Raw genomic sequence first — 57,671 nt, forward strand, 5'->3', positions numbered from 1 at the left:
CATTCTTAAGATTTTTATTATAATTAAAATTAGTGATGTTCTATTACTATTTACTTACATTTTATGGTAACTATCATATTTTATTTGACGTTATCTACTTGTAATATAAACGGGTAAACGTTTACATTGACAATAAAAAAATTGCTTTTTCCACTACAAGCAAGTTATAAAATACTTTATTTTGCAGAATTAAAAGCTCGGGTAAACCTTTACATTTTTCTTTATCTAAATTTAGTATAATATTTAGATAATTATTTGTCAAGTTAATTTCTGAAATTTACTTAATTAAAACATTAAATTAACTCATGCTATTTTCTTGTATAAAGAATTTTCTCTCCAGATTCAGTGATTTCGGCCACTCTTGTCTGATTTGAATTAAATCTATCTCGAAAAAATTTAGTTACATCAAAATTATCAGCAAAATGAATGGGGACAAAAAGTGCTGGTTTAAGCTGATTGATAAAATATTCTCCGGCCAGATAAAAGTTTTCTTCTAATCTCGGGTCAACCGGCACAAAGGCAATATCAATTTGTTTACCATTAAGCTTATCAACTTCTCTTTTATATTCTCTTTCTTCTCTTTTTTGAACCTTTGGGCTAAACTTTTTCCACTTCCACCAATTTAAATCCCCGGCATGAAAAATAGTTAAATTATCAAGCTCAACTAAAAATGAAACACCTTTATCTGTACTGCCATAACTTGAAATATTTATCTGATCAAGCTTCAGTTCTTCGTCTTTTTCCATTAAGTAAAGGTTATCTTTGCTCTCCAGATCTGATTCCTCTGCAACTTCAGCAGCTAAAATATAATTTATCTGATCACAGTATTCTCCCCAGTCAAAAATTATCTGATTGTAGTGATCATGATGGCTGTGAGAAACAAAAACATAAGTTTCTTTTATATTTTTAAAGCTGTCTGAACGAATGACTCCTTTTTCTAAAGAACTAGTCACTGCTTTTTCCTGCTGCGGCTCGTCTTTAAAATAATCGAAAATAAATAATTTATCTTTTACTCTAACTGCTGTCCCACTATGAAATAAATGATATATTTCTGTCTGCATATTATCAACTCCTGAAATTAAGGCTAACAGAGAAATCAATTTTTATCAAGTAGAAAAATTACATCAGATAACTAAAATATGAATTTTTAATTTAACTCAAGTCAATTTTTTCTATCTGATTGTTGAATAAGTCAATGTACAGCAGCTGATTATTTAAATAATTATCAAAACCAAGTAGATATTTTAGAGCTTCCAACACTTGAATGGAAGCAGTCACTGTCACAGCAGGGGAAAAAACTGCAGGCAGCTTCTGCTTTTTACTGCCGGCAAAAACATCCTTTAGACGCAAGCTGCTTTCAGGCAGCACCAGCATGATCTGGGCAAAAAACTCTTCTATCCCGGCATGGATAAAAGGCAGTTTGTTTTCTGCAGCCAGCTGATCCAAAATAAAGCGGGACTCAAAATTATCAAGACCATCAAAAATAATATCTACATCATTGGGAATTTTAGTTTCTAAACTTATTCTTTCATTTATACCAATAACTTCAGTTTCCAATTCAAATTTACCTAAAAACTCTGCTGCTGCCTCCACTTTTGGACGGCCAATATCATTTTTCCCATAACAGAGCTGCCGATTTAAGTTTGATATTTCCACCTGATCATAATCATAAAGATATATTTTTTTAACTCCAATCCGCTGCAGCTGTAGAGCCTGATTTGTCCCCAGACCTCCAACACCAGCAATCATAACTTTTAATTTTTCCAGCCTCTGCTGCTGTTTATCTGTAAATAATTCCTGCTGTCTTTGTAAATAATTCTTCATAATCAACCTCCTGCTGAGGGTGGAAATAGAGTTACTGTATCCTTGTTTGTAATCTCTGTCTCTAATTTATCTAGATGAATAATATTTTTACCATTAACCAGAATAATCGCCCCGGGTGAGATACTCCGGTCTTCCTCCAGTAATTTTTGAGTAAAATAATTATCATAATCCTGATCTAATTTTTTTATCAGTTCTGCAATTGTAATTTTACTGTTCAATTTATATTCAGTTCCTGCACTTTTTAAATTAATTCTAAATAGTGAATAAAATTTAACTTTTAATGTCATAATTATCATCCTTTAATATTAAAATTCCACCCAGTTCCCGGCAGAGAACTGGATGGATTTACGAGGCTAAATTGAATAACCTTAAACTGCAATATATTTTTTAAAAGCCAATTATTTACCCCGCCAATATTATTATTTAATTTTCATATCCTTTAGTTTCTGTTCACTGATCCAACCATCTTCCTGCCAGCCTCTAATTTCATAATACTCAGGTAAGATTTCTCTGTATTTAGTGCTGATACCCTTTTGTGGACCATCTGGAAGTGGCTCATCAAAGCGAGCTGGCAGTTTATCTTCTTCAGGTAAAATACCTGCTTCTAAGTTAAACTGACGCTCTAAGTTATAAATTCGTTCACCGGTTTCCAGCAGAGATTCTGAGCTGTACTCAAACTGAGTGCCTGCATTGACTATTTCTCTGTAGTCATCAAGTCCTAAAGCAAAGGAAGTAAAAAGACACATTCCAATTGAATCAATGATAGCTGTTAAATCCTGGAAGGTCATAACCCACTTAGGCTTTCCTTCTAATTCCTGTGGATCCAACTTTTCTGGAACCCCTAAAACCTCAGGTGAGATCATATAACCTCTAACATGACAGCCACCGCGGTTTGAAGTAACATAGTTAAGTCCATGTCCCTGAACACCGCGAGGATCGTAAGCAGGAAGCTCCTGTTTTTTAACACTCATCGAAAGCTCAGGATGTCCTTTAGAATCTGCCAGGCGGTATGAACCTTCCGCCAGCTGATCTCCAAAGCCTTCACGGTAAGCCATTTTTTCTGTATAATAGATTATTGACTCAGAAGAACCAAATTTTAATTCAGGACCATTTTCCAGTTCATCTTTATCTATATAGCCTTTTTCATATAATTCCATGGCACAGGCAATAGTTGCACCGGCTGTAATTGTATCCAGACCAAGGTCATTACAGATAAAATTTGCTTCTGAAATAGCATTTAGATCATTAACTCCACAGTCTGCACCAAAAGCCCAGCCTGTTTCGTATTCTGGACCTTCTCCACTGCGGCCATTGGGAAGTTTTGTCTTTCTGGCACAGCGAATTGGACAACCATAACAGCCAGTATTTGACTGCAGATATCCTTTTTCAACCAGTGCTTCTCCAGAAACCTCATCCACATCCTCAAAGATTGCAAACTGGAAATTTTTAGTTGGATAGGCCCCAGTAGAATTAATAATATTGTCTAGAACTTTGGTACCTAAAGCAGGTAAACCCTCACCTGTTACTCCATCTTCTTTCAGTATTTTAGTCTGTTTTTTGACAACTTTCATCATTTCATCTTTAAAATATTCAACCTGTTTTTCATCAGCTTTAACCACAACTGCCTTCAGATTTTTAGAACCCATTACTGCTCCAACACCGGTTCTGCCGGCAGCTCTATCTTTTTCATTCATAATTGAGGCAAATTTAACTAGCTTTTCACCGGCCGGACCAATACAGCTGACTCTTGCGTTTTTATTACCAGCTGCTTCAATCAGGAGATCAGTGGTCTCATAAACCGGCTTACCCCAGATTTCAGAAGCATCTTTGAGCTCAACTTTATCTCCCATTATTGAAAGATAAACTGGATGACTGGCCTTACCTTCAAAAATGATAATGTCATTGCCGCTAAATCTAAGCTCGGCTCCAAAAAATCCACCTGAATTACTGCTGGCTATAGTCCCTGTAAGAGGCCCTTTGGTAACAACCATGTAGCGGCCACCAGTAGAAGCAGCTGTTCCGGTTAAAAGTCCAGTTGCATAGATCAGTTTATTTTCTGGACTTAAGGGATCAACTTTTGGATCAATCTCATCATATAAAATCTTTGATGCCAGACCTCTACCCCCAAGATAGTTTTTAACAAGCTCACCCGATATTTTTTCTGTTTTAATTTCTTCGTTTGTCAAATCAACTCTTAAAACTTTGTACTCATAAATTTTTCCCATTAATTATACCTCCTTTAAATTTACTCTTCTTTCCAAGCACGGGAGGCTGAGTCATTTATTCCTCAACCCAGCGGTCTAATTCCCATAGAAAATTCCTTAGGCAAAAAGACTCGAAGGTATATTATTAATATTAAATATTAATAGCCAAATTCCTGCTTAATCTTTAGAAAAATATTTATTTTTAGATAAAACTTAACTTTTAGGGACACTGAATAACTCCCCTGGCCCAGAGGCAGTCGCCACAGACCGGAAATTCATTACCGTGACAATCTTCTTCATTTTCTTTTGACATCTCACAGCCGGAACACTGGGTACAGTCTGAAAAAGGAAATTCTTTAAGCTCTTTGCGAAAATCTCTAAATTCTTTCTGATTCCAGATTGCTGAGAGTGACTCATCGGAAATATTTCCGAGTGAATATTTTTTGATATGTTTCTTCCGTTCTCTGACATACAGGTCATAACTGTGCATTAGCGCAATACAGGGACTAATTTCTCCCTGCCAGTTAACTGCTATTGAGCCGTCTTCTACAAATTTACAGTAACCGCGATGGGGATTAAATGGTACCTGAGTCGTACTGATTGAACTTGATTTACCTCCTACTGCAGCCAGATCACGGATAATATCTTCTCTTAAATCCGTTGGCGGCAGATAAATTTCCGGCCGGTGTTCAGTTCTGATTTCAGGTTGGGAGCGGCTGATTGAAAATGAATATAATATTTCATCAGACATATCTTCAGTGTAAGGTAGGAGATTTGTTAGAAAAATAAATGAAGCTCCCATTTTAAAGGCCAGCTTGCGCAGATCCTTTAATTCATCCACATTTGATTTCATAATTACATATTCAATTCCAATCTCACATTTTTTCTGCTTTTTATCCCGCAGATTGCGAAATCTCTGCACATTTTCAATTACAGTTTTCAAATCAGCTCCAGAACGAATATCGGCCATAGTTTCTGGAGAAGTCCCATCAACAGAAACCACCAGGCTGTCCAGACCGGCCTCAAGCAGTGCTTCTGCTTTATTCTGATCGAGCAGCAGCCCATTTGTAATCATTTGCGTTTTTACTCCCAGCTCTGAGGCCAGCTCAATCATCTCTGCAATCTCTGGATGAAAAAGCGGCTCCCCAATTCCCCAAAATGAAATTTTTTCTAGACCCTTAAAGTCTTTCAGTTCTTCAATTAATTTATAATAGGTTTCCATTTCCATAAAACCCATCTTTTCCTCCCAGGAATGGCGGACACAGGTTTTGCAGTTTAAATTACAGTCACTTGTCGGCTCAATATAAACTTTTGTCAGCCTGGGATCTGCTCTTTCAATGTAAATTCCCTTCTGATTAAATTTAATTCTAACTTCTGTTTCTGTGTTGAGTCCCAGTCTGGCTCTAACTTCTGTCGGCAGCTCCAGCTTACCATCTTTTAATTTAAGTTCAAACTTTTCCGGCGGGTTTTCATTAATCCCATCACTGCGCCAGAACTGTGGATTATTGATTAAAAACTGCATAATTTACCCCTTTCTCTGTTAAAATTAGACTTAAATCAGATTACTCGCTGCTCACTGTTATTTATAAATTCGAACATTAAATCCGCCTCCAGTTAATTATTTTTGAATAAATAAAATCAAAGCAATTCTATCAGCTATTATTTATATCTAAACACAAAAATAAATTTTTTGCAAATTATTTTCAAAATATTAAGTAAAAATTAATTATTATGATTCAAGTCTCAAAAATCAGCAAAAGAAATAAAAAAGGAGCCTGCTGATTAAAGCAAGCTCTTCCTTAAAAGATATGAATAACGGTGTTTATCTGATAAAGTTCATTAATTTCTTTCTTTCCGCCTCTGGTGCTTCAACTTCACCTTCGGCATTTTCCATAACTTCCATCAGATAAGCCATGTTCTTACCTAAAATTCTCATAATCTGTTTTCCTTCTTCATCCTTTTCTGCTTCGCCTGGGGTCGTACCGTGGATTACACTCCAGTAATTAGATGTAGGCATCATCATTTCCGAATAATTGATATAATTACTAAGCTGATTAAAAGTTGGCATTCCACCTGATCTTCTAACTGCAACAACAGGGGCACCTACCTTATGTCTGAGCATCATGCCGTTGACACTTGCTACATAAAATGCTCTGTCTAAAAATGACTTCATTGTTCCAGCAATTGCTGCATAATGAACAGGTGAGCCAATAATAATCCCATCAGACTCTTTCAGCTTCTGAATCCAATCGTTCACCTGATCATCAATAATACATTTTTCATTCTGGTTTTTGACACATTTATTACAGCTAAGGCAACCTCTGATTTCTTTATTACCTACCTGAATAATTTCCGTTTTAATATCCTTATTTTCGAGTTCTTCTGCCACCATTTTGATTGCATGATATGTATTTCCCTCGCTGTTGGGACTGCCGTTAAAAGCTACTACTTTCATATTATCCTCCCTCTTTGAAATTAATTTGCTATTATAAAATTAATTTGTTAATGTAAAATTATTGTATGTGAATAACTTAATTTTGTCAAACTAATTTTTAGGATAATAAATCTGATAAATCAGAAGCTTCTTTTATTAAATTATCTTTAATTTCCATTAATTTAGCTTCAGAAACTCTACTCGTAGGAGTACTGATTCCTATTGCTGCTATTACTTTACCAGAGTTGTCTTTTACTGGTGCAGCAGCACAATTTAAACCAATTTCTGATTCTTCTTTATCTAGAGCAAATCCCTGCTTCTCAATTTTTTCAAGTTCTTTTTTTAATTTTTTACGCTCAGTTATAGTGTTTTCAGTATATTTTTCTAATTTCTTGTTCAATAATCTATCTACTTCTTTTTCTTCCAAATAAGCCAGTAATAATTTACCTGTGGCACTGGAATGAAGTTCATCTTTGCTTCCCATCTGACAGGTCATCCTTAAACTATGTTTAGATTCTACCTTATCAATATAAAGTACCTTGTCAGCAGATAAGACGCCCAGCTGAACTGTCTCGTCAAATTTATCTGCTAATTTTTCCAAAAAAGGTCTAGCAAGATCTGTAAAAGAGATCTTTCCTTCATAAACTTTTCCCAGTTCAAAAAGCTTTTTGCCTAAAGAATATTTATGATTATTACTATTTTGACTTATATAGCCTGCTTTTTCTAAAGTTGCAATGATACTGTGTAAAGTACTCATATTTATTTCAAGATCATTACTGATCTTCGTTAATCTTACTTCATTTTCATTATTGCCTATATAATCTAAAATTTTGGTTGCTCGCAAAACTGACTTAATTACTCTTTTTCCCATTACAATAATCCCCTTCCCAAAATATCTTACCACAATTTATTATATTAGTTGGGGGCGGAAATTTCAATCATTTATTTGACATTATAAAATTCGTTTGCAAAAATAAATAATATTTTTAGAGAAAGTAGTTAAAATCAAAATCTTAATTTATATATAGCATCCATAAATTCTATTTTAAACTTAGCAGGAGTTAATTCCTTTTCTGCCGCCTTTTCCCCAGCTAGAGAATAATAATAAACTGCTGTTTGGGCTGCCTCAAATAAAGATAAATTGGAATTTTTTGCTGCAGCAGCAAAAACACCTAATGTTGACCCCAGCATACAGCCTGTGCCCACAACTTTTCCCATTAGAGGATGACCTCTGTTGATCTCAGAGAGTTGGCGGCCATCACTAAGCAAATCAATCTCAGAACTGACAACAATAACTGCTCCTAACTTTTTGGCCAATTCTTCTGCAGCTTCAGCTGTATTTTTGTATTCACCAATCGACTCTACACCTCTAACTTCAGCTTCTTTTCCGGCTAAGAAAGATATCTCACCTTGATTGCCCTTAATTATTGAAATTTTTAGCTCAGCTAATATTTTTTGAGCTGCTTCAATTCTAAACTTTGTAGCTCCAACTCCAACGGGATCTAATACTATTGGAATTCCTAGTTCATTTGCTCTTTTACCTGCTTTAAGCATTGACTCAAGCTGACAGGAAGAAATAGTCCCCAGATTTAGAACCAGAGATGAAGCATTTTCCACCATCTGAGCTGATTCTTCTACTGCTGGGGCCATCACCGGCAGAGCGCCCCAGTTTAAAGTTATATTAGCACAGTCATTAACTGTCACATTATTTGTTATATGATGAATCAAAGGCTTTTCTGCTTTGATAATTTTTTTAAACTTTTTTAACCTTTCGGCATATTCTTTTCTATTTTGACTAGTTTCTGCTGACAATTTAGGACCCTCCTTTTAGATTTTGCTTTTTTGATTATTTGCTTAAATTCTCGAGTTTCATTTTCTATCTTTTCCGCTTTTGTCAGAGCTGTAATTACCGAAATACAGTCAGCCCCACTTTTGATTACCTGTGGGGCATTGCTTTTATTCAGGCCTCCAATTGCTATCAGCGGTAAATCAGTTCTTTTTTTAATCTCAGCCAATCTCTGCAGACCAATTCCATTTTTATCTGAATTGAGCTGCTTAGATTTAGTCTTAAAAATTGCTCCCACTCCCAGATAATCTGCACCATCAGCTTCAGCCTGAGTGATTTCTTGATCCCGGCAGGCACTAAGGCCAATAATCTTATTTGGACCTAAAATTTTGCGGGCAGACCGCAGAGGCAGGTCGCTCTGCCCCAGATGCACACCATCTGCATCTAAAGCCAGAGCCAGGTCAAGCCGATCATTGACTATCAATGTGATCTGATATCGACTGCATATTTTTTTAATCTGCTGTCCCAGCTTAAATTTTTCCCGCAGAGACAAATTTTTCTCCCGCAGCTGAATTACATCAACTCCAGCTGCAGCTGCTTCTTTCACAACTTCTATAGTTTTTCTGCCAGCTGATAAACTTTCTTCTGTGATTAAATAAAGATCCCAGTTTAGCATTTTTACCTCCTAATATCTTATTTGACTAGATAAACTTAAGAAAACTGCTGATTGGAACTATGCTGCAGATTTTGAAGCCGCCAGAAATGATTGACCGGGCTATTACCCTGGCCAACAGGAAAATTATTTTTGATGGCCCCGGTAATAAATTTCTTTGCTTGGCCCACTGCTTTTTCCATGTCCATTCCCCGAGCCAAATTTGAAGCAACTGCTGCCGAAAGAGTACAGCCTGTTCCATGAGTATTATTTGTAGGAATATGTTCTGCTTCAAATTCTATGAACTGGCTGCCGTCATAAAGGAGATCAACTGCTTTTTTTGCTGACCTCTTTTTAGTTGTGTGACCGCCCTTGATCAGCACCCAGCTGCTGCCGTAAGTTATTAGCTTTTCTGCCAGAACTTGCGGATCATTATTTTCTTCAGTTTCTACACCTGCCAATACTTTCGCCTCATATAGATTAGGTGTTATAATTTCCGCCAGCGGAAAGAGTTTTTCTTTATATGTTTCAACTGCTTCTTCTTTTAATAATAAGTCACCACTTGTAGCTACCATTACTGGATCAACAACCAGATTTGGCAGAGAATATTCTTTTATTTTTGCAGCTATCTGCTCAATAATCTGACTGTTGGCCAGCATACCAGTTTTTAAAGCAGAAAATTCTATATCTCTTAAAACAGAATCCAGCTGAGAAATTACCGCCTGAACACTTAAAGTTTTTACTCCCTGTACTCCCAACGTATTTTGAGCTGTAACTGCTGTTATTACTGACGCTCCATAGACTTGATGAACTGTCATTGTTTTTAAATCAGCCTGGATCCCTGCTCCTCCACCAGAGTCAGAACCAGCTATTGTTAAGACTTTCTTCAATATAATCAGCTCCTTTTGCTTGCTCCAATTTCAATTCTCTAATCTTTAAAATTAATTCAGTCAATTTTCTATCTTCATTATTAATTTAAATCTTCAATAAATGATAGGCTGTCTGCCTTTTCCACTGCTTTTAAGAATAAATAGGCAATCACTGCCCCTCCAGCTGCACTTAAAGAAAAAGGAATAACAAAGAAAAACACTGTGGAACCGCTGCCCATCAAAAATCTGGCAATCGGATAAGCAGCCACTGCTCCCAGAAGTCCTGTTCCAATTAACTCTCCCACCAGAGCCCACCCCTTAGATTTAAACTTTTGATAAAGCAGACCGGCTATTAAGGCCCCAATCATACTGCCCGGAAAAGCCAGCAGAGAACCGGTTCCCAGCATATTTCTAAGCAGAGAAATTGCAAAAGCATTCCAAACTGTATAGGCAGGCCCCAGTAAAACAGCGGATAAAATGTTAATTAAATGCTGGACCGGAAAAGCTTTGGCCACTCCCACTGGAATATAGATTAAGTGTCCTGTCATTGTTCCCAGAGCAATTAAAAGTGCCGAAAAGGTCAATTTCTTATTATCCATTCTAATCATCCTTTCAGAATTAAGTTAATATTTATTTTGATAATTAGTTTTAGTCATCGTCAGTTTTTCTAAGTTCTTATTTGACTTCTATTAAATCAGGACTTAAATATTATTTAACTAAGCTGCTGATCTACTATTTTCATCGCACAATAAGAGCCACACATTGTACAGGCATCTTCTTCCTTTAAAGTCTGGTTGTGGGCTGCTCTTGATTCTTTTAATTTTTCTGGCGCCAGGGCCAGCTCAATCTGCTTTTCCCAATCTAATTTTTTTCTGGCGGCTGCCATCTGATTATCTCTCTCCTTTGCCCCCTTAACTCCTTTTGCAATATCTGCAGCATGAGCTGCAATTTTGCAGGCAATTACTCCTTCCCGCACATCTTCAATATCAGGTAAGCCAATATGTTCAGCCGGGGTAACATAACAGAGGAAATCCGCCCCCGCCGCTGCCGCTGCTGTGCCGCCAATTGCTGCTGTAATATGGTCATAACCAGCTGCAATATCTGTAACTAAAGGTCCTAACACATAAAATGGAGCCTCTTTGCAGAGTTCTTTCTGCAGTTTGATATTTGTTTCAATCTGATCATAGGGTACATGGCCTGGTCCTTCCACCATCACCTGGACTTCCGCCTCGCGAGCTCTATCTACCAGTTCACCCAGAACTAAAAGTTCATGGATCTGAGCTCGATCTGTAGCATCTGCCAGACTGCCCGGACGGAGAGCATCACCAAGACTTAAAGTTACATCGTTTTTATAGCAGATTTCAAGTAAGCGGTCATAATACTCAAAAAGTGGATTTTCCTGATTATTATGGAGCATCCAGGCTGCCATAAACGATCCACCCCGGCTGACAATATCGGTTACTCTTCCTTCAGCCGCCAGATGTCTTAGAGTTTCTAAAGTCAAGCCGCAGTGGACTGTAATAAAATCTACCCCTTCTTCAACCTGAGCTTTAATCACTTCAAATAATTCTTCAACTTTCATCTCAATTATTCCCCGTCCTGACTTAACTGTTTCTACAGCCGCTTGATAAATAGGGACTGTTCCGACAGGAACTTCAGCATTTTTTAGTATAGCTGCTCTAGTTTCTTTTATTTTATCTCCCGTAGAGAGGTCCATAACTGCATCTGCTCCAGCTTTAACTGCTGCCTCCAATTTTTTTAACTCAGCTTCAATAGAATCATAATCTTCAGAAGTACCAAAGTTAGCATTAACCTTAGTTTTTAAACCTCTGCCAAAGGCCTTTGCCTTTAAATTTTTGTGGTTAACATTTGCCGGTATAACAATAGTTCCTGCAGCAATTCCTTGACAAATAAATTCTGCAGCCACCCCTTCCTCCGCTGCTGCCATCCTCATCTCTTTACTTATTTCACCATTAATTGCTTTTGTCATTTGAGTCATTTTGCTCAGCTCCTTATAATTTTGAAATTAATTTAGAATATTATATAAAAATCAGTTTAAAAATCATTGCAAAATAAAAACACAGCTCCCAATTAAGGAAACTGTGTTTTAAAATAAAGTAATCATATTAATAATCACTCCCCACAACTCCCTTCGCTGGTATTATCCAGATCAGGTTCTAAGGGTTAAAGCATCTGCTTTATCTCAGCCCAAGGGCTCCCCTGTTTCATTTATTAAATTGTACTGAGCTTTCTTTTATAAACGCATGGTCAGCTCAGCATTAGGGCATCGAGCCCGTCATACTCGCTTTCTTTTATAAACGCATGGTCAGCTCAGCATTAGGGCATCGAGCCCGTCATACTCGCTTTCTTTTATAGCAAATAAATAGATTTGCCTTAGCACATTGAGTGCATCACACCATTAGCATTGAGTGCGTCATTATTTTTTTTCTAGTGCCTTCATTACAATTATCAGCACAATATAAGTAATTATAGTAGTTGGAATCAAAAATGTCGCATTATAAATAGTAGAATAGGCCCAGACATTCTGACCCTCAGGTGCATAACTGCCAAAAAAGATAACTCCTGATAAAATGTGAACAATTAACCTTAAGGCCGAGGCAACTACCACTGCCCAGAACATTTTAAGAGGCTTAATAATCTCGTCTTTCCTGATCTTAAACATACCCGCTGCACCCAAAACCATATAAGGCAGAGGATAATCCATAATTAACTGAATCGGATGAATTATATAAGCTCCAAACATCAGCTGCAGCAGTCCATAGGCCAGACCACTAAACATTCCGGCTCCTACTCCCCAGCGGAAAGCAATCACTAAAATCGGCAGCATTTCTAAACTTATTGAACCACCCTGCGGCATCCGCCAGAGTTTAAGAAAATTTAAAACAACTGCAAGAGCAACAGCCACCCCAATTTCTGCCAGCATTCTTGTTGAAAATTTATTCTGCATAATAAAAACCCTCCTAATTTGTGAGGAACAAACCGGAGGGTTTAAGGTCTTTTTATTTTACCTACGCCTGCATTACCAGGATCAGGTAGTGGGTCGATGATTGCTCATCCTCTCAGCTTCCAGTTTGGCTCCCCGTTCTTTAATTTTTAAATCTAGTCATGTAGAAATTTCTATCTAGCTGTATTATACAATAGAAATTGAGATTAATCAAATGGGATTTTGATATTTTTTCCTTAGTTCTGAAAAACCTGTTCCCCATCTAATAATTCTGCACCATTTTTTCTTTCATTTTCTGCTTCAGCTCATAACCTTTATTTTTTGAACATTAAGCCCTTCTTAATTTCTCGACTTACTGTAGTTCTATGACAGTTATATGCTTTATAACCCCCAAAATATTGAAATAGCAATTGGTACTATAACAGCCATTATTATTTCTAAGGGTGCACCTACTAGTACATAATCCCTAAATTTATAACCTCCCGGTCCATAAACCATTAAATTTGTTTGGTAGCCTACCGGGCTCGCAAACGAAGCACTAGCAGCAAATGTTACTGCTAAAACAAAGGCAAAAGGATTTGCTCCAATCTGATCTGCAGCATTTATTGCCACCGGAATCATAAGTACCACAGTGGCATTATTACTTATTATATCTGTAAGTAATGTAGTCATATAATAAAATATCGCCAAAACAATAATATCCGGTAAAAATCCTGCAATATTTAAAATCTGATTAGCTATAAACTTAGCAGTTCCAGTCTGCTCAATTGCAACCCCTAGTGGTATTAAACCCGCTAAAAGAAAAATAACTTCCCAATTAATTGAATCATATATTTCCTGTGGATCTATTAATTTTAAGATAACCATTGCTGCAATACCTGCTAAAGTAGCAATCGGAATCGGCAATATTTTAAGTGATGCCAAAATAATTATCGAAAAAGCGATTCCTACTGATAAAATAATATCTAAAGGCTTATAAGCAATAGTTTCTGTTTCATCCCTTTCTCTTATTATAAAGTTTTGATTTTCTTTTAGCCTTTCTATAGTATTTTCAGCAGCCAGTAATAGAAGAACATCCCCTTCTCTCAAATAAAAATTTTTAATATCAGTATGGGCAATTTCTCCTCCATGTCTAATTGCAAGCAAACTTGCATCATAACGATTAAGGAAATTAACATTATTTATAGTCCTGCCTTTCAAAAACGAGTTATCAGGAATAACTAATTCAATTACTTTTTGCCCGGTTATCTCGTTTTCTAATTGTGCCTGAGAAATTTTAATTTCTGGTAGAATAATTACCCCATTAATCTTTGCAAATTCTAAAACAGTTTCATAATCTGCTCTAATAACCAAATGATCATTTGGCCTAATTGTTTTTAATTCTAGAGGTTCCATATATTTTTCATTATTGCGATTTAATTGTATAATATCTAAATTCTTACCCTTATTTGACAATAATTCTCCTATATCCTGTCCAATTAAAGGAGAATTTTCAGCTATTTTTATTTCAGTTAAATATTTTTCTATCTCATATTCTTCTATATAATCTTTTAGATCATGTCTAATTCTTTCGGGTATTAAGCGGTGTCCAATTGTTATTAAATATAAAATTCCCACCACAAATACTACTATCCCTAATTTTGTGAATTCAAACATGGAAAAAGGATGGTTTATCAAGCGAGCAGATACCTGACTTCCTAAAAGATTAGTGGATGTCCCTAATAAAGTTAATGTACCACCCAGCATAGCAGCATAAGAGAGTGGGATTAACAATTTAGAGGGAGATACTTTTGTTTTTCTAGCTAAATCAGTCACCATAGGTATAAAAGTAGCAACTGTCGGAGTGTTATTAATAAAACCAGCAATAATACCTGTCAGTCCACTTATTGCAATCACTTGTTTTTTCTCATTATCACCAGTATATTTAATAATTTTATTTCCTAGAAATTGCATTGCTCCACTATTTTGAATTCCCCTACTAATTACAAACATTGCCATAACTGTAATTGTCGCTGAATTACTAAATCCTGATAAAGCATCCTCAACTGAGACCTTCGTCCAAAAATCAAGTATAATTAAAATAACTGGTATACATAAAGATATAACACCTATTGGAAGCGGCTCCCATATAAACATAACTAAAAGCAAAAATATTAATAAAATAATAATAAGTATTCCTTGATTAAAAGTTGGTGTACCTTCAATATTTGTCTTATTTTGACTTTCTTGTGCCTGTACACAATATGGTTGAAAAAAAACAAATAATAGAATAAGCAAAATGAATACTGCAGTTAAATAATTATTTTTTGTTAACATATTCATCTCCTCCTATTAAATTCAATATTTTTTAATCAGCTTCGTTTTAAATTATTTTAGTTTTTTTTGCAGCAGAATTTCTCATTTTATTTTAATAAATTTTATTTTATTTTTCAAGTATCTAAAAATATATTTCAATAAATTTTATCTTGTGTTTTTAGATGCTGCAGCTTACTGATCCTGCTCTCTGCCTATGCAAAATTAAATTATAAAATTCCTTTTTCAATTGAAAGTTTTAGGCTGGCCTGTTAAACTAGAAGCAAAGAAAAAAATATAATCCAGAATTGGGGTGAACCACCTTGCTAAATATAAAAAAATTGTTTAAAAAATACAGTGGGGATATGCTGAGCGGTTTAACCACTGCTACTATTGCTCTGCCGCAGAATATGGCCTATGCTTTAATTTTAGGAATTAATCCAATTTACGGAATTTACGCCTCTATTTTTTCGATGCTGACTGCCTCTATTTTTAATTTTTCTTCTTATGTAATTGTAGGTCCTACCAATATGATCACAGTTGCTCTCTACAGCAGTTTAAATAATTTTCAGGGAGAAAATTATCTGCAGGTCATATTTTTAACGACCTTTTTAATTGGTTTATTCCAATTTTTACTTGTCAGTTTTAACCTCAGTGAATTAATAAAGTACATTTCACACCCTGTTGTTGTCGCCCTTTCTCATGGAGCAGCTATTTTAATTCTATTTTCTCAAATAGAAAATTTCACCGGGGTCAGGGTCAGTGGTTCAAATGTAATCACCAAAAGCACCCAGTTTATTTCAAATATTTCCGAGCTCAATTATCTTAATTTAGCAGTTGGGGCAGCAACTTTATTTTTAATCTTTGTGATACCCCTAATCAAGAAATCACTGCCGGAATATCTAATAACAGTAGTCTTAATGACTATCCTAACTACAACAGCTGGAATTAATCAGTCAATACCACTGGTTGGAGAAATTCCGAAAAGAATTATAGATTTTCATCTGATAAGTTTAGACTGGGGTCTAATCGGTCAGGTTTATACTAAAGCCTTTTCTATTGCCTTATTGGGACTGATTCAGACAATGGCTGTACTGCAGTCTCTGGCTTTAAAAACAGATGAGGAACCCAACTTTGATCGAGAGTTTAAGAGTCAGGGAATTACCAATATGGTTATTTCATTTTTTAGCGGCTTTGCCATTTCTTCTTCCTTTGCCAAGACATTTGCCAACTTGAGTGCTGGTGCCAAACACAGAGTTTCACAATTTTTTTCTGCCATTTCTATTGTGTTTTTTATTTTATTTTTCAGAACTTATCTAGCCTATATTCCAGTTTCTGTCTTAGCAGGTCTAGTTATAGCTGCAGCTATAGGCATTTTAGATTTCAAAGAAGTAATTAGGAATTTAAAAACTACTAAAGGAGATGCTCTAATTTTCAGCTCAACCTTTATTGCTACAATTGTGCTGCCAAATATTGATCAGGCAATCTATTTTGGTGTTTTAGTTTCTTTAGTTGTCGTTTTACAAATTTCAAAAAAAGCTGATATTGATATGCTCTATTATGATAAAAAAGACGATGACCAGGGTTATCATCTGCACCATGTCCACCATAAAAAAGCTGATGAATCTGAAATCTCATCCCAACAGGCAAGGGTCGTTGATCTCAAAGGGGCGGTTCATTTTAGTGCTGCTGATGATTTAAAAGATCAGCTGGAAGAATTTTTTGAACCAAATACAGATTTTATTATCAGGCTGAGAAATGTCAGAAGAATTGATATCACAATTATTAAAGTTTTAGAAGAATTTATAGACCAGGTTCAGGAAAATGGTGGGGAGATTATGCTGACTGGAGTTAATGAGCGTTTACTTAAAATGTTCCGTAAAATTGGGCTGACTGATAAAGTAGGTGAAGGTAATATTTATCTATCTGAAACCGAATATTTCGCAGCTACAAATAAGGCTCTTGATTTCAGCGAACATGAACATGAAAAAAAGGAAAATGAATCAGATGAAAATAATTAAACTCCCAACTCAAGCTGCAGTAATTTTAAATCTGCAGTTTAAATTGGGAGTTGTTTTTTATTAATATTTAACTTTTACTCTCTTAAGCTGTGACCCTGATTCTGACTTACATAACGACCAAGTGAAGCTATTATACCGCCGATACACTGACGACAATCTCCTGCTTCTTCATTTACACATATTTTATCTGGATAAATCTGATACTGTTCTCGATATCTGCCATCTGTTACATTAGGCATAACTACATTGGCTCCTGCCTGCAGAGCTTTTTGGCGCCCTTCAGCATCAATGGTCCCCAGCGCAGTTGTCGCCGGAATATGTGCTAAAGGTAGTAAAAGTCGGCTTAAAGCAGTAAATTTTAAAGTCATCTCGACTGTTCCTTTTTCACTCCCTCTTAACGGTGTCTGCTGATGGGGAATAAAAGGACCTGAACCAATCATATCAAGTTCTAAATCCTGACAGAGCAGCAAATCTTCAGCCAGAATTGCCGGAGTCTGATCCGGCAGACCAATTATAACTCCACTTCCAATCTGATAACCTAAAACCTTTAAATATTTTAGACTTTCAATTCTATTTTCAAAACTCATTCCTGGATGATATTTTTGATAAAGTACTTTATCTGCTATTTCATGTTTTAAAAGATATCGATCTGCCCCAGCCTCCCGCCAGAGTTTATAAGCCTCAAAATCTCTTTCTCCCAAACTCAGAGTTACTGCCATAGCTGTAGTCTTTTTAATTTTTTTGATAATTTCAGCTATTTCTTCTGCAGGATAATCATCCTCTCCTGACTGCAGAACCACTGTTTGATAACCCAATTCAGACGCCATTTGAGCAGTTTCAATAATTTCTTTTGACTTTAACTGATAGCGTTTGAGCTGCTGGTTATCTTTTCTCAATCCACAATAATAACAGTTTTGTTTACAGTAGCTGGAAAATTCTATAATAGCTCTTAAATGTACTTCATCACCACAAATTTCGTCTCGCTTTTCATCTGCTTTTTGTAATAAATAATCTAGATTGGCTAAATCTTCTGCCAATATAGCAGTAATATCCTCTTTATTTAATTGAGCTTTATCATATGCCTGATCAATTATTCTTTTGATTTCAAACTGATTCAACTAAATCACTCCTACAATTTTTTCTTGATCCTGCTGCCAGAGTTCTAAAGCTTCTGGAAAAGGTTCCAGAGCTCGGTCCAAAATCCCGTGCAGCCAGGCAATACCCATTCCATAATTAATCACCGGAACCCCCGCAGCCTCTGCTTCCTTCAGCCGTGATAGAACTTCTTTACGGTTTAACATGCAGCTGCCGCAGTGTAAAATCACTGTATAGTCTTCCAGATTATCTGGAAATTCCCTACCTGAAACATGGTCAAATTCAATTCCAGGGCTTATTTTACTGTGGATCCAATTTGGTATTTTGACTGTTCCAATATCATCCTGCTGACGTCTGTGAGTACAGGCTTCAGCTACCAGCACTTTATCTCCGGCCTTTAATTTTTCCATTGCTTTTGCTCCCCGGACAAAGGTCTTCAGATCACCTTTATAGCGTGCAAATAAAACGGAAAAACCTGTCAGCAATATTTCTTCTGCTACCTCTTTGGAAACTGTTTCAAAAGCCTGAGAATCAGTAACAACAATTTTGGGAGGATTTTTTAATTTATCAATTTCTGATTTAACCTTTGTTTTTTTAGTTACGAGAGCAGCAGCGTCATGATCCAGAATATCTCTAATTGTCTGTACCTGAGGTAGAATTAGTCTCCCCTTGGGAGCAGCACTATCAATAGGAGTCACTAAAACAACAGTATCACCTGTGTTAATTAAATCTCCCATAATTGTCTGGCGGCTGCAGTCTTCCGGCATCTCTTCTGCGATCACTTCTCTAATTAAGTCTATATTAATTTCCTGGTCTGCACTGGCTTTAATGAATTCGAGCTTGAATTTCTTTAAAAATTGATCAAGCTCCTTTAAAACAGATCTCTGCTCAGCCCTTTCTGTTTCCAAAAGCTCAATTTTATTCAGCACCACAATAAATGGAATATCCCGTTCTTTGAATTCTTTAATCAAATCAGCTTCAAATTCTCCTGCTCCCTGAACCGCAGAAATAACCAGCAGGGCCAGATCAGTTTTGCGCATAATTTCTTTGGTCTTTTTGATCCTCATTTCTCCAAGCTCACCCTGGTCATCAATCCCCGCTGTATCGATCATCATCACAGGACCAATTGGCAGCAGCTCCATTGCTTTATAAACAGGGTCAGTAGTTGTTCCCGGCTGGCTGGAAACAAGGGCCAGCTTCTGATTAGTCAGTTTATTTATTAACGAAGATTTACCAACATTCCGCCTACCGAAAACTGCGATATGTGGTCGATCTCCCTTGGCTGTAGAATTCATTTTCCCACTTCCTTATTTTAAAAATTTTATTAAAAAAAGTTATATCATTTAAAATCAAATCACTTTCCTACTAAAACTTGGCTTTAGATTTTAAGTTAAAATCATTATATTAATCATTATATTATTGAAGAACTTAAAGGCTAAAGGTATAAATCGTGCTTTCCATCAGAAATATCATCAAGCTTAGCAGCAATATTTTCAGCAAGTTTAGGATTATCATTTTCCAGTTTCTCCATCAGTTCACTCAAACATTCTTTGCCGTGTTTACGGCTCACTTCAGTTCCATAGTCTTCTAAATATTCCTTAAAAGTCAGCATTGCGTTGGGGCGACAAAATTCCTGAATCTTACCTGGCTTAGCCAGATCCATAAAATCTTTTCCGGTTCGGCCCAGACGATAACAGGCTGTGCAGAAGCTTGGAATATAGCCATCCTTTGCGATTCCTGTAATTATTTCATCAATTGGACGCAGATCATGAAGTGAGAACTGGGCCAGTTCTTCTTTGTTTTCTTCTTTTTTCTCATAACCACCGGGAGTTGTACGGGAACCTGCAGAAATCTGAGAAACTCCATGTTCAAAAAGTTCATTACGCATTTCTGTACTCTCTCTGGTTGACAAAATCATTCCTGTATAAGGCACAGCCAATCTTAAAACTGCAACTAATTTGCGGAAATCAGCATCAGAAACAGGATAAGGAACCTCATCTAAGGGAGTTCCCAAAGCAGGATTGAGCCTGGGCACGGAAACTGTATGTGGTCCAACTCCATACTTTTGATCTAAATACTCAGCATGTAAAAGCATTCCAATCACATCAAATTTATAATCATAAAGTCCAAATAAGGCTCCAATACCTACATCATCAATTCCGGCTTCCTGAGCCCTATCCATAACTGAAAGTCTCCATTCATAATTACTCTTTGGACCATCTGGATGCAGTTTTTGATACTGTTTCCGGTTATAAGTCTCCTGAAAACAGGTATAGGTTCCAATCTCAGATTCTTTTAGCTTTTTAAAATCTTCTGTGCTTAAGGGAGCAATTTCTGCATTTATTCTTCTAATCTCCCCTCCATTTTCAGTTTTTACATCATAGGCAGTTTTAATACTTTCTACAACATAATCCAAATCAGTAACTGGAGCTTCCCCGGTTAAAACCAAAAGTCTTTTGTGCCCCTCCCGCTCTAAAGCTTCAACTTCGCTGCGAATTTCCTGCTGTGAAAGCTTTTTGCGATCAACCTGATGGTTGTCTTTGCGGAAACCACAGTAAAGACAGTTATTAACACACTGGTTGGCAAAATACAAGGGTGCAAAAATCACCAACCTCTTACCATAAATTTCTTCTTTAACTCTGCGGGCCGCTTCCAGGAAGCGGTCAATCAGTTCTTCATCCTCTACCTGAAGCAGTGTTGCTGCTTCAACTGGAGTAATCCCCTTAAGTTCCAGGGCTTTATCAATTATTCTTTTCACTTCTTTTTGACTGGGTTCCTTTGCCGAATCTAAAATACCTTCAATTTTCTCATCAGTTATATAATCACAAATTTCAGTCCGATAATTATCTCCAAATTCTTCTTTAAAATAATTAATTATAATCTCCTCCTAATTAAAGTACTGGTGCCGTGTACCACCCGTTTTTTGTTTTTTTATGTCGAATATAGGTGTTTTTCGACATTAAGTTTTATTTTACTACACAATACGACAGGTTCACGGTACCTGTACACTGGTTAATGCTGATTTTAAGTTCACACCGGGCAAATTACCCAGCTTTCCTGTCATTGCACCTATCTCATCCGGAGTTCCCTCCACAATTAAAGAAATCATGGACAGCCCATGTTCTGCTGATGGAATCCCCATTCTTCCAATAATACACTCTGCATGACTGCTTAAAATTTTATTAATTTGATCACTTACCTGCTCTCTTTTCTCTACAACCAACGCTACTGAGCCAATTCTTTTTTTCATCATTTACCTCCATCGATTGTGATAATTTTCTTTTGTACTCTTAGAAAAATAAAACCCTACCAAAAATAGGCAGGGTAAAATTAGGCATAAAAAGATCCCCTCCCCTGATCCTCAGAAATTTTCCTTAAATTCAGGAAGTGCAAAAATATGATATCCTTTCAGACAGGTGGCCCCGGCTGATCAGATATTAACTTTATCTTTATTATAAACTATATTTTGTGTTTGTTCAAGTTTTCACTTTGTTTATTTTTATATTTTTAACATTTCTCTTCAGATCTGGATTTATTAATACATTTTGATTTATTTGACTATTATTAATATATTGAGTTTTTGAAGTAATGTATACTAAAATCCGCGTATTTAAAAGCTATTATGCTTTGAACGCTTTCTTATCTATTTGCTTTTTGACTCAAATTATTGTAAAATTGAATAGGAACATTTTAATCTAAAAATATTTATATTAAAGTGTTAAAGTATTAAATTCTAGAAGGGAGAAGATATAATCTATGTTAAAAAAGAAAAATTATTTACTAGTAGTTACTGCCGTTATTACTTTTAGTCTTTTATTCAGTGGGATGGTTTCTGCAGAAACAACCTTCCTCTCAATTGCAACTGGAGGTACTTCAGGTACTTATTATCCTGTAGGAGGCGCAATTGCCAAGGTATTGAATGAAAACATCGATAATATGAATGCCTCTGCTCAATCAACTGGAGCTTCTGTTACTAATACTCGTTTAATTTACAACCAGGAAGTCGAATTAGCTATTCTGCAAAATGATATTGCCAGTTATGCTGTCAATGGTGAGAATCAGTTTGCAGATAACCAGGTTAATAATATGAGTGGAATTGCAGCTTTATATCCCGAAGTTATCCAGATTGTAGTTCGAAGTGATGCTGGAATCGAATCAATTGCAGACCTGAAAGGCAAAAGTGTAGCAGTTGGTGCACCTGGTAGTGGTGCTGAAGCTAATGCAAAACAAATCTTAGAATTCTTTGGTTTGACTTATGATGATATAGAAGAAGATTATCTGTCATTTGGTGAAGCAGCAAGCCGTCTTAAAGATAGACAGATTGATGCGGCTTTCTTAACTGCTGGTATCCCTACAGCTGCTGTTATGGATGTTGCAGCAACACAGGATATTTCTCTGATTAACTTTAGTGATGAAGATATTGCAGCCTTAAATAGCGAATATCCTTATTTAACTGGAGTAACTGTTCCAGCAGGTAGTTATAATGGTTTAGATAATGACATTCAAACTGTAGCTTTAAAAGCTATCTTAGTTGCTGATTCAGATTTAAGTACAGATGTGGTTTATGAGATTACTAAGGCAATTTTTGAAAATAGAGATACTTTAATTGCTGCTCATGATAGAGCCAGAGATATTAAACTGGAAAGTGCTATGGATGGAATGACAGTAAAATTACATCCTGGTGCTCAAAAATATTATGATGAGGTTAAATAAATTATCAAAGAAATTAAAGTAATTTAGTTATTATCTTTGATTATCTTTAAATAAGATAAAATTATATTATGCCTTTAAAATAATTATTGAAGGAGGATAACCGGGTATTGAAAAATACCCGGCTCTCATTTCTTATGAAAAAAAATACACTATTAAAATTTTTTTTGCTTTCATTATTACTTATAGTAATATTTTCACTCTTTGTTTTTAAAGTAAATGTACTGCAGATAATTGATTATCAAGAAGATAAGTTAATCTGGCAAAAAAGAGCTGAGGAAGGCGCAGAATTTAGTATTAAATATCTTCACTCAGTAGCCAGAACCCCGGTCATAGAATTCTTTGAAATCAAAGATGGAAAAATATTATTAACCGGAACAGAATATGAATCTTATGGAGCAGGTCTGCCAACTGAAGCTGTCCGAGGAGAGTACCTGGTAAAAGATGATAAGTTTATAATTAAAGATATTGATCAGTATTTGCCAGAAATTCTACTTAGAGTTAGTGATTATGCAAAACATGAATTTATTTTTAAGGAGAATACATTTCCTCTTTATAAAGAAATAAAAACTGAAACCCTGCTTCAAATTAAAACAGAAAAAATTAGCTATTTTAGATTTATTAAAAGGAGGTTTTAAAATGGCTGAAAAAGAACATTTAAAAGAAGATGAGCTATTAAAAAAATATGATCCCAGCACAGATTACAGACAGTATACTGGTCTGGCTGCAATTTTAGTTTCAACAATTGCAATAACTTTATCCTTATTTCATCTTTATACAGCTGGCTTTGGAGTTTTACTGGCTCTTAAACAGAGAGCTGTTCACCTGGGCTTTATCTTTACCCTTATCTTTCTTCTTTATCCAGCTTTAAAGAAGAAGAAAAAAAATAAATTAATACTCGCTTTCGATCTAGTACTTGCCCTGGGAAGTATTGCTATTTCTTCTTATATTATTATTAATTATGAGGCACTGGTACACAGAGCAGGAATGTACAATCAGCTGGATCAATTTATGGCAATTTTAGCAATTATCATTGTACTGGAAGGAACAAGAAGGGCCTTAGGACCTGAATTACCTGTTATTTCTATAATCTTTTTACTTTATGCTCACTACGGCCAGCAAATGCCGGGGATGTTAGCCCATCGCGGTTATTCCTGGTCCAGAATTGCAAGTCATATGTACTTTACAACTGAGGGTATTTTTGGTATCCCTCTGGGAGTATCTGCTACCTATATCTTTCTCTTTTTACTTCTGGGAGCCTTTGCTAAAAGAACCGGTCTTGGTGACTTATTCATTGATCTTGCTATGTCTCTTACTGGAAGAACTACTGGCGGACCAGCCAAGGCTGCTGTTGTCTCCAGTGGTTTAATGGGTTCAATTTCTGGTAGTTCTGTTGCCAATACAGTAACCACTGGCTCTTTTACAATACCTCTGATGAAAAGAGTTGGTTATGATGCTAAATTCGCAGCTGCCGTTGAAGCATCAGCTTCTACAGGTGGCCAGATTATGCCCCCAATTATGGGTGCTGCTGCCTTTATTATGGCCGAGTTTATTGGTGTTCCTTATGTTACAATTGCCAAAGCTGCAATTTTACCGGCAATTTTGTATTATATAACAGTTGGTTTGATGGTCCACTTTGAAGCTAAAAAAGCTGGTTTAAGTGGAATGAGTGAAGAATTAATTCCAAAATTTTTAACTGTTCTCAAAACTAGAGGACATATGATTGCTCCTTTGATAATCATTTTTTATTATCTATTTAGAGGATATACTCCTCTCAGAGCTGCTTTTTTAGGAATTATTGTTTCTTTTGCTTTAAGTTTTCTTAAAGAAGATACCCGGATGAGTTTACAGGATTTAATGGATACCTTAAGGGAAGGCGCTATTTCTGCCCTTGGAGTTGCCGCAGCCTGTGCTGCAGTTGGTTTTATAGTAGGAGTAACAACTTTAACTGGACTGGGACTCAAATTTACCAGCCTTACTGTTGCTCTAGCGCATGGTAATTTATTCCTGGCTTTATTTTTCACCATGGTTGCCTGTACTATCTTAGGAACAGGATTACCAACAACAGCAACCTATATTGTGCTGGCAACTATGGCTGCACCAGCTTTAACTCAACTGGGAGTACCAATTTTAGCCGCTCATCTCTTTGTACTTTACTTTGGAGTAGTAGCAGATCTGACTCCTCCAGCCGCACTCGCTGCTTATGCCGGAGCAGGTATAGCAGGTTCCAACCCACTGCGGACAGGAATTACAGCTGTTAAACTTGCTATTGCTGGTTTTGTGGTGCCATTTGTTTTTGCATATTCGCCTTCTCTGCTCCTGATAGACACAACAATATCTCAGGTTATTTTAATAACTGGAAGTTCAATTCTGGGAGTTTTTTCGCTAGCAGCAGCAGTACTTGGTTATCTAAACCGACAGACTACTATTTTCGAAAGATTTATTCTGTTGGGAAGTTCTATAGCACTATTATTTCCAGGCTGGCAGTCTGATATTTTAGGTGTTGCTTTACTGGCAGCGGTATTATATCTACAGTTCAGAAACAAAAATAAGCCCGGTGTTAAAACAGCTTAAATAAAAATAGTTAAAAAAATATTTTCAGCTGTATATAAAAACTTAATAAATGTGTTCTTCAGACATAAAAAATCCCCTTTCTGATAAACAGAATTATATTATTTAATCTGTCTATCAGAAGGGGATCATATCACAAAACTTGGAAGGGCTTTTGATTTAATTGCTCAATTTTTATGATTATAACCAATTCGTTCTTTTCGAATTATTTTAACAAATTCCTCAAACTGCTGATAGTAATTAGCAGTATTAAACTCAACCACAATTTCGGGTTCAATAGACGAAGAAGTTATAACCTCAAACTTACCCTGTAAAAGACAGAGATCAAGCTCCAGAGCACTTATCTTGTCATAATAAATATGCTTCATTTTATATCCAAGATATTTATCGCTAATCTCCTTAAATCCCTCTTCCGCATAAACCAGCCCATGAGTTGTAGCAACTAAAATTTTAGCCGCCGAAAAAATAGGAGAAGCTTCGACCCGTTCATTTAAGTGCTCTCTTTTAATAAATAACAGATCAATAATTTCTTCATCCCGGGTGAAAACAGATCTACTCTGCACAATTTCCTTAAATATATGATGCACATCAAAATCAGCCTCAACAATTTTTTCAATCTTTTCTGCTAAAGATTTCATTTTATACTCCTTTCTCCTGACAGAGATCAACAACACTGACATCCTGACACCTAATAGCAATTTAAGCCAAAGAGTATAAATATAAATAAATATTTAGATTATAATTCTAAGATATTATTAATCAATTTCTGCATCATTTTTTCTTCAAAAACTTCCAGACTGTGACCCGGTGTTAGCACTATTACTTTTCCATTTTTATAATCCTTCATCCAGCCGGCTGTGCTTTCTCCAAATTCTTTACTTACAGCTTTTAAGAAGACTTCAACTTCTTCCTGGTCAATTTCCATAAAATACTGCTCATCTTTTATTTGAAAATCTTTAATCCCTCTGGTCAGTGGATTTTCAACTACTGTCCGCAGTGTCATCTCTGGATGATCTTCCGGGTGCTCAATAAAGTGTCCCCCGGCAATTTTTCTAAATAAACTGTCCTCAGGATAACTTGCAGTGCCCGAATGAACTAAAAACAGCTTACCTCCTTCAGCCAGAAACTGATCAATTCTTTTTTCATGGTATTCATCCAGCCAGTAAGCCTCATCTTCCGGATCATTTATCTTACCCCAGGTTGCTAAAATCAAAACATCATACTCCATCAACCCATCCCAGTTAATCTCCTGATGATTACTGTAAATATCCAGATGATAGTTCTTTTTTATTATCATCTTTAAAGCCTGTTTTAAATAATCGGAAGGATGATAATAATCTCCCACTAAAGCAAGTACTTTTTTCATCTCCCAGTCTCCCCTTTCCTGAATGAAATTTAAAAAATAATAATTCCTAATCAAAATATCTCCTGCAGATTGATAATCAAATTTATTTAAATTGCAGTGGAAAAAAACCAGAGAAAGGGTCTGCTGATAATCATCTAATAATTTTTAATAATTACTGCTTGTAACTGCTTAAAAATTTCTCCAGCCTACCAATAGCAATTTTCAAATCCTCCTCAGGTGGTAAAAAGACCAGCCTGAAGTGATTGGGTTCCGGCCAATTAAAACCACTACCCTGAACTAAAAGAACCTTCTCCTGAGTTAAGAAATCAAGAATAAATCGCTCATCATTTGTAATGTTGAACCTCTCTGTATCAACTTTAGGAAATAAATAAAGACCGGCTTCTGGTTTAACACAGCTAATGCCAGGTATATCTGTCAGCATTTTATAGGCCAGATCACGCTGATCCTTAAGCCTTCCTCCCGGCAGCACCAGATCATCAATACTCTGATATCCACCCAGTGAAGTCTGAATTGCATATTGAGAGGGAACATTACTGCAAAGCCGCATAGAAGAAAGCATATTTAGTCCTTCAATATAGCTTTCTGCATGATACTTCTGACCACTAAGCATCATCCAGCCAGCTCGAAATCCAGGAACCCGGTGCGATTTAGAAAGACCACTGAAAGTAACCACCAGCACATCTTCAGTTAAAGTAGCTATCGAAGTGTGTTCGGCACCATTATATGTTATTTTTTCATAGATCTCATCACTGTAAATAATTAGCTCATTTTCTTTTGCGATTTCTATAATCCCCTCTAAAATTTCTTCCGGATAATTTGCTCCAGTTGGATTATTGGGATTAATAATCACAATTGCTTTGGTATTGGTATTAACCTTGGAACGAATATCATCAAGGTCTGGATACCATTTAGACTGCTCATCACAAAGATAGTGAACAGCTTTACCACCAGCTAGATTTACCGAAGCCGTCCAGAGAGGGTAATCAGGCATCGGAATCAATACTTCATCACCGTTATCCAAAAGCCCCTGCATAGCCATAGTAATTAGTTCACTGACTCCATTACCAATATATATATCGTCAATTTCTACATCCATAATTCCTTTTTTCTGATAATATTGCATTACTGCTTTGCGGGCCGGAAAAATACCTTTTGATTCACAGTATCCCTGTGCATTTTTCAGGTTATACATTACATCATGAATAATTTCATCTGGAGCATTAAAGCCAAAGGGAGCTGTATTGCCAATATTTAATTTATAAATATTGTATCCCTCTTCTTCCAGACGGGTCGCCTCATCAAGCACAGGACCTCTAATATCATAACAAACATTTTCCAGCTTAAGTGATTTTTTAATATAATCCATATCTATGCCTCCATTTTTACTCAATACTCGCTGCTCATTGACTCAGTTCTCTAACTTGAATAAATTCTCTTCCCCTTATTATTATACATCATTTTGTCTGCCTTTTTAAATATCTGGTCCAAATTCTGTTCACTTTTAGTTTTAACAGCAAAACCAAGAGAAATATTAAGACATTCAACCAGCTCCCGCTGCTGGTTATACTTTCTCTGATTAAATTTTATCCGCTGATATATTTTTTCTGCTGTCCTGAAATCTGTCTCCGGTAAAATGATTGCAAACTCATCTCCACCAATCCTGGCAACTATATCTTCATTCCTGCTTGATTTTTCCAGAACCTCCGCTGCTGCTTTAATATACATATCACCCATTTTGTGGCCGTAATTATCATTAACAATTTTTAAGTTATCCATATCTGCCACTAAAAGAGTAATTGGTAAACGTCGAGATGCATCCAACCTGTCCAGTTCATTTTCAAAATATCTGCGGTTATATAACCCTGTCATGTCATCATGAAAAGATAAATATTCTACCTCATTTAAAAGATCCTTTAATTTCCTGTTTTTCCGCTTCAACTTTTGCCGGGTTTCATTTAACTTTAGATGAGTATTAACCCGGGCCAGAACAACTTCTTTTTGAAAAGGTTTTACAATATAATCAACCGCTCCTGCTTTAAATCCTCTGACAATATGCTCACTCTTATCAAGGCCACTAATAAATATAATTGGAATCTGTCTGGTCTCAGGATTGGCTTTCAATCTGGTGCAGACCTCAAAACCATCAATTTCGGGCATCAAAATATCGAGCAGGATCAAATCTGGTTTTTTCATTTTTACAAATTCTAAGGCTGCCTTTCCACTTCTTGCTAGAGCAATTCGATAAGACTTTTCTTTTAATATATCACTTAAGATCTTAATATTCAATTCGCTATCATCAACTATTAAAATAGTTTTATTCTGTCTCATTAATATTTAGCTCCCTCCAGCACCAGTTAACCCAATTAAATCTAAACTTACTATCTTTTTTTACTATTTCACCCGGCTTTTATGCTTATACTTCTAAGAAGAGAAAAAATCAAATGCAGTCTGAGCCATCACTGCAACACCATCTTTTAAAACTGAATCATTAAATTTAAAATCAGACTGATGATGATTAATTATCTCATCTTCAGGGGCGATTCCCAGGTAATAAAATACTGAGGGAACTTTTAGCCCAAAATAGGAAAAATCCTCTCCTCCCATTTCTGCTTTCTCTTTTTCTCTGACTCGATTTTCACCAAGCACTTTAGCTGCAGCCTCAGCCAGAATCTCAGTCATCCCCAGATTATTAACTACCGGTGGATAACCAAAAATATAATTAAAATCATAATCAGCACCATAAATATTACAGATATTTTTAATTACTTTTTCTATACTTGCTGCCAGTTCTTCCCGAACTTCACTTTTTAGAGATCGAACTGTAGCCTTAAGTACTGCCTGATCAGGAATTACATTATGAGTACTGCCAGCTTCAAAATTACAGACAGAAATAACAGCTGATTCTAGAGGGTCAATCCGGCGACTGACAATTGTCTGCAGAGCAGAAATTATTTCAGCACCAATTGGAATTGGATCAATTGTGTTCTGAGGACGGGCAGCATGGCCACCTCTACCTATAATTTTAAGATCAAAACGGTCAGGTGAAGCCATAAAGGGCCCACTTTTATATTCTACCACTCCTTCGGGAGTGCTGCCCCAGAGATGCAGCCCTAATGCTGCGTCAACATCAGGATTTTTAAGTACTCCTTCTTTAATCATGCCCTCAGCTCCACCGGAAGTTTCCTCTCCCGGTTGAAACAGAAATTTTAAGTTACCATTAAAATCTGCGGCCATTTCTTTTAGTACCATTGCAGTCCCAATTAAAATAGCAGTATGTCCATCATGTCCACAGGCATGCATAACTCCTTCTTTTTTTGATTTAAACTCAAGCTTATTGTTTTCTTCAACAGGTAGAGCATCCATATCAGCCCTGATTAAAAGAGTTTTTGCATTAGTATTACTGCTATTTCTAAAAGTAGCAGTAACACCTGTGCCAAAAATATTTTCTCTAACCTCAAAACCCAGCCTTTTCATTTCTGCCGCTGCTAAAGCAGCGGTTTCTTTTTCCGCAAAGGAAAGTTCTGGATTCTGATGAATTTGGTGTCGGAGCTCAATTATTCTTTCTTCAACAGCGGCTGCCTTTTCTTTTATTTTCTGACTCAAGTTTTGTTCTTTCATTTTATTTAACCTCAAATTTTTTAATTAATGATTGTAAATGATTTGCCATATTCTCTAATTCATCTGCAGAAGCAGAGATTTCTTCCACTGTTGCACTCTGTTCTTCAGCCAGAGCTGAAACCTCTTCGGCACTGGCAGAGTTATTTTCAATAGCACCACCAACATTATCAACAGCATTATTAATCGTATCAATAATTTCATCAAGGTAATCTGCAAATTCGTGCATATCTCTTACTTTTTTGGTGGTCTTTTCGGAAGCAGTAACCATCTCTTCTAAAGAATCTCCCGCTTCGTTAATAATCTGAATTTGTTTATTCACTTCTTCAATATTAGTATCCATAGAATTGACAGTTGCAGTTGTCTCCGATTGAATATCTTCAATCAAAGAACTAATCTGAGTTGTTACTTCCGAAGACTCTTCTGCCAGTTCTCGCACTTCTTCAGCTACAACTGAAAATCCTCTTCCCTTTTCTCCTGCTCTGGCAGCCTCAATTGCTGCATTTAGGGCCAGTAAATTAGTTTGAGAAGAAATTCCTTCAATCATTGCCACCATATCGCCTATTTCTTTTGAGCGTTTGCCCAGCTTTTCTATAGCCTCGGTTGCAAAGTTAACTGTTTCACTGACTACATCCAGCTGACTGATTGCCTGCCTGATTGCCTGCTGTCCCTTTTCGGCTGATTCTGCAGACAGATCTGCCATTTTTAAACTTTCTTCTGTATTTTTCTTTAAAGTTTTACCTTCCTGATTAAGCTGTTTTGCAACATCCTTAACTTCATTGACTTCACTGCCTATAGCCTCACTGCCTTCAGCAACTTCTGTCATACTCTGTGCAATATCTTCTGCACTGCGTCCGGTATCTTTAGAAACTGAATTTAGATCCTTAACAGCTGTCACAACAGCATCTGTATTATCATCAATATTATAAACCAGATCACGCAGGGTATCAATCATTTTATTAAAAGCAGTGACTAAAGTTCCAAGTTCATCTGTCTTTTTGCTTTCAACCTTGTTTCTCAAATCTCCTTCAGCAACTTTATCAGCCTGCTCAACCAGCTGATTAATGGGACCAACGGTTGTTCTGGTTAAAATCCAGGCTATTAATGCTGATAACAGCAGGGTAATTACTGTAACTGTAAAGAATATTTTATCAGAAAAAACCATCATTTCTGCTTTTTCAGCTTTGAGCTGATCAATTTCTGTCTCAGTTAAACTTATCATCTCACTTAAATGTTCTCGAACCAGTTTTAGATCCGGTTTAATATCTTGATTAAAAACCCTCTGTGCTTCTTCCACCTGACCTGCTTTAAATAAAGCAACAACTTCCTGACCGTGCTGATGTAAATGTTTATGTGGAGCTTCCATTGCCTGATATGGTTCTTTAAAATAATCTTCTGGGGTAATACTATAATACCACTGACCCAGATTACATTCTGTATGATCCCCCAATTCAGGTGCCGGTCCTCCAATCATCATATCATAAAGACTGATCATCCAGAGATGATGATCAATCTCTAAATTGGCCAGCTCTAATTGAAAACTCTGCATATCCATAACTTCTTCTTCCATCTCAATTACTCGATGAGAATAATGGTATTCAATATAACTGGCTGCGGCAAATAAAATAATAATAATTAAAAAAGATAGAGCAAATTTTGCAAACATAGAACCCTTAATTTTTTTTAGCACTTTCTTCCCCCCGTTTATTAAATCTCTTTATTTTTTATCTAATTTTATATTTTTCGATCAGACCTTAAAAATTGCTGTAATCTCATTTCCTGTAGAATTAAATTTGAGCTGATCTGAAACCTGATAAATCATTTTTAATCCTCGACCTTTTTCCTCAAAGACAGGCATTGTTTCTAAATCATATTTTACCCAGTCAAAACCAGGGCCAGGATCTTCCACTGTCAGCTTAAGTGTTTTCCCACTGACCTTTAACATAACTTTAATCCCCATTTTTTCTGTCCTACTAGACTTTTCTGCAGCTAAAGCACAGCCATGTTCAATTGCATTTGCCAGCATTTCACGAGCAGCTATTTCTAGATTAAATTTAAGCTCCTCAGCTGATATGCTAGACCCCTCAATCACCATAAATATTTTTTCTATAAGTTGAGAAATCTCTGCTGCTTTACAGCCAATTTTAAATTTTTCTTCTAACTCTGGCTTCTGCATTTAAAACACCCCAGCTCTATTTTAGTTTTGAGTTACAGCTTCTTCCAGACTGTTATAAACAGGAATTATCTCAGTCATTTTTGTAACATCAAAAACCCGTTTGATTTTTTCATTCGGTTCCGCAATAAACAAAGATCCTTCTCTACTTCTCATAAATTTAAATAATGATAAAAGAACTCCTACTCCGGAACTATCAAGATAAGGAACACGCGAAAGATCAATAATTAATCTGGAAATATCTTTATTTTGAGACAGTTTTTGCTTTGCGTTTTCCTTGAGCTGATTCGAATTATCAAAAATTACTTCTCCATCTAATTTCAAAACAGCTGTATTTTCTTCTACCTGCATTTCTAAAGATTCTTCTAACAATACTAACACCCCTTTTTATATTTGTTTTGGCTGTCCTAATTAAGATTAAAAATTTTAATTTAAGTTTAGATTATCCTCTTTGATCAGCATAATAAAAATCCTATTATTTAAGCTGCTGTGGCTAAAGTAAATTTCAGCTTGATTAAATAAAATATCAGCAGTGCTATTACCATTCAAATTTATATCCATCTCAGCAATAGAAGTTAAATCCGGGAAATTTTTCAACAGAGTTTCCCAGCCACTATCATTGTTTTCTTTTTCCAGTCCAAACATCAAAAGCTGCTGATTGTTAATTGCTTTCACTTTAACTTCAGAGTCCAGGTTTTTTAGCTGATTAATAATTATTTTTTTAAGTGTTTTAAGCTGACTGTGTCCGGACCAAAGATTCTGATTTAAAAATTCCATAATTTCAGTCTTTTTTGTTTCTGCATTTTCCTGATCAAGACTAAAATTTATAATTTCTCCCTCCGGCCTTTCCAGCAAAAGATAAGTTATATCATCTTTACCAGGATTATCACCAGTAAAATTGTAAAAATCACTGCGAATTAAATCATTTAAAAAAGGTGCCGGTAAAAATTTATATTTGTCTAAAATTTTCTGCAGCTGCTTAAAATAAATTCCAGAACCATTACTCTGTTCCAGTAGGCCATCAGTAGAAAGAATCAGAGTTGTATTTTTTTCAAAATTAATACTGTGTTCTTTGCGCTCACTTTCAATAGCTCCCAGAGCTGTCGAAATTGGTAGCCCACCAATATTAATCTCAGTCAGTTTATTATTATTATCCAGCTTGTAAATTGGATACTGAAAACCTCCACTGCTGTAACTTAATTTATTTTTCTTTATATCGAGAACAGCTATAAATAAACAAACCAGATAATCATCTGGAAATCCTTCTTTTTGATAACGCTGATCAATATAATTCATTAATTCAGAAGTCGAAATTTTTTCACCAGGACTGTGACGCAGCTTAAAATAATTTTCAATGCTTTCATTAACAAAAATCGATAAAAGTGTGCTGTCAATCCCGTGGCCTGAAACATCAAAAAAATAAACTAAATACTGATCAAAAAATGGATCCAGTGCGCCGTGATCAATCTTGAAAATATTGTAATAATCACCACCGATATATTCGGCTGGTTGATAGTAATCACTGATAAAATAATCATCAGGTTCAGCAAGTTTATCGGGCAGCATCCGCTGATGTATATTTCTGGCTTTCTCAAGTTTCAATTTTATATTTGTTTCCAATTCTTCAATTATATTTTCCTTTTCTTTTAAAAGCTGATAACTTTTTTCTTCTTTAAATTTTAGCTGCTTAACTTCTTTCTTTAAAAAAACCAGTTTCACTACCAGAAAAACCCCCAAAGCAATAAGCATTAATACTGTCAAAAACAATAATGATTGATTCATAAAGCCCATCCTTTAATTCTCTATTTTAAGAAAAAAGTACTGATAGACTTAAGTATATAATTTAAAAGTTAAAAAATCAATTTAGTTTCTACAGCTAAAATTTCTGCAGTTAGAATAAATTGATTTTCATAAATTAATTTTTTTTAATAAATATGCTTTGTTACCTTTTTGATTATAATAAAAACTGTCACAACCCCTATCAGTCATCATAATACCCCTGCCTCTCTCACTATCTCTACCGATATCAAAATTCTGGCTGATTTTTTGGCGCCAGTTAAATCCTGTTCCCTGATCTTTTACCACAGCAGCAATATATTCTCCGGTAATTTTCAGGTCAATATCTATCTCTTTTTCTGGATTTAGCTGATTTCCATGTTCTGCAGCATTCATAATAATCTCATGTAAGGCCATAGCAAATATATCAGAGCTGATGGAATTTGGAAGAAGTTTATAAATCACAGCCTGAAATTCACAGACAGCTTTTTTTCTGCTTTCCAGTTCAAAATGAAATTCTTTTTTATCTTTTTGAACTCCAGCTTCATTATTCTTCATTACTTCAACTCCTATTTTTATTCTTTTAATTTCAATTGCAAGAGCTTAATTTAAAATTATGCCTAATCCTCAATTTCAATAACCTTATTTAAATGAATCATTTCAAACATATTTTTAATATAATCGCTCTTTACATTCCTAATAATAAGAGTCCCATCCTTTTCCTTTAATCTTTTATGAAAAAGCAATAACTTCCCCAAACCAGAGCTGTCAATACTCTCCACCTCTGAAAAATCAATCACAACCTTTTTATAATCCTGCTCAAACAATTCCAGCAGCTCATCTTTTAATTGCTGAGAATTTGAAAAATCAATATTTCCCACTGGACTAATCATAACCTGATTATTATCAATAATATCTGTTTTAGTTTCCATTCTTAATCTCCCCCCATTTTTAATTCTAAATCTTATTTAAATTTATATGGCATTTTTTAAAACAGAAATAATTTCGCCATCTAGTTTTGCTTTCTGCTGCATCTCATCAATGATGCTTAAAGCTTTCGAAATAGAAAAAGCAGGCCGATAGGGTCTATCTTCAGTTAGAGCCTGGAAAACATCGCTGACTGCCATAATTCTGCTTCCGGTATTTAAACCATCTCCTTTAATTCTAAAGGGATAACCTGTACCATCAAGCCGTTCGTGATGAAAAGCTGCCCACTCAGGAATACTGCCCAACCCCTTAATTTTATTTAATAATTGATAAGTATAAAATGTATGCTGTTTAACCACTTTAAATTCCGAGGTTGTAAGTTCTTCCTTTTTTTCAATAATTTTATTGGGAACAATTAATTTTCCTAAATCATGAAAAAGACCAGCTATTCTAATTGCCCGCTGCTCTCTCAAACTATATCCAAGCTCATTAGTAATCATGGCAGCAATTGTAGCCACACCTGAGCTGTGACGAGAGGTAAAGGGACTCACTCTATCGATCAAATGTGCAACAATACTCGCCATGGATTCAAGGTTACTTAAATTAATGCTTACTTTTGTTTTTTTACCCCATTTTGTTAAAATATTTTTATATTCTTTTACTTTTAAATTTAACCAGAATGATTCCTTTTGGGCAATTATAGAAAAAGCTCTTGTTAGCTCTGGATCAAACCAGCTTGCTGACTTAGATTTTACTGCTCTAATAATATTTTCGACCTGATTTAAGATAAAGACATCCGGATCAATATAAGCCTCAATTCTGTCAGCTAGATGAATAATTCTGCTGGCAAGAGGAATCTTATTTTTTTTAAGCTGATCAAAATTTTTACCATCCCATTTATGATGATGATAATAAATAATCTCAGCCAGTTCAGGTATAAAAGTTAATTTTTGAGTTAATTCTGCCCCCAGTTTACAGTGAGATTCAGCAAGACCCAACTCTACCTGAAAAAGATTTTGAGCTCTTTCTTTATTTTCATGATCAACTATACCAATATCATGAATTAAAGCTGCTAACAAAAGTTTATTAATATCTTCTGAACCAAGTTCCAATACTTTTGCTATCTCTAAAGCAATATAGGCAACTCTCTGTGAATGATCAAGCAGTTTATAACTTCCCATATCTAAAGCACTGGATAAAGTAATAAAAAGCTCACTCAACCTCATTTCAGAATCGGGTAAATCACCTAATTTATTTAACTCAATTTTTGACTGCAACAAAATACCAGCTCCCCCCAACTATTAATTGAGAATAATTACTATTATAATCTGATTATAGCTAATTTTATAATTTTTTGCAAGTTTATATATTTTTTGTTTTATCTTTTTTACAGTTTAAAATTTAATCGAGCTGATTAAAATAAAACTACTTATCCTGCAGATGATCTTTTAAAGCTTCATAGCGAGAACGCAGAAGTTTTTCATGCCCTTTTTCATCTTTGATTAACTGTTCAAATAGCGCTTTAGCTTTGGGATCATCAGTCTGCTGCTTTAAATACTGATATTTTTCTTGAGCGGCAATTTCATCCTCTATCGCCTCTAATAATCCTTCTAAAACAACATCCATTACTATCTCTCCTCTCTAATTAAATTTTTTCTATAATTAATTTTGAACTTTTCTGCTGTTTACAACTAAAAGTATATATTTAGATAGTTTAAATAATAAAAATAATCAGGTTTAAAAATAACTATAGATCTGCTGCCAGAGTAAAAGCACAGTTAAAAAAATAGGAATCCATAAAAGCTGGATTGTAAAATCCTGATAGATAAAGTCATGTAGTTGACGAGAAGCGTTAAAAATTGCATTATAAAAAAATGTTTCAAATATTTTTTCTGTATCAAAGCGAACACTCCGACGGCTTAATCCATAAACAAAGTTTAAGAATAACTGCAGATAGTTTTCCAGGGATAAATTGTTGCGTGCTTCAACTTTAAAACCTCTGTTATTATAAAAAAGATAAGCAGAAATGACTAAATAAACCAGAGTATCCCGCAGCCCACTTACCAGATGAAAATCTTTTTCTACTAAAGCTGTCAGAATATTACCTGGCAGTTCCGGCCAAAAACCGATCCCTATAATACCCACCATGCCAATTAAAAGCGCTAAAATATCATGAGTATAAATTTGATAATGGTTAAAGCCGCTTTTTAGATCTTTAATAAAATTGCTGTAATCTTGATCCTTAATAAAGAGCCAGTAAATAACTCTACCTGCATAGAGAAAACTTAACAGACCAAGCAGAAAAAAGACCACTGTTGAGAGTAATCCCGCATTTTGAGCAGATTTAATTAAATATTTACTGTTATAGCCAGCAGTAAAAACAACAGCACCGAGAGAAAAAAAACTTAAAATTGTAGCTGCTGAAGTAATTGGCCTGCGGCTCAAAGCATCTCTAAAATCATAAATGATTCGAGTTCCATATTCCTTCTGCCAAATACCACTGCTGATAAAAAGAGTTGTTTTGGCAAAACCATGGGCGATAATATGTAATACTGCTCCATAAAAAGCATATTTACCACCTGTACCAATGGCCAGAGCAATAAATCCCAGCTGACTTACTGTAGAATAGGCCAGCATAATCTTCAAATCAGCAGAACGCAGAGCCTGCCAGCCAGCATAAATAACCATCGCCAGCCCCAACAAAAATAGAAAGGTATTGCCCTGCTCCAGTGGAATAATCTTTAGCAAAAATATATAGCCCAGTTTAACAACCCAGCCGGACAAAATTGCACTCACAGGTGCCGGTGCTTCTGAATGAATTGGAGGCAGCCAGAAATGAAATAAAAAGAGACCACTCTTCATTCCAATTCCCATAATCAATAAAAACTGCAGAGGTATAGAATTAATTGCTCCAATTTTTGCATAACCAAATGCATTAGCTGCCAGAGCTCCAAAAAGAAGAATACTGCTGCCGCTGAATTGAATTACAAAATACTGACGAACCAGTTTCCAGTCACTCCAGGCCAGCATAAAGGTTGTAGCCAGAGTTACCATCTCCCAGGCAAAAAGAAAGAAGAACCAGTCATTTGTAAGAATTACAACCAGCGAACTTAAAAGATACACAAATGTTAAAATATAATACCAGAATTTATTTTCTTTTATATAATTCCAGGCTGCCAGAGCTGTCATCAGAGTTAAAATAACTCCTACTTCAGCCAGCAGAGGAAAATAACTATCAAATTGAAAACTCGACAGAAACTGCTGCCAGATAACAGCCATAATTTAACCTCCCAGTACTAATTCTATATATCTTTCTACATTCATTACACTTTCAATTGACATTCTAAGCGGTAAATCAAAAAATCTAAACCCAAGTCCAAAACCAATAATTATTGCTGTATAGGCATAAGTAATAAAACTGACTATTTTTTCTCTGTAAAGAACAGATAAAAGGGGCCTGCTGTAAATTTCCTCTTTTAAATCATCTTCTGTCAGTTTGATTTCTTCAAAACCCTTGGCAATATAACGCAGATAATAAATTACAGCTGTCAGACTTCCAAAAATAACTATAAAAGCACCAAAATAACTACGTGCTTCTAAAAAAGCCATCAATACATACCATTTACTGGCAAACCCCAGCAGGGGTGGCATCCCAATCATACTTAAAAGCAGAGCAATAAAAGCAATAAAAACTGAGCGGTTTCTAATCCCAACCCCTTTAAAATCCCGATAGGCATGAGAGCGAGTATACTGAAGCAAATAACCACAGGCAACAAAAAGGCCGGCCTTCATAAACATATGACTAATTATATGCAAAATACCTCCATAAAACCCAGCTTCTGTATTAAGCATAATTACCGCAGTTATCATCCCAATATGGCCTATGCTGGAATATCCTAAAAGCCGCTTAATATTATCTGACTGCAGAGCAAAAAGATGACCTAAAAATGAAGAAAAAAGTGCCAGATCAAGCAGTAATATATTTAAATTCAAAGCTTCTAAAGTTTTAAAACCTATAACTGTCCAGAAAATCCTGATAAAAATATAAAGATAAACTTTTGAAAGTACCCCTGATAAAACAGCAGTTACCGGTGATGGAGCAGTATCATAACTTTTGGGAAGCCAGAATAAGAAGGGAAAAACTCCCATCTTAATTAAAATAGCTGTTAGAAAAATAGCTGTTATAAATAGCTGAATTCCACTTTCCAGACTGGCAAAATTCTGAGAAATATCTGCCATATTTAGGGTTCCCAGATTAAAATAAATGAGCAGTACTCCCAGGAAAAAAAGTAGTCCTGCTAAAACATTATAAATTAAATATTTAATTGCTGCAGCACTTGCTTCCTGGCTTCTTTTAAAACCAATTAGTGCTCCAGAAGTAATAGTTAGCATTTCGATAAAGACATAAATATTAAACATATCGGCTGTTAAAATAGCGCCCATTGAGGCTGCAGCGATTAAAAAATATAATACATAATATTTCCCCTCATGATGACCTATATAACCAATCGAATAAATAACAATCAGAAAAAGACTCAAAGCTGTAATCACAGCAAAAACAAGACTTAGAGCATCCATCGCCAGAGAAATACCAATAGGTGGCTGCCAGCCTCCAAGATAATACTGCAGGAAGAAATCACCACTTTTAAGGCTCTGATAATTATTTATTATAATACTTATAATTAAATATGATTCCAGTAATATCCCCAGCAGAACAAAAAAGCGCCTTAATTTAGCATTTATCAGATCGATAAAAGGTATTAAAAAGGCTGTACCCAGAGGTACCAAAATCAAAAATAAAATTTTAATATCCATTAATCAACCTCCCAGAACAAGCTCAATATATTTCTGCGGATTTAATAGTTCAAAAATAGCTGTATTAACTGGTAATTCAAATAATTGATAACTCAGCCCGAAGAAAATAACCAGCAGGGTAAAAATATAGATAACGGTTTTCATAATATTTGTCGAATTAAAAATTTCTCTTAGTGAAAAAAATTCTTCCTTTAAACTAAGACTCTCAGATTTAACTGTCTCATAGGCCTGCGAGATATAGCGCAAATAATAGATAAGAGCAATTATACTTCCTGCCCCAACCACAAATGCCCCAAAAAAATGCCTGGCTTTTAAAAAAGCAAGCAGCACATACCATTTGCTGACAAAACCTATTAAAGGCGGCATACCAATTGTTCCCAGACAGATAGTAATAAAAGCAATAAAAACCAGTCTGTTTTTATGACCAATCCCTTTTAGATCATCTATGTGATGAGAAAGAGTTCTCTGCAGTAAATAACCACTGCTTAAAAAAAGTCCGGATTTCATCAATAAATGAGCAATAATATGCAGCAGTCCTCCGTAAAAAGCGGCTTCGGTGTTTAGCATCAGCACAGCCAGAATCATGCCAATATGACCAATACTCGAATAAGCAAGCATTTTCTTTAAGTTATCAGCCTGCAGGGCAAAAATATGGCCAATTAAACTCGAAACTAAGGCCAGATCAAGCACAAAAGCATTAAGGTGCAGATTAACTAAAAAATCAAAGGAAATCATAGTCCAGAATAAACGCATAAATATGTAAAGATAAACTTTTAAAAGCACACCCGAAAGCAGAGCACTTATTGGGGCAGGACAGGCACTGTGAGCTCGAGGCAGCCAGAAATGAATCGGGAAAATTCCCAGCTTAATAATTAAAGCCAGCAGAAAGAAAATTATAATTGTAAGCTGCATTGGAGCTGAGATTAAAGAAAATGATTCAGCTACTGCTGCCATTTTAAGAGTTCCCAGCTTAAAATAAATTAAGATCATGGAAATAAAAAAGAAGATCCCACCGGTAATCCCATAAAATAAATACTGCATTGCTGCCCTGGTTGTTTCCTCGGTTTTCTTAAAAGAAATTAGGGGCGTTGTAAAAATGGTAATTGTCTCAATAAATAAATACAGGGTAAAAAGATCAGCAGTCAGAATACTGCCCTGGATTGCAGCCAGAACCAGAAAAAAGAGAGCAAAATATCTATGTTCTTTGTCTCTGATATACTGAGTCGAGAAGATAACAATTAAAAATACAGCTCCAGTCACTATTAACGAAAATAGCAGGCTCAAATTATCCATAGCAAAATTTATTACAAAGGGTGTATTCTGATAACCAATAGTATACTGGAGAAAAAAATCAGACTTTTTTACAGCCTCATAATTTACAACAAATAAAGAAAAAATCAAATAAAGTTCTATTCCGGCTCCTGTAATTGCAAAAAAGTTTCGAAGCCGCTGCTTAAAATATTTGCTGAAATACATAATTACTGCAGTCAGAGCCGGTAAAGCAATTAGCAAAATCAGTTCAATGTTCATCCAACTCATCAGTCATTCAGCCCCTCTAATTGGTCTCTGTCTATTGTTCCACTAAATTTATTTAATTCTATTATTAAAGTTAAAAGCAGAGCCGCAGTACTGGCACCAATTACTATACCTGTTAAAGTTAAGGCCTGAGGCACAGGATCATTAAACTTTGTTACTTCTTCTCCCAATTTATGAATGGAAACTTTACCTCCGATATCAGAAAATGAAATAACCCAGAAGAAAACAGCTGCTTCCATTAAATTTAATCCAATTACATTTTTTATTAAATTAGTTTTGATAACCAGAGCATAAAAGCCAAGCATAAAGAGGATGATAAAAATTAAATTATTAAACATTAAAAATCCTCCTCAAAAGTTTTTTGAATCATACTGTAAAAAATAATAGCCAGTCCTGCCCCAACCTTAAAACCTACTCCAATGTTTATATAGGGAATACTACCTGCAGAAATTAAAGTCCCTGTTTCGGCAGTTAAAAAACCAAGGTTATGCAAAAATGCGCCCTCCAGAATAATTCCGGCCAAACCCAGTCCCAGAAAAATCATAGCTCCCCCTGTTTCCAGAGCGGTTTTAGTTTGCGGACTATAACGGCGATAATCAAAGGCACTACCATATACTATACTAAAAATAATAGAAATTGCCGCCAGTATTACTCCTCCCTGAAAACCTCCGCCAGGAGTAAGATGACCATGAGTAATAACATAAAGCCCAAAAAGTGCTATAAAAGGAGTCATAATCCCTAAAGTTCTTTTAACAATAAATGACAATCCCTTAGAAGAAACAGGAAGCATTTTGCGGGATAAAATAAGAACTATTCCACTAACTGCACCAAAAATAACAGTACTTTCCCCCAGAGAATCGAAAGCTCGATAATCATATAGTACAGCAGTAATTAAATTAAGTGAGCCAGTATCATTTAGTCCTGATTCAATAATATAACTGGAAAGCCCTTCATTTAATCCCTGGTACTCAGGCATTAGAGAAAAGTTTTGATAAAGTGCATAAGTTACACCAGCCAGAATAAATAAGCTCATTATTTTTTTTATTAGTTTATTCAAATTCACCACCCCCGGCTGTGTTTTCAGTCAGAATCTCCGTGTCTTATCTGACTGATTGCACTCATAAAAATTGCTGTATTCAAACCAGCACCAATTACAGCCTCTGCCAGAGCTACATCAGCAGCCTTATGCAAAAGATATAATGCTGTTAAAATCAGGGAGAAAATAGATAAAAAAATTATAGAAATCAATTCTTCATCAAAGCGAACAGCCATTAGAGCCGAAAAAACTAAAAAAATTACTAAAATAACTTCCAGTACAGCCATTAGTCATCTCTCCCTAAATAATCAGAATAGGCATCTATCTCATACTCCTTTGGTAAAGCAATCTGACGTTTATAAGAAGCCCGGGCGATTGCATGAGTTGCCATTGGATTAGAAAAAAGAAAAAAGATTCCGATTAGAACGATTTTCGCACTCAAAAAAAAGTTCCAGACATAAATTGCAGTCCCCATTGTCACCAGCACCGCAGAAATAGTCAGTACTACTGCTCCGGCATGAATTCGGGTATAGACATCAGGAAAACGAAGTAATCCAAGTACGGTTACCACAGCAAAAGCAGAACCGGTTCCCATTAAAAAATATGAGATTATTAATCTAATTGGCATTATCTATACAGCTCCCCGTGCTCAAAATATTTAGCATAAATCAGCATATCAATAAATAATAAGACTGCATAGGCAAGTACAATATCAACCAGAAGATAAATATCGTATTCAAGAGCAATCATCAGCATTACCAGAGACATAAAAATTCCTATTGTATCAGCACCAATTAACCTATCAGTAATGGTAGGACCAACTACCACCCGGTAGGATACAATGACCGAAAGTATGGTAAAAAAAATAGCAAGTCCAATAATCATCTAAAAATCACTCCCACCCAGCGCTCAAAACGGGCAATTATTTTCTTTTTTAATTCCGCCTCTTCCACTGTTTCTACATCAATCCAGTGGATGTAATAAGCTTTTTCGCTTCTGTCATAGTCGAGAGTTAATGTCCCTGGAGTCAGTGTAATGAGATTGGCCAGTAAACTCAGGCCTGTAATATCGGTAAGTTCAGTCTTAACTTTAACAATTCCAGGATTAAAGGAAGGATTTTTTTCAAAAACATGTTTAGAAACCTTTAAAGCAGCTGTTACTGCTTCATAAAAAAACACAGGAATAAATAATAAGATAAGTGCCAGCTTACGTAAATAGTGATACCAGGGAAGTCTACGGTGAACTTCCCTGAATAACATATCACTAAAAAAAAGGGTCACCAGAAGTGAAGCTGCACTGCCTATTATTAAAACATCAACACTTATTTTTCCTGCAAAGATAAACCAGACGATCAATAAAAAAACAAAGGCAGATATTTTCTGCAGCATTTAGGCACCTCCAGCCATTACTTTAATGCACTTTTATAAATATTTAAAACATCTTCTGTATCTAATTTAACAAAGTTACCGATTGGTCCATTTTCTGTTGCCTTTTCTGCCATTTCTTCGAGTCGATCAGCTGGAACATCAAGACCTTCCAGGGTAACCGGCATTCCAATTGACTTAAAGAATTCTCTGGTCTTTTTAATTCCCTGACGAGCAGTCCATTCCAGATCTTTAAAATCAGGATCTACATCCCAGACTCGAACCGCAAATTGAGCAAATCTTTCTAAATCATGCTGATACACATATTCCATCCAGGCCGGAAAAACAACTGCCAGGCCTGCACCATGGGCAACATCATAAATTCCACTCAATTCATGTTCAATTCCATGGGAAGACCAGTCTTCTTCTCTACCAGTGCCAAGCAAATTATTATGAGCAATTGTTCCTGTCCACATTACTTCAGCTCTGGCCGCATAATCCTCATTATTTTTCAGTACTTCTGGCACATTTTTAATAATAGTTTTTAAAGCTGATTCTGATAATCTATCTGTTAACTCAACATTCTCAGTGTTTGTAAAATATCTTTCCATTATATGAGCCATAATATCTACAGCTCCACAGGCTGTCTGATAATTTGGTAAAGTAAATGTTATTTCAGGATTCATAATTGCAAATTGAGGTCTGATTAAATCAGAGCCAATATCTCGTTTATACATTCCATCCATTTTTGTTACAACAGAAGCCCCACTGGATTCACTTCCAGCAGCAGGAATAGTCAGAACAACTCCAATTGGCAGAGCCTCAGTTATTTCAGCTTCTCTAGTAAAGAAGTCCCAGACATCACCATCATAAAAATAACCAACAGAAATTGCTTTAGCAGAGTCAATAACACTACCTCCACCAACTGCCAGGATAAAATCTACATTTTCTTCCCGGGCCAGCTTAATCCCTTCCTTAACCAGAGAAAGTTTTGGATTGGGTTCAACTCCACCCAGTTCTACATAGTCCACTCCTGCTTTTTTGAGTGATTCAACCACTTTATCATAGGTTCCATATTTTTTTATACTACCTCCACCATAATGCAGCAGCACCTTGGAACCATGTTCTGCCGTATATTGGCCCACTTCTTCTTCTGTATCCCGACCAAAAACTATTTTAGTTGTGTTTTGAAAAGTAAAATTCTGCATAATTTAACCCTCCTGATTTTTAAATAAATTCAAATTATTATTCACTAAACATATAATAAAATTAAGCTTGAAAATGTTTTCATTTTATAAATATCCAGTATTTAAATTATATCATAAACTTTTTGGATAATTCCATTAAATAGGGTAATTAATTATTTTTTTTTTGCTGATTGGAATCATCAGTACTTTTTTCCTCTTCCTCTTCGAGTATATTTTCTCCCAGTTCTCCCACACTTTCTCCAAATTCCTGCACCCTGTTATAAAAATCAGCCAGCATTTCAGGGCGATCAGTAATATAACCATCAGCACTAAACCAGGAAAAAATCTTCAGCTGCCAGGAACGATTAATTACATAAGGAAAAACAAATAACCCTTTTTTATGGGCAGCTCCGATATACCAGGGAAAACTGACATGTCCTTTGGGACCAATCCCAGCTGCTACTTCTTCTGTTATTTCCAGCCAGCCTCGCCAGCGTTTTGGAGAAACAAAATTTCTCCTGGTTAAAAGTATCCGTGGTGATTCCGGACGTAATTCTGAAAGCCGCTTTAAACTTGCTGGAGAAAAAGAAAGAAATAATATATAAGGTTTCTTTTCAGCAGTCTCATATATTTCTTTTTTCTGCAGCAGAGCGACAATTTCTTTTTCAATTTCTTCATAAAGATAAGGACTTTTTAATTCCAGAAAGAGTCCAACCCCTGTATTTACCGGATCAACAAAGTCTAAAACTTCAGCTAAAGTTAAAATAGTTAGTTGACTGTAGCTATCCCGGGCCCGTTCTGGATATTTGACATTGAACCAGGCACCATAATTCAATTTTTTCAATTCTGCCAGGGTAAAATTTTTAAGTTCATAATTTTTCTTGTCAGGAAAAACTTTTCTGGCATCTGTTAATCGAAGAAGATTTGTATCATGAAAAACAACAAGTTCGCCATCCTTGGTTCTCTGGACATCAAGTTCTATATAATCCACACCACTTTCCAAAGCTATTTTAACTGCCGGTAATGTAGATTCAGGCGCAGCATAAGAAGCACCCCGATGAGCTATCAGAACCGGATAATCAAAATTATAGTTTTCAATAATTTTTTTTCCCAGTTTTGATGGTCTAATTAAATAGTAGAATTCAAAATATATAAAAGCAAAGACTAAGATGATGGTTGAAATAATTATAAAGTATTTAATTATTCCACCTCCTTAAATATCTCACCCTGATTGATCATAAAAATACTGCGCATATAATCAATTATTTCTGTTATTTCATTTATTTTTGCCTCAGAAAATGTTATTTCTTTTTCCTGATTTTTTAAATGTCCCACTTTAATTATTTGATCCAATTCTTTTATATAAAGCTGCCCATCTTTAAGCAGATGTGGAGTTTCGTGTAAAAATAAAATTGGATTTTCCTCTTCTAAAAATAATGAACTGCCCACAAACTGATCGGGTAATTCCTGATATCCAAGCAAATCAAGTACAGTTGGGGCTATATCTGTGGTAGTACCTTCCCGCTTAATTATCCTATTTTTAATCTCTGGATGTTTAATAATCAGAGGAATATGATAAGGAACTTTTACATTCCGCCAGAGAGTAAAATCACTGTCTGATTCATATTCTATAGATTTAATTTCAGACTCATGATCAGCATAAATAACAAGCAGAGTATTCTTCATTATCCCGGCTTCTTTAAGTTTATTAACGAAGTTTTCAATTGCAGCATCTGTAAAATTAATTGATCTAAAATAATTCTGAACCAGGTTATTTTTTACTCCAGCAAATTCTTTAACAGCTGTTTTCGGATAAAAATTAAAAGGGGTATGACTGGTTAGTGAAATTAAATAAGCAAAAAATGGCTCCTCAGCTGCCGCTTTTTCTTTTATAATCTCTGCAGCCTGATTAAAATAATCATAATCATTGACTCCCAGTCCTCTTGCCTCAGGTACAGGGTAGATATTTTCTTCAAAATATCTCTGACTGTAAAAACGATCAAAGCCTAGATCTGGATAAGCTTCAGCCCGATTAAAAAAGTTACGATCATTATTGTGAAAAGCAAGAGTCTGATAATTTTTTTCCTTAAGCAGCAGTGGTAAAGACTGAAAAGCACTCAGATCAATATCTCTAAAAACATAACTGCGATTAACGGGATATAAAGAAGTAAGAGTTGATAAGTCCGCATCAAAACTACCGTTAACTTTCTGAGCATAGAAATTTTCAAAATAAAGACTCTGATCTTTAAGCTTATTTAAAAAAGGTGTTATCTGTTCTCCCTGTTTGCTGTAATCCAAAACCTTTGCATCAAGTGATTCCACCTGAATTAGAATTACATTTGTTTTGTCAGGAAGTTTTTGGATCCCACTGAGCTGTCTTTGCTTTTTATAATAAGGAATATTTTTAAGTTCCGGTCTTGGTTTTTCTTCCTCACGGGTTATATAACTGTAGGCCTCTATTGTATATAATGGTAAAATACCATAAACTGATGCTAAGTAGGAGCTGCCTGATCGGTAAAGTTCTGCCGGGCTCTTGCCACCCATTATATAACTGCCTGCAACTATCTGAACCAGTAATAGTAAAATAATAAGCGCAAAAGCAGTTGTGTTTTTGATGGGAATTTCTTTTAATGATAGTTTCCAAAAACCCCAGTCCTTAACTAGATTAAGATCCGGGAGAGAATTAAAGCCGGTAATACCAAGCAGCACAATATCAAGTATAAAAATAACATCCCAGTATTTAAAAATATGAGTAAATAAAACCTCATACATTGAAAATTGACCGGTTCCCTCTCCTGCAAAAATATCACTGATACTTAGAAAATTACCAAAATAACGGTTATACCAGTGGTTAGATAAAACAAAAATAGTAAAAATTATCAGCATCAAAAACAACCTCTGTCTTATCTTTTTAGAAATAAGCAGAGGCTCAACAAATTTTAAGTAAAATATGATAAAAAATAAATTTCTAATTATCAGCGCTGTCAGAGATGGTGCATAAAATATATGCAGCATCAAATAATTATATTTTAAAATAAAGGCCAGGAAAAGTATCAGCGAAAAAAAACGCAGTCGCTTTTCCACTTCAAATTTAAGCAAATAAGTTCCTCCTAATATAAAAAGCTATTGTTAGGATAATATAAACTCTTTTCGCTTTAATCATATCAGAAATTAAAGTTTATGAAAAGTAATTTCTTAACATCCGGGTCTCCCCGAAAAATTACCTTTTTAATGGTATAACCTCAAATTTGAGTAGGATCTTTCCTGGCCAGATTAAAATATTAAGTTTTAAAAATTAGTTTTGAAAAAATGGCTGAATCTAACTTCTAACAATTACTGAAACTCCATCTGGAATTACTGTAATTGAGGGATTTTCCTTTGCCAGCAGAGATTCAGCCTTCTTTACTGCCTGCTCCAGATCTTCAGCCCAATCCATCCCCATATCCCTGACAATATTCCTCTTTTCAGGATCTGTAACCATAATCACTTTAAATTTAAGCATTATTCTTGCTAAAATTTGAGTTTCCCACTGATCCGGAACTGTTTCCTTGCGGCCGCGGGCTAAAATATCATCCATAATCTGCTGCACACTATCTGCATCACGAAAAGTTCGGTAAAATTCTTCTCCTCCATGACCGTCAGAGCATTCTGCAGCAATGATAATAACTCCACCTTCTTTACAGCTAGCCTCAGCTGCTGTCATTCCCTTTACTGACTGGTAAATATTTTGATCAAGTGGATAACCCCCATTGGTAGTAATAACAATATCAGCTGGCTCTGCATCCACTCCAGCCAGGGAGTCCACAAATTTTGTTCCTTTAAGATGCGCTTTTTCGCGATGACCGGCAAAAGCATTGATCACCTTTTTTTCAGCATCAATAACAACATTTAAAATAAATTCCAGTCCGGCTGCTTCAGCTGCATAGAGCATATCCCTGTGCATTGGATTGCCCTCTAAATTACCAGTTCTGGCATATTCACTGTCAATAAATTCTGCACAATGATTGGCTAAAACAGTAGTTTTGCTGGCCACTCCAGGCAGTACACTCTTACGTCCACCAGAAAATCCAGCAAAAAAGTGGGGCTCAATAAAACCTTCTGCCACTAAAAGATCAGCCTCAACTGCTGTTTTATTTAAAAGCATATCCCCCCCCGAAGGCAGCTTACCCAGATTGACCATCTGATCTTCATCACGGCTATCATGCATTTCAATATTAACACTCTCAACTATTGCATCACCATATTTATCTCTCAGCTCCTCATCAGTTGAAGCCCGGTGAAAACCAGTTGCCACTAAAATTGTAATTCTGGCTTCAGGAGCAGTTTTTCTAATTTCTTCTAAAATTATAGGCATTGTAATATGGCTGGGAACAGGACGGGTGTGATCGCTCGAGATAATTACAATATCCTTCTTACCCCGGGCCAGCTCCGAAAGCCTTTTGCTTGCAATAGGATTAGCCATCGCCTCTTTTACAATCTCAGTTTCCGATTTATCTGCCTCAAATTTATGAGCCTGAGATAGTAAAACACCCTTGAGTCTATCTTCCTCTACTTCTAACGCTAACTCCTCTCTTCCAAAAGGAAATTTAATCTGCTTCATTATAAAAGTCACTTCCTTAATAAATTGTAGTTTCAACAATATTTAATTTAGAATTGCTTCTAACAAAAAGTTCATATTGACTGAATAGCAAATTTTTTGAAAAGAATCTTAGCAAATAAAAGTTAAAAATATGGTTGAACAACACGAGGTTGTAAACTGGTCAAGTGAGAGGATGTCCCATAGGCCAGCTAGCCTTATTTTTAACTTTTATGAGCTTTAGATGATTCAAAAATTTGCACTGAAGATCAAGATGTTCTTTTTGTAAACTACTCTAGATCAAAAATCTTACCCGGATTCATAATATTATTTGGGTCAAAAGCTTTTTTAATGCCCCGCATTAAATTAAGTTCGGCCGGACTCATCATCATTTCCATATACTTTTTACGCTTGGAACCAATACCATGCTCACCACTTAAAGTACCACCAAGCTCTTTGGTTGCCTGATATAAATCTGCCAGCGCCTCTTCTTCAATCTCAAACCACTCTTCCATTGAATGATCAGGATTTTTAACTAAAGTAGCATGCAGATTACCGTCACCAGCATGACCATAACAGGGAACCTTAATCTCATATTTTTCACTGATATCATCTAAATAAGGCATCAGTTTAGGAATATTAGCAGTTGGAACTACAATATCTTCTAAACTCTGATGTGGACTTACAACTTTAAAGGCCTCAGCAATATTTCGGCGCACACTCCAGATCCGCTCTCTGGTTGTATGATTATCTGCTACATAAACCTCGATCGCATCATTGTCCAGACAGAGTTCTCCAATGGTTTCGCTATCGGCATTAACTATATCCTCTTTATTGCCATCAACCTCTATTAAAAGCATAGCACCTGCTTCCTGATAAGGAAGGTGTTCATTTAAGTATTCACAGGAAGTTTTAACAGAAAGTTTATCCATAAATTCAATACTGGTTGGGATTATCCTTCCTTCTGTCATAATCTTTGGTACTGTAGAAATAGCAGTAGCCTCATCTTTAAAGAGAGCTAAAAGTCCTACTCTCTGAGTTGGTTTAGGTAAGAGTTTAATAATAGCTTTAGTAACTATACCTAAGGTACCTTCAGAACCAACAATTAGCTGTTTTAGATCATAACCAGTTACATCTTTAACCCGCTTACCTCCCAGCTGCACAATCTCGCCAGTTGGAGTCACAACTTCCAGTCCCATCACATAGCGGCCGGTAACACCATATTTTACAGCCTTACCGCCACCGGCGTTTTCTGCAATATTACCACCAAGATAACAGGTTTCTACACTCATTGGATAACCAGCAAAGAAAAGCCCGCTCTCTTCTAACATTTCGTTTACATTATTGGTAATTACTCCCGGCTCTAAGACCATCATTAAATTATCATAATCAATCTCTACAACCTCATCCATATTTTCTACGGAAATTACGATTCCTCCATGCTCAGGTATTGCACCACCAGAGAGTCCGCTGCGAGCTCCTGAAGGGGTTACCGGAATCAGCTCTCTATTGGCCAGTTTCATAACCGCTGCTATTTCTTCAGCTGTATTTGGAGTTAAAACAACCTCTGGCATGTGTGCATACTGTTCTGCCGGTATTTCATCATGAGAATAAGCTTCTATTTTTTCTTCATCTGTCATTACATTTTTATCACCAACAATTTCTCTTAATTCTGCTAAAATTTCCTCAGTTACAGGATTATATTTCATTATTTTACCTCCTCAGCCAGCTGCTTATTCAGTTCAGGTACAATTTCAAATAAATCGCCTACTATGCCAAAATCTGATACTTTAAATATATCTGCATCGGGATCTTCGTTAATTGCAATTATGTTTTCAGAAGTTTTCATTCCTGCCAGATGCTGAATGGCACCGGAAATACCAACTGCAAAGTAAAGTTTAGGGGTAACTGTTTTACCACTTAAACCTACCTGATAGGGATAGGAAATCCAGTCCCGGTCAACTGCATCCCTCGAAGCTCCAACTGCTCCCTCAAAATAACCAGCAAGCTCTCTGATCAGAGCAAAGTTTTCACCTTTTTTGAGTCCCTTTCCGCCAGCTGCTACTACATCTGCATCCTGAATATTGACTGCATCTTCTTCATTTTTGCGGAAACCAAGTTTTTTAACCCGGCCATCTAAAAGTGAACTATCAAATTTAAGATGCACTATCTCACCTGTACGGCTTTCATCTTTTTCAGCTGCTTTGGTAGAATGTGGTCTGACTGTTGCCATCTGCGGTCTGTGATTTGGAGTTTTAATTGTAGCCAAAATATTACCACCAATTGCCGGTCTGGTCTGCAGAAGGTTGCCTGTATCCTCTTCAATATCCAATTCTGTACAGTCAGCTGTTAGGCCGGCATCGGTCTTAATAGCTATGTAAGGCATAACTGTTCTTCCCATTGTTGTGGCTGCTGCCAGAATAATTTCTGGTTTGTATTCCTCAATTAAATCCTCTATTACATTACTGTAGTTTTCAACTATAAAATCTTTTAGAGCAGGAGCGTTCATTAATAATACCTTATCTGCTCCACTCTTTATCAATTCTTCTGCCTGTTGATCTGTAATTCCATCACCAATTACTAATGAAACCAGCTCTTCGTCCAATTTATCTGCTAATTTGCGCCCTCTGCTCAATAACTCAAAGGAAACTTCTTTAATCTCACCATCACGTGCTTCTCCCAGTGTCCATACACCATTATAGTCCATTTATATTACCTCCCTATACTAATTCTTTTGCTTTTAAGTAGTCGATTAACTGAGAAACTGCCTCTTCTACATTACCGTCTTCTCTGACATCAAGAATTGTTCCAACCCTGGTCACCTTGGGATGGTCAATATTAACCACTCTGGTTGGCGAACCCTGCAGTCCGAGAAATTCCTTGTTCATATCAAGATTTTCTAAATTCCACTGGGGAATTTCAACCTGACGTGAGCGCTGTTTTCCTCTTAAAGTAGGTAGGCGCGGGAAGGAAATTTCCTTGACAACTGTCAGTAAAGCAGGCAGCGGCAGTTCTAATTTTTCATAACCATCTTCTACCATTCTCTCAACTATGATTGAATCCTGTTTAACTGTTGTGTAATCAACTTCTTCGTCAATCAAATTAACATCTACTACTTTTGAAGTATAGGTTGAAAGGGTAAGATCAAGCCAGGATGCAATACCAGGGCCAACCTGTCCTGTATCACCATCAGTAGCTCTTTCTCCTGCTAAAATTAAATCAACATCTTCAATTTCTTTGATAGCTTCCGCTAAAGCATAAGAGGTGGCCCAGGTATCTGAACCGGCAAATTCTCTTCCGGAAAGTAAAATACCATCATCACAACCCATGGCTATTGCCTCTTTTAATGCTTTATCAGCACTTGGAGGGCCCATTGTAATCACCGTAATCTTACCACCATATTCTTCTTTTAACTGAATACCTGTTTCAATCGCATAAAGATCAAGTGGATTAATAATACTTTCTACCCCGTCACGCTTCATTGTACCTGTCTCTTCGTCCATTTTTACATTACTTGTTTCTGGAACCTGTTTAATCGGAATAACTATATTCAATTTCTTTACCTCCCTGTAAAAATTCTTTTGGTTTGATGGTCAGACCATTAAAGTCATAATATTATAATTCTCTATTATTTCTAAATTTCCTGCAAAAAAATTTAAGTCATCACACTGCTGAGGTCATAATTATCCCTCAGCAGTGCTTTAAAGTTAAAATATACCTGGCATAAAAAATATTGTTATTATCCAGGCCAGGGCTCCAGCGGCTAAACCATAAAAAAGCGAAACCGCTAAGTTCTTGCGAATTATTAACCCTTCTTTACCAACCAGACCAACTGTAGTCGCTGCCGCCACAACATTATGGATACAGATCATATTACCTGCCGCTCCCCCCAGTGCCTGAAGTGCAAGTGTTGGAGTAACAGCTGTACCTGAAGCTACTGCAGTTCCATACTGAAAAGGACCAAACATAATATCGGAAGTAGTATTACTGCCAGAGATAAAGGCTCCTAAAATACCAACTAGTGGAGCCACTAAATACCAAATTGAGCCCAGAGTTGCTGCTGCAAATTCGGCCATAACAAGCAGCATCGAGTCTTCTCCTGTTGCTCCACCGGAATTCATCATAATATAAACCATTCCCAGAGCAAAGAATAGAGCAATTGCAGCTGGCTGAATCATCTTAAAGGTTTCTTTCCAGGCTTCTTTTGTTTTGCTACTGTCCAGACCGTGTAAAGCAGGAATTAATAAGGCAACAAAAATAAAGGGAAATACACCCGGATTATAAAAAGGAGTTATCACTTTACCAATACCTGTGCCAAAAATATTTGTCCAGCCAACTGTCCAGCTTTTTAATAATGGAGTTAAATTAAAAATTTCCAGACGTCCTACCAGTAAAATTAATCCAATTAAAGCATATGGTAACCAGGCTTTAAAAGTACCAACCTGTTTTTGAGCAGCATCTACATCCCGTTCTCCAGCTTTAATTTCACCTTCCCAGCTCTCATCCCACTGATCATGAGCAGGAAAATCCCACTTTTTGTCCGGTACCAGAAAACCTCTTGAGACTGCAAAATAAAGACAGGTAGTGCAATTAATGATCCCAGTAAAGATGGAAGTTCTGGTCCAACAAAATAGGCTATTGAAAATTGACAAATTGTGAAAATAAAACCACCAAATAATGCCAGCGGCAATACTTCTAAACCTTTTTTAAAAGACCCATCTACAATTCTGGTCATTAATAAAACAATAATCAACGGAATAAATGAACCAACTAAAAAATGTAAGAGGGCAGAAAAAGCACCGATATTGTGTAAAAATTGACTAAATTCGATACTTACTCCCATTGATTGGATTGGAAACTCAATTAAGTTTTCTAAAGCAGCAAAGCCACCCCAAATAGGTACTCCTACAGCACCAAAAGTTACAGCTGTACTATCTGCAATCAGAGCAGAAGTTGCTGCAATCAAAGGTGGAAAACCCATACCTACTAATAGTGGAGCCGCAACTGCGGCAGGTGTCCCAAAACCTGCTGCTCCTTCAAAAAATGATCCCATTAACCAGGCAATAATAATTACCTGAACTCTTCTATCGACTGAAATTGAAGTCATAGAATGAGAAATGCCATATACTCCTCCGCTTTTTTTCATTAGCTGTAAAATAAGTAAAGCTCCAAATACTATTAGTAAAATACTAAGGGCATTGATTACTCCTCCAATTGTGGCTGCAGATAACCATTTAACCGGCATTCCCCAACCTATACCGGCTATAATTAAAGCACTAAGCCAGCCAAAAGGCATCGCCTTACTTGCAGGCCACATGTAACCAATCATTAAAACTCCAACAATAATAATAGGTAAAGCAGCTAAAAGCGCTAACATAAATTCCTCCTTATATAATTGTCTTTATATAATTTTCAGTTTTAATTTCGGAGAAACTTTCTAATAAAATTTTTCTGCTATCTTAATTTTCTTCACCCCCGTATTATGCAATATTGTTTGATGGTCAGACCATCAGTACTCTATTATATTATTTCACCACAAAATCCATTATACCTGCCTACATTTCGGACTTTTTCCAATTGTCTGATAAATAAAAAATTCACAAATTTGTGATTGCCTATCTCCCAAAGATTGTCTTCTGTTAGTTTCTCAAAAAATTTGAAATACCTATCTAAAGTAATAAAATGGCCAGATAAACAAGTATTAAAGATTTAATTATCTTTAATTGACTCTCTACTAAATATAAAGCTTAAAAAAATAAAAAATTATTCTAAAAATTATTAAAACTGCCCAATTAAATTTATATTTTCACATTTAAATCAAAAAATCCGCCTTTACAGGCGAATTTTTAAGAAATATTCTATTTTAAATAATTTCAAATATATTTCTGGCTTAATCCATTCCCTTTTTATCCTTCAATTTCCTTATTTATCAATTTTTCTACATAATCTAAATGATTTTTCATTTCAACAGCAGCCTGCTCAGAATTATGTTCTTTTAAAGCTTTAAAGATTTTTTGATGCTGTACAGCAAAGTCGGCCATTGTTTCTTCTTTTGAAACCAGCTTTGTTCTGGTATTTTTAATATGAAAATCCATTGCCTCCGAAATTGAGCGCATAAAAAATAATAATACTTTATTACCGCTGGCCCTGGCGATGGTATAATGGAACATCTTATCTGCTTTTATGCTTTCTTCCTCATAACCTGAACTGGAGAGAAGATCCTCAATATAGGACTGCATTTCTTTAATCTCAGCTTCAGTTGCCCGTTCTGCCGCCAACTTAACACAGTCAATCTCCAGTACCCTTCTTAATTCCAGCAGTTCTTCGGCAACATTATCATTTAAAAGTAAGATAAGAGAAAGCGGATTAAAAATATCTTCATCAAAACTGTCTCGAATGAATGTACCTTCTCCCGGACGACTTTCGATCAAACCAATCATTTCCAGAGCACTAAAAGCCTCCCTGATTGAAGCTCTGCTGACTCCAAGCTGTTTTTTTAACTCCCGCTCTGAGGGGAGTTTATCTCCTCTCTGAAGTTCCCCTTCATAAATCATCTGCCTGATCTGTTCAATAACCTGTTCGTAAACTTTATTATTTTTGATCTGTTTAAATTCCATTATCTTGCCTCCAGAAAATTAAAATTCAAATCTATCACCAACTGAAGCCAGCCTGACTCTGTCTCCAAATGCTCCTTTAAATTTTACAGCTGCCACACGCCCAGTACAGTGCATTGGTGCCAGCAGCTCAAAATTAATTTCTTCAAAATAGTCAATTAAATCTTCCAACTCTTTGCTGGTAGCACGTTTAAGGTGCATTCCACCTAAAATTGCAGCAATTTTTCTATCTCCAACTTCAGCTTTAATTTCATTAATTATATTTTTTACCCCTTTATGGCTGCAGCCCAGCAGAATCACAATTCCACTCTCAGTCTCGATATATAAAGAAGTGTCATCATTAAAATGGTCAATAATTTCTTTCCCCTCTTTTTTAACTATGTATCTGGGGTTAATATATGTTTCCCGACGAGCCGAAATTTCACCTGTATTGTAAATTCCCGCTGCTGCAGTAATTGCAGTCTCAGCTGCCTCAAAGTTATTAATTTCAGATTTTTTAAGCTCTGTCCCGATAAATTCGAGCCCTCTTTCAGTATTTTTATATTTTGGCAGAAAAATATCACTGTGAGCAAATACCCTGACTTCAGGATTAATCTGCAGCAGTTTTTTTAAGCCCCCTGTATGATCATCATGACCGTGACTTAAAAAGACTGTATCAATACTTGCTAGATCTATCCCCAACTTTTCTGCATTTGAAAATAAAACCTCTCCCTGGCCCGTATCAAAAAGATATTTCTGTCCCTTATACTTAAAATAAAAGGAAAGTCCATGTTCAGCCAGTAGCTTTCTTTTTTCAACATTATTTTCTGCTAGAATAATAATTTCTAATTTTTGGCTCACTTTTATCCCCTCAATTTAAACTATAAAATTTACTTATTATAAGTATACATTGCTTATCCAGCTTTTTCAATTGAGAAAAAAGGATTATTAGTTAAAATCTAGAAATTATAAATTAGTTAAATTAATATTTTACAGAGAAAGGATACGGATATGCTTAATTTTAATCTTAGCAAAAAGAAAACAATTCTGCTGTTTTTAATTATATTATTTTGTATATTATTCACTCTTAATACCACAGCTCAAAATTTAAAAATTCATTTTATTGATGTAGGTCAGGGAGATTCAATTTTAATTGAAGAAGCAGGAGGACAGAATATACTGATTGATGGTGGTGACCGGACAGATAGTATAACTGCCAGGATTATTAGCTATCTAAAGGAACAGAAAGTTAAAAAACTGGATTATATTATTAGTACCCATCCC

Annotated in this window: 56 protein-coding genes and 3 riboswitches (1 of these 59 running past the window's edge); of the genes, 5 read left to right on the top strand and 51 right to left on the bottom strand. The window is 35.8% G+C overall.

Features of this window, described 5'->3' with window-relative positions; all coding sequences use genetic code 11:
• Positions 1-308: 308 nt before the first annotated feature.
• The 14 genes from DFR80_RS04535 to DFR80_RS04600 form a co-directional block, all read right to left on the bottom strand.
• Positions 309-1,061, bottom strand: coding sequence for an MBL fold metallo-hydrolase (locus DFR80_RS04535; protein WP_114489319.1), 753 nt, complete (start codon positions 1,059-1,061; stop codon positions 309-311).
• A 91-nt stretch (positions 1,062-1,152) separates the two neighbouring features.
• Positions 1,153-1,824, bottom strand: coding sequence for a HesA/MoeB/ThiF family protein (locus tag DFR80_RS04540; RefSeq protein ID WP_076544239.1), 672 nt, complete (start codon positions 1,822-1,824; stop codon positions 1,153-1,155).
• A 2-nt stretch (positions 1,825-1,826) separates the two neighbouring features.
• Complete coding sequence (locus DFR80_RS04545; protein ID WP_076544238.1) at positions 1,827-2,111, bottom strand: MoaD family protein; 285 nt, start codon at positions 2,109-2,111, stop codon at positions 1,827-1,829.
• A gap of 132 nt (positions 2,112-2,243) precedes the next feature.
• On the bottom strand, positions 2,244-4,049 hold the full coding sequence (locus DFR80_RS04550) for an aldehyde ferredoxin oxidoreductase family protein (protein WP_076544237.1): 1,806 nt from the start codon (positions 4,047-4,049) through the stop codon (positions 2,244-2,246).
• A 9-nt stretch (positions 4,050-4,058) separates the two neighbouring features.
• Positions 4,059-4,177, bottom strand: a riboswitch (molybdenum cofactor riboswitch).
• A 71-nt stretch (positions 4,178-4,248) separates the two neighbouring features.
• Complete coding sequence (locus DFR80_RS04555) at positions 4,249-5,550, bottom strand: radical SAM protein (protein ID WP_076544236.1); 1,302 nt, start codon at positions 5,548-5,550, stop codon at positions 4,249-4,251.
• A gap of 300 nt (positions 5,551-5,850) precedes the next feature.
• Positions 5,851-6,483, bottom strand: a complete 633-nt coding sequence (locus DFR80_RS04560) for a flavodoxin family protein (RefSeq protein WP_076544235.1) — start codon at positions 6,481-6,483, stop codon at positions 5,851-5,853.
• A 97-nt stretch (positions 6,484-6,580) separates the two neighbouring features.
• Positions 6,581-7,333, bottom strand: a complete 753-nt coding sequence (locus DFR80_RS04565; protein WP_076544234.1) for an IclR family transcriptional regulator — start codon at positions 7,331-7,333, stop codon at positions 6,581-6,583.
• Between the two features lie 134 nt (positions 7,334-7,467).
• Complete coding sequence (thiM, locus tag DFR80_RS04570; RefSeq protein ID WP_073156598.1) at positions 7,468-8,274, bottom strand: hydroxyethylthiazole kinase; 807 nt, start codon at positions 8,272-8,274, stop codon at positions 7,468-7,470.
• Entirely contained in the window at positions 8,226-8,924 is a 699-nt protein-coding gene (gene thiE, locus DFR80_RS04575; RefSeq protein ID WP_076544233.1) for a thiamine phosphate synthase, read from the bottom strand. The genes thiM and thiE overlap by 49 nt, the downstream gene beginning before the upstream one ends.
• Before the next feature lie 35 nt (positions 8,925-8,959).
• Positions 8,960-9,790 carry a bifunctional hydroxymethylpyrimidine kinase/phosphomethylpyrimidine kinase gene (gene thiD / locus DFR80_RS04580; RefSeq protein WP_073156604.1) on the bottom strand — a complete coding sequence of 277 codons (831 nt, stop codon included), beginning with the start codon at positions 9,788-9,790 and terminating at the stop codon, positions 8,960-8,962.
• Between the two features lie 80 nt (positions 9,791-9,870).
• Positions 9,871-10,368, bottom strand: coding sequence for an energy coupling factor transporter S component ThiW (gene thiW, locus DFR80_RS04585; RefSeq protein ID WP_076544232.1), 498 nt, complete (start codon positions 10,366-10,368; stop codon positions 9,871-9,873).
• Positions 10,369-10,481: 113 nt separating this feature from the next.
• The gene (gene thiC / locus DFR80_RS04590) at positions 10,482-11,768 is read right to left on the bottom strand and encodes a phosphomethylpyrimidine synthase ThiC (RefSeq protein WP_073156610.1); all 1,287 of its coding nucleotides are present in this window, start codon (positions 11,766-11,768) and stop codon (positions 10,482-10,484) included.
• A 131-nt stretch (positions 11,769-11,899) separates the two neighbouring features.
• Positions 11,900-12,001: riboswitch (TPP riboswitch) on the bottom strand.
• A gap of 205 nt (positions 12,002-12,206) precedes the next feature.
• Complete coding sequence (gene thiT / locus DFR80_RS04595; RefSeq protein ID WP_073156613.1) at positions 12,207-12,737, bottom strand: energy-coupled thiamine transporter ThiT; 531 nt, start codon at positions 12,735-12,737, stop codon at positions 12,207-12,209.
• A 41-nt stretch (positions 12,738-12,778) separates the two neighbouring features.
• A riboswitch (TPP riboswitch) is annotated at positions 12,779-12,882 on the bottom strand.
• 233 nt (positions 12,883-13,115) lie between these two features.
• The gene (locus DFR80_RS04600) at positions 13,116-15,050 is read right to left on the bottom strand and encodes an SLC13 family permease (protein ID WP_233493717.1); all 1,935 of its coding nucleotides are present in this window, start codon (positions 15,048-15,050) and stop codon (positions 13,116-13,118) included.
• 299 nt (positions 15,051-15,349) lie between these two features.
• Here DFR80_RS04600 and DFR80_RS04605 point away from each other — a divergent pair, with 299 nt between their 5' ends.
• On the top strand, positions 15,350-17,047 hold the full coding sequence (locus tag DFR80_RS04605; RefSeq protein ID WP_084566092.1) for a SulP family inorganic anion transporter: 1,698 nt from the start codon (positions 15,350-15,352) through the stop codon (positions 17,045-17,047).
• A gap of 74 nt (positions 17,048-17,121) precedes the next feature.
• Here the strand turns inward: DFR80_RS04605 and hydE are convergent, their stop codons facing one another.
• From hydE to DFR80_RS04625, 4 genes are all read right to left on the bottom strand, one after another.
• Entirely contained in the window at positions 17,122-18,165 is a 1,044-nt protein-coding gene (hydE, locus tag DFR80_RS04610; RefSeq protein WP_076544231.1) for a [FeFe] hydrogenase H-cluster radical SAM maturase HydE, read from the bottom strand.
• Positions 18,166-19,437 (bottom strand): [FeFe] hydrogenase H-cluster maturation GTPase HydF, encoded by a 1,272-nt coding sequence (hydF, locus tag DFR80_RS04615; protein WP_073156619.1) that lies wholly within the window; start codon positions 19,435-19,437, stop codon positions 18,166-18,168.
• A 140-nt stretch (positions 19,438-19,577) separates the two neighbouring features.
• Complete coding sequence (gene hydG, locus DFR80_RS04620; RefSeq protein WP_114489320.1) at positions 19,578-21,023, bottom strand: [FeFe] hydrogenase H-cluster radical SAM maturase HydG; 1,446 nt, start codon at positions 21,021-21,023, stop codon at positions 19,578-19,580.
• Positions 21,024-21,134: 111 nt separating this feature from the next.
• Positions 21,135-21,392 (bottom strand): TM1266 family iron-only hydrogenase system putative regulator, encoded by a 258-nt coding sequence (locus DFR80_RS04625; protein WP_114489321.1) that lies wholly within the window; start codon positions 21,390-21,392, stop codon positions 21,135-21,137.
• Between the two features lie 506 nt (positions 21,393-21,898).
• On the opposite strand from DFR80_RS04625, the gene DFR80_RS04630 reads away from it, so the two are divergent.
• The 3 genes from DFR80_RS04630 to DFR80_RS04640 all read left to right on the top strand — a co-directional run bounded on the left by DFR80_RS04630 (position 21,899) and on the right by DFR80_RS04640 (position 25,426).
• Positions 21,899-22,855, top strand: a complete 957-nt coding sequence (locus tag DFR80_RS04630) for a TAXI family TRAP transporter solute-binding subunit (protein ID WP_114489322.1) — start codon at positions 21,899-21,901, stop codon at positions 22,853-22,855.
• Between the two features lie 134 nt (positions 22,856-22,989).
• Positions 22,990-23,490, top strand: a complete 501-nt coding sequence (locus DFR80_RS04635) for a DUF1850 domain-containing protein (RefSeq protein ID WP_233493719.1) — start codon at positions 22,990-22,992, stop codon at positions 23,488-23,490.
• A gap of 1 nt (position 23,491) precedes the next feature.
• Positions 23,492-25,426, top strand: coding sequence for a TRAP transporter permease (locus tag DFR80_RS04640; RefSeq protein WP_114489324.1), 1,935 nt, complete (start codon positions 23,492-23,494; stop codon positions 25,424-25,426).
• A gap of 164 nt (positions 25,427-25,590) precedes the next feature.
• Here DFR80_RS04640 and DFR80_RS04645 read toward each other — a convergent pair whose 3' ends face one another.
• The 33 genes from DFR80_RS04645 to DFR80_RS04805 all read right to left on the bottom strand — a co-directional run bounded on the left by DFR80_RS04645 (position 25,591) and on the right by DFR80_RS04805 (position 57,248).
• On the bottom strand, positions 25,591-26,061 hold the full coding sequence (locus DFR80_RS04645; RefSeq protein WP_114489325.1) for a hypothetical protein: 471 nt from the start codon (positions 26,059-26,061) through the stop codon (positions 25,591-25,593).
• A 98-nt stretch (positions 26,062-26,159) separates the two neighbouring features.
• Positions 26,160-26,789 carry a ThuA domain-containing protein gene (locus DFR80_RS04650; protein ID WP_147270169.1) on the bottom strand — a complete coding sequence of 210 codons (630 nt, stop codon included), beginning with the start codon at positions 26,787-26,789 and terminating at the stop codon, positions 26,160-26,162.
• A 151-nt stretch (positions 26,790-26,940) separates the two neighbouring features.
• A complete protein-coding gene (locus DFR80_RS04655) occupies positions 26,941-28,155 on the bottom strand; it encodes a pyridoxal phosphate-dependent aminotransferase (protein WP_114489327.1) in 1,215 nt (404 codons plus the stop codon).
• Positions 28,156-28,205: 50 nt separating this feature from the next.
• Positions 28,206-29,117 (bottom strand): diguanylate cyclase, encoded by a 912-nt coding sequence (locus tag DFR80_RS04660; protein ID WP_114489328.1) that lies wholly within the window; start codon positions 29,115-29,117, stop codon positions 28,206-28,208.
• Positions 29,118-29,210: 93 nt separating this feature from the next.
• The gene (locus DFR80_RS04665; protein ID WP_114489329.1) at positions 29,211-30,407 is read right to left on the bottom strand and encodes a M20 family metallopeptidase; all 1,197 of its coding nucleotides are present in this window, start codon (positions 30,405-30,407) and stop codon (positions 29,211-29,213) included.
• Position 30,408: 1 nt separating this feature from the next.
• A complete protein-coding gene (locus tag DFR80_RS04670) occupies positions 30,409-32,094 on the bottom strand; it encodes a methyl-accepting chemotaxis protein (RefSeq protein WP_114489330.1) in 1,686 nt (561 codons plus the stop codon).
• A gap of 57 nt (positions 32,095-32,151) precedes the next feature.
• Complete coding sequence (locus DFR80_RS04675; protein ID WP_114489331.1) at positions 32,152-32,580, bottom strand: ATP-binding protein; 429 nt, start codon at positions 32,578-32,580, stop codon at positions 32,152-32,154.
• Between the two features lie 21 nt (positions 32,581-32,601).
• Positions 32,602-32,949, bottom strand: coding sequence for an STAS domain-containing protein (locus DFR80_RS04680; protein ID WP_114489332.1), 348 nt, complete (start codon positions 32,947-32,949; stop codon positions 32,602-32,604).
• A 54-nt stretch (positions 32,950-33,003) separates the two neighbouring features.
• Entirely contained in the window at positions 33,004-34,359 is a 1,356-nt protein-coding gene (locus tag DFR80_RS04685) for a PP2C family protein-serine/threonine phosphatase (RefSeq protein WP_158537679.1), read from the bottom strand.
• A 126-nt stretch (positions 34,360-34,485) separates the two neighbouring features.
• On the bottom strand, positions 34,486-34,911 hold the full coding sequence (locus DFR80_RS04690; RefSeq protein WP_114489334.1) for an ATP-binding protein: 426 nt from the start codon (positions 34,909-34,911) through the stop codon (positions 34,486-34,488).
• Between the two features lie 62 nt (positions 34,912-34,973).
• Positions 34,974-35,285 (bottom strand): STAS domain-containing protein, encoded by a 312-nt coding sequence (locus tag DFR80_RS04695; RefSeq protein WP_114489335.1) that lies wholly within the window; start codon positions 35,283-35,285, stop codon positions 34,974-34,976.
• 42 nt (positions 35,286-35,327) lie between these two features.
• Positions 35,328-36,557, bottom strand: coding sequence for an HD-GYP domain-containing protein (locus DFR80_RS04700; RefSeq protein WP_147270170.1), 1,230 nt, complete (start codon positions 36,555-36,557; stop codon positions 35,328-35,330).
• Positions 36,558-36,705: 148 nt separating this feature from the next.
• On the bottom strand, positions 36,706-36,906 hold the full coding sequence (locus tag DFR80_RS04705; RefSeq protein WP_114489337.1) for a ferritin family protein: 201 nt from the start codon (positions 36,904-36,906) through the stop codon (positions 36,706-36,708).
• Between the two features lie 111 nt (positions 36,907-37,017).
• Complete coding sequence (locus DFR80_RS04710; protein ID WP_114489338.1) at positions 37,018-38,559, bottom strand: complex I subunit 5 family protein; 1,542 nt, start codon at positions 38,557-38,559, stop codon at positions 37,018-37,020.
• A 3-nt stretch (positions 38,560-38,562) separates the two neighbouring features.
• Positions 38,563-40,095 carry a complex I subunit 5 family protein gene (locus DFR80_RS04715; protein ID WP_114489339.1) on the bottom strand — a complete coding sequence of 511 codons (1,533 nt, stop codon included), beginning with the start codon at positions 40,093-40,095 and terminating at the stop codon, positions 38,563-38,565.
• A gap of 3 nt (positions 40,096-40,098) precedes the next feature.
• Complete coding sequence (locus DFR80_RS04720; protein ID WP_076544330.1) at positions 40,099-41,625, bottom strand: complex I subunit 5 family protein; 1,527 nt, start codon at positions 41,623-41,625, stop codon at positions 40,099-40,101.
• A gap of 8 nt (positions 41,626-41,633) precedes the next feature.
• A complete protein-coding gene (locus tag DFR80_RS04725) occupies positions 41,634-41,969 on the bottom strand; it encodes a sodium:proton antiporter (RefSeq protein ID WP_076544227.1) in 336 nt (111 codons plus the stop codon).
• Entirely contained in the window at positions 41,969-42,664 is a 696-nt protein-coding gene (gene mbhE, locus DFR80_RS04730) for a hydrogen gas-evolving membrane-bound hydrogenase subunit E (RefSeq protein WP_233493721.1), read from the bottom strand. The genes DFR80_RS04725 and mbhE overlap by 1 nt, the downstream gene beginning before the upstream one ends.
• 47 nt (positions 42,665-42,711) lie before the next feature.
• Positions 42,712-42,954 (bottom strand): hydrogenase subunit MbhD domain-containing protein, encoded by a 243-nt coding sequence (locus DFR80_RS04735; protein WP_076544225.1) that lies wholly within the window; start codon positions 42,952-42,954, stop codon positions 42,712-42,714.
• Positions 42,954-43,295 carry a monovalent cation/H(+) antiporter subunit G gene (gene mnhG, locus DFR80_RS04740; protein ID WP_076544224.1) on the bottom strand — a complete coding sequence of 114 codons (342 nt, stop codon included), beginning with the start codon at positions 43,293-43,295 and terminating at the stop codon, positions 42,954-42,956. Before mnhG ends, DFR80_RS04735 begins: the two co-directional genes overlap by 1 nt.
• A complete protein-coding gene (locus tag DFR80_RS04745; protein WP_076544223.1) occupies positions 43,295-43,552 on the bottom strand; it encodes a monovalent cation/H+ antiporter complex subunit F in 258 nt (85 codons plus the stop codon). Before DFR80_RS04745 ends, mnhG begins: the two co-directional genes overlap by 1 nt.
• Positions 43,549-44,055 (bottom strand): Na+/H+ antiporter subunit E, encoded by a 507-nt coding sequence (locus DFR80_RS04750; RefSeq protein WP_076544222.1) that lies wholly within the window; start codon positions 44,053-44,055, stop codon positions 43,549-43,551. The genes DFR80_RS04745 and DFR80_RS04750 overlap by 4 nt, the downstream gene beginning before the upstream one ends.
• Positions 44,056-44,072: 17 nt before the next feature.
• Positions 44,073-45,239, bottom strand: a complete 1,167-nt coding sequence (locus DFR80_RS04755; RefSeq protein ID WP_076544221.1) for an iron-containing alcohol dehydrogenase — start codon at positions 45,237-45,239, stop codon at positions 44,073-44,075.
• A 148-nt stretch (positions 45,240-45,387) separates the two neighbouring features.
• The gene (locus DFR80_RS04760) at positions 45,388-46,422 is read right to left on the bottom strand and encodes a glycerophosphodiester phosphodiesterase family protein (RefSeq protein WP_369862605.1); all 1,035 of its coding nucleotides are present in this window, start codon (positions 46,420-46,422) and stop codon (positions 45,388-45,390) included.
• Positions 46,419-48,317: an LTA synthase family protein gene (locus DFR80_RS04765; RefSeq protein ID WP_233493724.1), complete on the bottom strand. Its 1,899-nt coding sequence runs from the start codon at positions 48,315-48,317 to the stop codon at positions 46,419-46,421. Before DFR80_RS04765 ends, DFR80_RS04760 begins: the two co-directional genes overlap by 4 nt.
• 220 nt (positions 48,318-48,537) lie before the next feature.
• Entirely contained in the window at positions 48,538-49,818 is a 1,281-nt protein-coding gene (gene larA / locus DFR80_RS04770) for a nickel-dependent lactate racemase (protein WP_114489341.1), read from the bottom strand.
• A 266-nt stretch (positions 49,819-50,084) separates the two neighbouring features.
• Positions 50,085-51,503: an FAD-binding oxidoreductase gene (locus tag DFR80_RS04775; protein ID WP_076544217.1), complete on the bottom strand. Its 1,419-nt coding sequence runs from the start codon at positions 51,501-51,503 to the stop codon at positions 50,085-50,087.
• Positions 51,503-52,501 (bottom strand): electron transfer flavoprotein subunit alpha/FixB family protein, encoded by a 999-nt coding sequence (locus DFR80_RS04780; protein ID WP_076544216.1) that lies wholly within the window; start codon positions 52,499-52,501, stop codon positions 51,503-51,505. The genes DFR80_RS04775 and DFR80_RS04780 overlap by 1 nt, the downstream gene beginning before the upstream one ends.
• A 13-nt stretch (positions 52,502-52,514) precedes the next feature.
• Positions 52,515-53,348 (bottom strand): electron transfer flavoprotein subunit beta/FixA family protein, encoded by an 834-nt coding sequence (locus DFR80_RS04785; RefSeq protein WP_114489342.1) that lies wholly within the window; start codon positions 53,346-53,348, stop codon positions 52,515-52,517.
• Between the two features lie 153 nt (positions 53,349-53,501).
• Positions 53,502-54,344 (bottom strand): L-lactate permease, encoded by an 843-nt coding sequence (locus DFR80_RS04790; protein ID WP_255417010.1) that lies wholly within the window; start codon positions 54,342-54,344, stop codon positions 53,502-53,504.
• Positions 54,254-55,171 carry an L-lactate permease gene (locus DFR80_RS15440; protein WP_114489344.1) on the bottom strand — a complete coding sequence of 306 codons (918 nt, stop codon included), beginning with the start codon at positions 55,169-55,171 and terminating at the stop codon, positions 54,254-54,256. Before DFR80_RS15440 ends, DFR80_RS04790 begins: the two co-directional genes overlap by 91 nt.
• A gap of 529 nt (positions 55,172-55,700) precedes the next feature.
• Positions 55,701-56,411, bottom strand: a complete 711-nt coding sequence (locus DFR80_RS04800; RefSeq protein WP_076545560.1) for a FadR/GntR family transcriptional regulator — start codon at positions 56,409-56,411, stop codon at positions 55,701-55,703.
• A gap of 18 nt (positions 56,412-56,429) precedes the next feature.
• Positions 56,430-57,248 (bottom strand): MBL fold metallo-hydrolase, encoded by an 819-nt coding sequence (locus DFR80_RS04805; protein ID WP_158537681.1) that lies wholly within the window; start codon positions 57,246-57,248, stop codon positions 56,430-56,432.
• A 150-nt stretch (positions 57,249-57,398) separates the two neighbouring features.
• Here DFR80_RS04805 and DFR80_RS04810 point away from each other — a divergent pair, with 150 nt between their 5' ends.
• Positions 57,399-57,671, top strand: the 5' end (the start) of a protein-coding gene (locus tag DFR80_RS04810; RefSeq protein ID WP_076545562.1) for an MBL fold metallo-hydrolase. Its footprint extends 843 nt past the window's final position; 273 of the gene's 1,116 nt are visible here — the first part of the coding sequence; the start codon lies at positions 57,399-57,401; its stop codon lies beyond the right edge, outside the window.

This window comes from Halanaerobium sp. ST460_2HS_T2, from assembly GCF_003337665.1.
In the GTDB taxonomy this organism is placed as follows: Bacteria; Bacillota; Halanaerobiia; order Halanaerobiales; family Halanaerobiaceae; genus Halanaerobium; species Halanaerobium kushneri.

What these genes read in the sequence shown, in the direction of transcription:
- thiW (WP_076544232.1), bottom strand. Translation starts at nt 10,368, where the DNA reads ATGGATAATAAGAAATTGACCTTTTCGGCACTTTTAATTGCTCTGGGA.
- DFR80_RS04780 (WP_076544216.1), bottom strand. Translation starts at nt 52,501, where the DNA reads ATGGACTATAATGGTGTATGGACACTGGGAGAAGCACGTGATGGTGAG.
- DFR80_RS04645 (WP_114489325.1), bottom strand. Translation starts at nt 26,061, where the DNA reads ATGAAATCTTTAGCAGAAAAGATTGAAAAAATTGTTGAGGCTGATTTT.
- DFR80_RS04715 (WP_114489339.1), bottom strand. Translation starts at nt 40,095, where the DNA reads ATGGATATTAAAATTTTATTTTTGATTTTGGTACCTCTGGGTACAGCC.
- DFR80_RS04655 (WP_114489327.1), bottom strand. Translation starts at nt 28,155, where the DNA reads ATGGATTATATTAAAAAATCACTTAAGCTGGAAAATGTTTGTTATGAT.
- DFR80_RS04675 (WP_114489331.1), bottom strand. Translation starts at nt 32,580, where the DNA reads ATGCAGAAGCCAGAGTTAGAAGAAAAATTTAAAATTGGCTGTAAAGCA.
- DFR80_RS15440 (WP_114489344.1), bottom strand. Translation starts at nt 55,171, where the DNA reads ATGTTAGCGCTTTTAGCTGCTTTACCTATTATTATTGTTGGAGTTTTA.
- thiC (WP_073156610.1), bottom strand. Translation starts at nt 11,768, where the DNA reads ATGACTCAAATGACAAAAGCAATTAATGGTGAAATAAGTAAAGAGATG.
- DFR80_RS04775 (WP_076544217.1), bottom strand. Translation starts at nt 51,503, where the DNA reads ATGAAATATAATCCTGTAACTGAGGAAATTTTAGCAGAATTAAGAGAA.
- DFR80_RS04560 (WP_076544235.1), bottom strand. Translation starts at nt 6,483, where the DNA reads ATGAAAGTAGTAGCTTTTAACGGCAGTCCCAACAGCGAGGGAAATACA.
- thiT (WP_073156613.1), bottom strand. Translation starts at nt 12,737, where the DNA reads ATGCAGAATAAATTTTCAACAAGAATGCTGGCAGAAATTGGGGTGGCT.
- DFR80_RS04695 (WP_114489335.1), bottom strand. Translation starts at nt 35,285, where the DNA reads ATGGAAACTAAAACAGATATTATTGATAATAATCAGGTTATGATTAGT.
- DFR80_RS04640 (WP_114489324.1), top strand. Translation starts at nt 23,492, where the DNA reads ATGGCTGAAAAAGAACATTTAAAAGAAGATGAGCTATTAAAAAAATAT.
- DFR80_RS04690 (WP_114489334.1), bottom strand. Translation starts at nt 34,911, where the DNA reads ATGAAGAATAATGAAGCTGGAGTTCAAAAAGATAAAAAAGAATTTCAT.
- DFR80_RS04800 (WP_076545560.1), bottom strand. Translation starts at nt 56,411, where the DNA reads ATGGAATTTAAACAGATCAAAAATAATAAAGTTTACGAACAGGTTATT.
- mbhE (WP_233493721.1), bottom strand. Translation starts at nt 42,664, where the DNA reads ATGAGCTTATTTATTCTGGCTGGTGTAACTTATGCACTTTATCAAAAC.
- DFR80_RS04745 (WP_076544223.1), bottom strand. Translation starts at nt 43,552, where the DNA reads ATGATTATTGGACTTGCTATTTTTTTTACCATACTTTCGGTCATTGTA.
- DFR80_RS04625 (WP_114489321.1), bottom strand. Translation starts at nt 21,392, where the DNA reads ATGAAAAAAAGAATTGGCTCAGTAGCGTTGGTTGTAGAGAAAAGAGAG.
- larA (WP_114489341.1), bottom strand. Translation starts at nt 49,818, where the DNA reads ATGAAGCAGATTAAATTTCCTTTTGGAAGAGAGGAGTTAGCGTTAGAA.
- thiE (WP_076544233.1), bottom strand. Translation starts at nt 8,924, where the DNA reads ATGCTAAACTGGGATCTTTATTTAATCACAGAAGAAAGTTTATCAGCT.
- DFR80_RS04755 (WP_076544221.1), bottom strand. Translation starts at nt 45,239, where the DNA reads ATGCAGAATTTTACTTTTCAAAACACAACTAAAATAGTTTTTGGTCGG.
- DFR80_RS04540 (WP_076544239.1), bottom strand. Translation starts at nt 1,824, where the DNA reads ATGAAGAATTATTTACAAAGACAGCAGGAATTATTTACAGATAAACAG.
- DFR80_RS04735 (WP_076544225.1), bottom strand. Translation starts at nt 42,954, where the DNA reads ATGGCTGTACTGGAAGTTATTTTAGTAATTTTTTTAGTTTTTTCGGCT.
- hydF (WP_073156619.1), bottom strand. Translation starts at nt 19,437, where the DNA reads ATGAATTCTACAGCCAAGGGAGATCGACCACATATCGCAGTTTTCGGT.
- DFR80_RS04550 (WP_076544237.1), bottom strand. Translation starts at nt 4,049, where the DNA reads ATGGGAAAAATTTATGAGTACAAAGTTTTAAGAGTTGATTTGACAAAC.
- DFR80_RS04710 (WP_114489338.1), bottom strand. Translation starts at nt 38,559, where the DNA reads ATGGCTGTTATCTGGCAGCAGTTTCTGTCGAGTTTTCAATTTGATAGT.
- DFR80_RS04630 (WP_114489322.1), top strand. Translation starts at nt 21,899, where the DNA reads ATGTTAAAAAAGAAAAATTATTTACTAGTAGTTACTGCCGTTATTACT.
- DFR80_RS04705 (WP_114489337.1), bottom strand. Translation starts at nt 36,906, where the DNA reads ATGGATGTTGTTTTAGAAGGATTATTAGAGGCGATAGAGGATGAAATT.
- DFR80_RS04565 (WP_076544234.1), bottom strand. Translation starts at nt 7,333, where the DNA reads ATGGGAAAAAGAGTAATTAAGTCAGTTTTGCGAGCAACCAAAATTTTA.
- DFR80_RS04535 (WP_114489319.1), bottom strand. Translation starts at nt 1,061, where the DNA reads ATGCAGACAGAAATATATCATTTATTTCATAGTGGGACAGCAGTTAGA.
- DFR80_RS04555 (WP_076544236.1), bottom strand. Translation starts at nt 5,550, where the DNA reads ATGCAGTTTTTAATCAATAATCCACAGTTCTGGCGCAGTGATGGGATT.
- mnhG (WP_076544224.1), bottom strand. Translation starts at nt 43,295, where the DNA reads ATGCCAATTAGATTAATAATCTCATATTTTTTAATGGGAACCGGTTCT.
- DFR80_RS04720 (WP_076544330.1), bottom strand. Translation starts at nt 41,625, where the DNA reads ATGAACATTGAACTGATTTTGCTAATTGCTTTACCGGCTCTGACTGCA.
- DFR80_RS04725 (WP_076544227.1), bottom strand. Translation starts at nt 41,969, where the DNA reads ATGTTTAATAATTTAATTTTTATCATCCTCTTTATGCTTGGCTTTTAT.
- DFR80_RS04660 (WP_114489328.1), bottom strand. Translation starts at nt 29,117, where the DNA reads ATGAGACAGAATAAAACTATTTTAATAGTTGATGATAGCGAATTGAAT.
- DFR80_RS04750 (WP_076544222.1), bottom strand. Translation starts at nt 44,055, where the DNA reads ATGCTGCAGAAAATATCTGCCTTTGTTTTTTTATTGATCGTCTGGTTT.
- DFR80_RS04600 (WP_233493717.1), bottom strand. Translation starts at nt 15,050, where the DNA reads ATGTTAACAAAAAATAATTATTTAACTGCAGTATTCATTTTGCTTATT.
- DFR80_RS04665 (WP_114489329.1), bottom strand. Translation starts at nt 30,407, where the DNA reads ATGAAAGAACAAAACTTGAGTCAGAAAATAAAAGAAAAGGCAGCCGCT.
- DFR80_RS04545 (WP_076544238.1), bottom strand. Translation starts at nt 2,111, where the DNA reads ATGACATTAAAAGTTAAATTTTATTCACTATTTAGAATTAATTTAAAA.
- DFR80_RS04685 (WP_158537679.1), bottom strand. Translation starts at nt 34,359, where the DNA reads ATGAATCAATCATTATTGTTTTTGACAGTATTAATGCTTATTGCTTTG.
- DFR80_RS04650 (WP_147270169.1), bottom strand. Translation starts at nt 26,789, where the DNA reads ATGAAAAAAGTACTTGCTTTAGTGGGAGATTATTATCATCCTTCCGAT.
- DFR80_RS04635 (WP_233493719.1), top strand. Translation starts at nt 22,990, where the DNA reads ATGAAAAAAAATACACTATTAAAATTTTTTTTGCTTTCATTATTACTT.